Below are 56,653 nucleotides of genomic sequence, written 5' to 3'. Positions count from 1 at the left end.
TCCATCCGCTGGCTTAACTCTTGCGCCAAGCTGTCGCTGCGCCCTTCCAAAAACAACACCGACAGCCTTACATCTTCGGCATATTCTGCTTCGCTGACGAAACCAACACAGGGGGCTTTGCAACGTTTGATCTGGTATTGCAAACAAGGGCGGCTGCGATTGCGGTAAAAGCTGTCGCTACACTGACGCACATGAAAGGCTTTTTGTAACAGGCTCAGACTTTCACGAATAGCACCTGTGCTGGGATAAGGGCCAAAATAGCGTCCCTGCCCTTTACGTATTCCACGCTGGATACTTAGACTGGGAAACTCATCATTGCTCAGCACTACATACGGATAGGATTTATCATCGCGTAGCAAAATATTGTACGGTGGCCGCCACTTTTTAATCAGTGTTTGTTCAAGTAACAACGCCTCAGTTTCATTGGTGGTAATAGTGGTTTCGATCTGGGCAATTTTTGCCACCAATGCTGCCGTTTTTGGCGACAACTGACCGCTTTTAAAATAACTCGACAGACGGTTTTTTAGATTCTTGGCTTTGCCGATATACAGCAGCGTGCCGGCAGCATCCAACATCCGGTACACCCCGGGACGTTGGGTACATTGGCGTAGAAAGCTATTGGCATCGAAGGAGCTAGACATGGCGTCCGTTAAATAAAGGTTACTGCATGCTACATTTTACACGCTTTAGTGCAGCCGCATAATAAAGTATCTATTGTACAGGCGCCAGTTTGCTCAGCCTGTATAGACTGCTTTTTCCTGACGCATATTAACGGATACTGTACACTGCAACGTTCTTGGCGCCGCTATTGAAAACCCTAGCAGGCCCAATACTCTTTATCTCGGACAGCCCCATGACTCACGCCCCCTTTTCCAGTTTGCAGACGTTAAGTGCTGCTGAACTTAGCAATCTTGAACAGCTTGGGTTTCAGTACATGACTGAAATTCAACAGCAAGCCTTGCCACCTGCTTTAGCACAACAAGATATTATCGGCCAAGCCAAAACCGGCAGCGGCAAAACCGCCGCCTTTGGCATTCCTTTATTGCACAAGCTTAATCAACGTTTTTTTGCCGTGCAGGCGCTCATTCTTTGCCCAACACGCGAGCTAGCCAGCCAGGTTGCCGAAGATGTTCGCAAGCTGGCACGCTTTCAAGCCAATATTAAGGTGGTGGTGCTGTCTGGCGGCGTAGGCATCGGGCCGCAAATAGCCTCGCTTGAACATGGTGCCCATGTGATTGTGGGCACTCCAGGACGCATTAAAGACCACTTGCGCAAAGGCACGCTAGATATTAGCCAGGTGCAAACGCTCGTACTGGACGAAGCCGACCGCATGCTGGACATGGGCTTTCGCGATGATATTGAACACATCGTCGGCCATACGCCTGCCGAGCGGCATACCATGCTTTTTTCCGCGACCTACCCTGCCAATATTGAGCAGCTCAGTCGCCAGATGCAACGCAAGCCCGTGCGTATTAGCGTTGAATCTGTACACCAAAGTAGCAGCATTCAGCAGCGCTTGATTATTTGCCCGCGCAACCAAAAGCCTGAGCTATTAATCAAAGCTATCCAACACTTTGTGGTCGAGCATGCTGTTATTTTTTGCAACACCAAGCTCGAAGTTGAAGAAGTGGCGCAGCGTCTGCGCATGGAAGGCTACACCAGCTTGGCACTGCATGGCGATTTAGAGCAGCGCGATCGAGATGAGATTTTTGTGCGCTTTAAAAACAACAGCGCCCACTTTTTAGTTGCTACTGACGTCGCCGCCCGCGGTTTGGATGTGGACGAACTGCCCGTGGTGATTAATTATGATTTGCCGCACGAGCGTGAAGTCTATACCCACCGTATTGGTCGTACCGGTCGCGCTGGCAGTACAGGTTTAGCCATTAGCCTGGCCCATGATAAAGACAGCTTTAAAATAGCGGCTATCAATGCGCTACAAGGCATGGATATGCATGAATACCCGCCCGAAAAGCTGTGCCGTAAACCCAGCAAGGTTACTAAACCGAACATGGTCACCTTATCCTTGGCCGCGGGGCGTAAAGACAAGCTGCGCCCAGGCGATATTCTTGGCGCCTTAACCAATGACGGTGGCATTCCCGGCAGTAGCGTCGGTAAAATTGATGTGCTTGAATTTACCGCTTATGTAGCCGTGGAGCGCAGCTGCGCACGGCAAGCGCTGGAGCATCTGCGCACGGGTAAAATCAAAAACAAGAGCATTAAAGTGCGTAGAGTGTAAAAATTTAGCTAAGCAAGTCACGAGGCAACTATGTTCGTATTAGATGAGCGTTTAAAAAATGATACCTGTTGGCTGGGCGACTTTCCCTTGTGCCGCGTTTTATTGATGAACGACAGCAGGTATCCATGGTTAATTCTGGTTCCCAGGCAAGCTGATATCAGTGAAGTTTTCCAGCTCAGCGCGCCACAGCAGCAAACACTCTGGCAGGAAACCACTCAGGTAGCCCATGCGCTTAACACTCTTTTTGCTGCCGATAAAATGAACATCGCTACTTTAGGCAATGTGGTGAACCAACTGCATATGCACGTAGTCGCTCGCATGCGTAATGACGCAGCATGGCCTGCGCCGGTTTGGGGCAAAGGCACAGCCGAACCCTATAGCGCTGTGCAAATCCAGCTGCTACGTAAGCAAATCGGCAAAATTTTAGGTGAAAACTTTGTAGCTCAAGAGGAAACAGCATGAGTGCACTCGAGTCACGCTTAGCAGATTTGGAAATTCACCAAGCTTTTCAAGATGATACCGTACAAACCCTCAGCGATATCATCGCCGACCAACAACAGCAAATAGATAAGCTCAAGCGACAACTGGAGCTACTGGATCAGCGTCTGCAAGAACAACAGTCTGACCTAACAGAAGTCCCAAGCGATCCGCCGCCGCATTATTGAGCTATCACTGAGCATCAACCCGTGCATGAACACAAATTAACAACTGGAACAGCTTGATGAAAATACTGGTGACTGGAGGTGCAGGCTTTATTGGCTCTGCGGTAGTACGGCATATTATTCAACACACCCAAGACAGCGTAATCAATGTTGACGTGCTGACCTATGCAGGAAATTTAGAGTCCTTAGCCCAGATCAGTAACAACCCACGCTATGCCTTTGCGCAGGTGGATATCTGTAACCGTGCAGAACTAGACCTTGTGTTTGCCCAGCACCAGCCCGATGCAGTCATGCACTTAGCAGCTGAAAGTCATGTGGATCGCTCCATCGACGGCCCCGCTAAATTCATTCACACCAATATAGTAGGCACCTATACGCTGCTCGAAGCTGCCCGCCACTACTGGCAGCAGTTGGACGAGTCGCGCAAAAACTGCTTTCGTTTTCACCATATCTCTACCGATGAAGTCTATGGCGATCTACCGCACCCCAGCGATGACCCGCGTGCAACTAAAACGCTGTTTACCGAAACCACTACTTACGAGCCCAGCAGCCCTTACTCGGCGAGTAAAGCCAGCTCTGATCATCTGGTTCGTGCATGGCTGCGCACTTACGGCTTACCCACGCTAGTGACCAACTGCTCTAACAATTACGGGCCTTACCACTTCCCAGAAAAACTGATTCCGTTGGTCATCCTCAATGCGCTCGAAGGTAAACCTTTACCTATTTACGGCAAAGGCGATCAAATCCGTGACTGGCTCTACGTAGAAGACCACGCCCGCGCACTTTATAAAGTCGTTACCGAGGGCAAAATAGGCGAAACCTACAACATCGGTGGCCACAACGAAAAAACTAATTTAGAAGTCGTGGAAACAATTTGTGCGATACTTGATGAACTCGCCCCAGTCAAACATACGAAATTAACCATCAAAAATTACAAAAGTTTGATAACTTTTGTAAGCGACCGCCCCGGCCACGACCGCCGCTACGCCATTGACGCCAGCAAGATCGAGCGAGAACTCGGCTGGACTCCGCAAGAGTCTTTTGAATCAGGCATCCGCAAAACCGTACAATGGTATTTGGCTAACCAACACTGGTGTCAACGCGTACAGGATGGCAGTTATCAGCGGGAACGCTTAGGTATTGTTTAGAAGCATTTGATTTATCAGATCAGGCTCTAACTAAGTCAGAAGACTATCAAACAGTCTTCTGACTTCTGCTGCTCTACCTGCCCGTCTGTCGCTTCTTACGATGTTCAATTTTTTTCTTATTCGCGATTAGACGTCTCTTTTTATTTACCTGTCGCTCGCTCAGTTTGTTTTTCTTGTGCGCAAAGGGGTTTTCGCCGCCTTTAAATTCGATCCGGATTGGCGTTCCTACCAGTTTGAGTACACGACGGTAGGTGTTTTCCAAATAGCGCAAATATGCCTTGGGTACTGATTCGGTCTGATTACCATGAATTACAATCAGCGGCGGGTTAGCACCACCCAAGTGGGCGTAGCGCAGCTTGATACGTCGACCATTCACCATCGGTGGCTGATGTTCACGTACTGCGTCTTCAAGAATTTGTGTTAGGCGACTGGTCGGCCAACGGGTGACAGCTGAAGTAAAGGCACTCTGCACCGAGCGATACAGGTGTCCCACGCCCGTACCATGCAGCGCAGAAATAAAGTGGATATCGGCAAAATTAACAAAAAACAGGCGACGTTCAAGCTCTACTTTTACATAGTCACGCTCACTAGGCTGCATGCCATCCCACTTGTTAATGGCAATGACGATGGCGCGTCCAGCTTCCAAAGCAAAGCCCAGCAGGTTTAAATCGTGGTCAACAATGCCTTCGCGCGCATCCACCACGAAAATCACCACGTTGGCGTCTTTAATGGCTTGCAGGGTTTTCACCACCGAGAACTTTTCTACTTCCTCATGGATTCTGCCACGCCGACGCACACCTGCTGTGTCAATAAAGGTGTATTTTTCGCCATCACGCTCAAAGGGAATGTAGATACTGTCGCGGGTGGTGCCGGGCTGGTCAAAAACCACCACGCGCTCTTCACCCAACATGCGGTTGACCAGTGTTGATTTACCTACGTTAGGGCGACCAATAATAGCGATTTTAATTCCGTCTTTAGCGCTGGGTCCCGGCACTTTGACGAGATCTTCGCCCTCAACAAACTCAAGCTCTGCCACCTCTGGCTCAGGTTCATACTCTGTTAATGCCCATTCCATCAACCGGTTAATACCACGGCCTTGGCTGGCAGCAATACCAATCACATCACCCAGCCCCAGCGCACTAAACTCAGCAGTAACTACGTGTTCATCGAGACTATCAACTTTGTTGACCGTTACTAGAGTGCGCTTATTGCGTTTACGCAAATGGGTAGCGATATGCTCATCAGCTGGGCACAGACCATCACGCGCATCAACGAGAAAAAGCACAATATCCGCCTCTTCAATCGCCAATAACGACTGTTCGGCCATCTTGGCATCGATGCCTTCTTCATCACCCGAGATGCCGCCTGTATCAATTAAGATATAGTCGCGCCCCTGCCATTTAGCATCACCGTACTGACGATCACGGGTTAATCCCGGAATATCGCCAACAATAGCGTTTCGAGTCTTGGTCAATCGATTAAATAAGGTGGACTTGCCCACATTGGGACGGCCGACCAAAGCAATTACAGGAACCATGGGCTCCTCCATAATATTTTAAAAACAGCTCAAAGAGTGCAGTGTGCTGGGAGTATTTTGGAACACATTCAGCAGGAACGCTAAGAATAGGTTCCTGCTGAGAGGCTGAGGTGAATGTAAAGCTGGGCTATATAATACTTGGGTAAACTTGTGTCATTACTTAATGGTTAGCGCCACCAACTTGCCACCGTTACCATACACATACAGCCAGCCACCAACGACTAGCGGCTGCACGCGCAGACCTTTTTTATCAATACGTGTACGAGAAACAAAGCGGCCATCGACCTGACTGAGCAAGTGCAAATAGCCTTCTACATCACCCACCGCGATATAACTCGAAAAAACGGCTGGACCAGACAGCTTTCTGCGTAACAGCTTTTCATTGCTCCACATAGCAGTGCCCGAGCGCTCATCAATACTTTCAACCACGCCTGCTTCTAGGCTGGTATAGGCGTTACCAAACCCCTGTCCCACACCCACATAGCTTGATGCATCGCGCTGCCACAAGATACGACCAGTTTCTTCATCAAGTCCTGCCACTTTACCTTGGTAGGCTGCAACATAAAGTACTGAGTTCTTCAGTAACAGCTGACCATCAATATCGACCATACGTTCAAGCTCGGTACGCCCCGAAGGCATAGCCACGCGCTGCTCCCAAATTGGCAAACCACGCTCTAACTCAACCGCAATCACCTTACCGCTGGATAAGCCGGCATAAACCACATAGGGCGTAATCAGCGGAGCACTGCTGCCACGCAAGGTTAACAGTGCGGGTGTGTTTTCATAAATCCAGCGTCGCTGACCTGTATCAGCCTCTAGCGCAATCAAGCGATCATCCTGGGTTTGCACAACCACCACATCGCCATTGGTGGCCGGTGCTGATAAAACCTCACTGGCGACATTGACACGCCATAACTCATTACCGGTTGTGCTGTCTAGGGCAATCACATCACCTGACAGCGTACCCAGCACGACCAAACCAGAACCTGCACCAACACCGCCTGAAACCTGCGCTTTGAGTTTTTTCTGCCATTGGCGCTTTCCGCTAAAACGGTCCAAGGCAACTACTTTACCTTTTACGTCTGCAACAAAAATCCGATCGCCATCAACCGCCGGTGTAAGGGTGTTCCATAGCTTACCCTGCCCCTTACCAACGCTGGTACTCCACTCTTTACGCAACTTAACTTCTTGCGTAAGTTTTTCTAATTTCATTGGCTGCGGCTCTTTTTTCTTTTTACTGCTACAGCCGGCTAACGACACCGCAAGAACGACACAAAGAATATAGGCTAGGCGCTTCACGTTAAGCATCCTTCTGGGCTAGATTGTCCAGTTTCAGTGTTAATACGCTGGAAGGCGCGTTTTCAGATAGGGTTTCTTTGGCTTGCACGTAGGCAGCACGGGCTTCTTGCTCACGCCCCAACTGCAACAAAATATCGCCACGCAACTCATTGCGCGCAGATTGGAAAGCGGCTACGCCTTTGCCTTCAAGAAGTTTTAATGCTTGCTCGGCTTGATCTTGAGCGGCTAAAACGCGTGCCAAACGCTGCTGTGCCAACTCAGCCAACGTCGTGTTTGCTGGTTTATCAACCACTTTACGCAACGCTGCAGCGGCATCATCAAGGCGATCTTCATCAACTGCCAAACGCGCCACAATCAAGTGTGCATACTGGGTATAAGCGTGATTGGGTTTTAAATCTTCAAGGGATTTAGTTAATTTCGCCACCTCAGCTAAATTAGCCTCTGCTTGGTTAAAAGCTGTTTCAAGCAGCTGCTGATACAGGGTTGAAAGATGTTGTGCTTGGTTCGTCTGCTGCTTTTGCCAGGTTTGCCAGCCAAAAACGAGTGCCAACGCCAATACCGCGCCGACCAGCAACGGCTTACCATTGCGCTGCCACCAGTCTTTAAACAGCGCAATTTGTTCTTCTTCAGTGTACTGACTCACGCCGACACTCCTATGCAGTTGTGTTAAATAATTGTGCCAGATGATCAATCAGCTCATCTAGCGCTAGCGTTTGTTGCTCGTCTTCGTTGCGCAGTGGTTTGATACTTATTTGCTGAGCCTGCAGCTCATTATCACCCAAAATCAACGCATACAAAGCAGAACTTTTATCGGCTTTTTTAAACTGGCTTTTGAAACTGCCACCACCAGCATTCACCTGCAAGCGAACCTGTGGCAAAGCATCACGGATACGTTCTGCCCACTGCAACGCTGCCAACTCGCTGGCTTCACCAAAGGCGCAAAAGTACAGATCGACTTGCTGCTGCAAATGCTCTGGCGCTTTACCCAGGGTTTCTAGCAGTAAAATCAAACGCTCAATACCCATCGCAAAACCAACACCAGGTGTCGGTCGACCACCCATCTGCTCAACCAGCCCATCGTAACGGCCACCGGCACATACCGTACCCTGAGCGCCCAGTTTGTCGGTCACCCACTCAAAGACGGTTTTACTGTAGTAATCCAAGCCGCGTACCAAACGGTTGTTAAGCTCATATGGCACACCCACAGCATCCAAGCGCGCACGCACGCCAGCAAAGTGCTCACGCGATTCGTTATCCAGATAGTCTTCTAGTTTGGGCGCATCAAGCAGCAAGGCTTGAGTGTCTGGATTTTTAGAGTCCAATACGCGCAGCGGATTCGTGGCAACCCGACGCTGGCTGTCTTCATCCAACTGCTCAAAACGCGCCTGCAAATACTCTACCAACGCTTGGCGATACACGGCTCGTGCTTGTGCAGTTCCCAAGCTGTTTAATTCCAGCGTCACGCTGTCAGCGATGCCTAAGGCTTTCCACAAGCGCCAGCTGAGCACAATCAACTCTGCGTCAACATCTGGACCCGGTAGATTAAAGGCTTCAACCCCAATTTGGTGAAACTGACGATAGCGTCCTTTTTGCGGCCGCTCATGACGAAACATCGGCCCGCTATACCAGAGCTTTTGCACTTGTCCACCGCTGGCCAAGCTGTGCTCCATAACTGCGCGCACACAGCTAGCCGTGCCTTCCGGACGCAGGGTTAACGAATCCCCATTACGGTCAGCGAAGGTGTACATTTCTTTTTCAACAATATCAGTCACCTCACCAATCGATCGACGAAATAACTCGGTGAACTCAACGATAGGCATGCGAATTTGCCGATAACCATAATTATCGAGCACATCAGCCACTGTCTGCTCAAAATAACGCCATAGTGCTGTCTGCTCAGGCAGAATATCGTTCATGCCACGAATGGCTTGTAGGGGCTTACTCACACAGATTCCTTAAAAACTACTACTTAGTACGCGCGATCACCGCAGCGTCTTGAGTCTGCTTGACGGCAGCACGCTGGCGAATCATTTTTTCTAGCTCATCAACCAGCCGCTCGTTGCTGAGTTTTTGCGCCGGTACACCATCGATATAAACAAGATTTGGCGAACCGCCAGTTAAGCCCAGATCCACTTCTTTCGCTTCGCCCGGACCATTTACCACACAACCAATCACTGCCACATCCAAAGGCACCAACAAGTCTTCCAGCCGTTGCTCTAGCTCGTTCATGGTTTTCACCACATCAAAATTTTGCCGTGAGCAACTGGGGCAAGCAATAAAGTTAATTCCGCGCGTGCGCAGACGCAAGGATTTCAAAATATCAAATCCCACTTTAATTTCTTCAACTGGGTCTGCCGCCAACGACACACGTATGGTGTCCCCAATGCCTTCTGCCAGCAGCATGCCTAAACCCACTGCAGACTTAACCGTGCCTGAGCGCAAGCCACCAGCTTCGGTGATACCCAAATGCAGCGGCTGTTCAATTTGGCGCGCCAACTGGCGGTAAGCCTCCACCGCCATAAACACGTCTGAGGCTTTGACACTGACTTTAAAATCAGGAAAATTTAAACGGTCTAGATGCTCAACATGACGCAGGGCTGACTCAACCAGTGCCTCGGGTGTCGGCTCGCCGTATTTTTTCTGCAAATCTTTTTCTAATGAACCGGCATTCACACCAATACGAATAGGAATGCCGCGATCACGGGCCGCATCAACCACGGCTTTAATACGCTGTTCATTGCCGATATTGCCCGGGTTAATGCGCAGACAATCCACGCCCAGCTCAGCCACGCGTAAAGCGATTTTATAGTCAAAATGAATATCAGCAACCAAGGGTACAGTGACTGATTTTTTGATCTGGCCAAAGGCTTCTGCCGATTGCATATCGGGAACGGAGACCCGCACTATATCAGCGCCAGCCTGTTCCAAACGTTGGATTTGCGCAACGGTAGCGGCAACATCCTCGGTATTGGTGTTGGTCATGCTTTGCACACTGATAGGGGCATCGCCACCTACGGGCACTGCACCGACATAAATCTTACGAGAAACGCGGCGCTGAATATAAGACGTATTGTGCACCTGAACTAACCTAGCTTGATACGGGCAATATTGCCGCGAATTTTGGAGTCGAAGTCAACTTGCTGACCATTGAAGGTGATAAATACACCCTTGGCATAACCAAGATGAATCTCAAAAGGACCATCTCCCGACAATTTTAGCACTTCACCGGCACGCTTAAGGCCGCTGGCAAGTTCATTGCCCTGTGCATCAGTCACGCGTATCCAGCTGTCTTGGATAAAGCTTAACTCAAGCTCATCAACACGCTCGGCAGTGCTCGCAGACTCAACAACGGGCGCACTAGCTTCTGCTTCCGTAGCCGGCTCTGGTTCGAGCGCTGTCATTTGAATTTCTTCAATATCCATACTGGCCGTTTGCGCGTTAAGCTCATCCAAACTTTGGATGTGTAACGTGCCGTCCACGCCTTCAACTTCAACCTTATTTAACAGGGTTTGCTTGTCGCTCTGGCTTTGGCGGTTGTCTTTTTGTTCGAACCACCAATAACCGGCTAACCCGGCAATCACTACAAGCAACAACACGAAGCTGATTAAGAAAAAGCGCGCGCGCGATTTGCGCTCGATATTTTGCAAAGGTTTAACACCCTCTCGTGGCTGTTCTTCCTGAACGTACTGCTTTGACAAACTGTTGCCATCAAGGCCGAGCACGTTAGCGTATGAGCGAATATAGCCACGTATAAAAGTGGTGCCGGGTAAAGCATCGTAGCGATCGTCTTCTAGGTTTTGCAGTGTGGCAGCTCTTAAGTTTAACTGTGCCGCTACAACTTCTAAGGTCAACCCTTTATTTTCCCGCGCTCGGCGAAGAGTTGCACCTAACAAAGACACTGCAGCATCCGCTTGTGTTGTTTCATCAACATCTGAGTTGCTCATTATTGCTCCGTTCTATAAGCCTGGTACTCTGCGCTTGCAGGGTACAGTCGTTTTAATTGCAATCCCAAACTTGCTGCTTGGTCTCGATCCTCAAAAATCTTAGCTAAACGCACACCTAACAAGAGGCTCGCTGCGTTGTGCTCGCTGATTGACACAAAAGACTCATAATATCTTCTTGCTGCAATATAGTCTTTACGCTCATAGGATAAAGTCCCCAGCTCCAATAAAGATATTGGTTGCTGTGCATCTAAGCGCAGTGCACGCTGAAAGTAATGGTACGCATCTTCCGCTCGGTCAAGGCGTAGCGCGGTCATCCCAAGGTTTTCAAACACTCTTGAACGACTTAGGTACATCGTGTCCTTAGCCGCTTCGGAAAAAACGTTATATGCCTCGTCATAGCGTTCTTGTTCAAATAAAAAACTACCGTAGTTATTTAGTATTCGCGTGTCACGCTTATTCGAGAGCGCCTTTTTAAAGTTTTTTTCAGCTAATTCTGGCTCCATTTCCTGCTGGAATACTAATGCCAGAATCTCCAGCGCTTCGCTGTCGTTAGGGTTTATCTTTAGTACATTTTGTAACGGAACTTTAGCTTGTCCAGTCATACCTTCGCGCAAGTAACCAACGGCCAAATCAATATAAGCCTGTCTAGCCTGCTCGCGCCCCTCTGCTGTGCGCATTGGTTGTGCCGGGCCTGATGTGACACAGCCTACTAGCAAACTGAGAAAAGTAATTAATATTCCTGTTCGTAGCATGCTATTTTCTCCATTAAAAACACGCACCCCTTTACTAAACTTCAAGCTGGCGTACGGCAATATAACGCTCGCTGCGTTTTGTTTTGTCTTGCACCTGACCAACCAGCTGACCACAGGCGGCATCTATGTCATCGCCACGCGGGGTACGTACAGTAACATTGTAACCAGCATTATGCAGAGCATCTTGAAAACGACGTATCGCATTATTGCTAGGTCGTTCGTAACCTGAATATGGAAACGGATTAAAAGGTATCAGGTTAATTTTACAGGGTATATCTTTTAGCAACTCACTCAGCTGCTGAGCATGCTCAGGCTGGTCATTAACCCCACTTAACAGTGTGTACTCAACCGTTAAATAACGCTTTTCACCCAAACTGCTGATATAACGCTGACAGGAATCTAATATTACAGCTAAAGGATATTTTTTATTGATCGGCACCAATTGATTGCGTAATTCATCATTAGGAGCATGCAAGGACAGGGCTAAAGCCACATCGATTTCTTCAGCCAGTCGGTCCAGCATCGGCGCCACACCCGCAGTGGATAGAGTGACTTTACGCTTGGAAATACCATAACCAAAATCGTCCAGCATAATATGCATGGCTGCCACGACATTATCAAAGTTGAGCAACGGCTCACCCATGCCCATCATCACCACGTTAGTAATGGCTCTATCTATTTTACCCGGCACACTGCCAAAGGACTTATTGGCTATCCACACCTGACCGATAATTTCTGCGGCTGTCAGATCACTATTAAAACCTTGTTTACCGGTCGAACAAAAGCTGCAATCCAGCGCACAGCCCGCTTGGGATGAAACACAGAGCGTGCCGCGATTATTTTGCGGGATGTAAACCGTTTCAACACAACTGCCTGACGCCACACGAATCACCCACTTGCGTGTGCCATCTTCAGAAATATCTTCACTGACAACTTCAGGGCCTTGAATATAGGCACTGCGCTCGAGCTTCTCCCGCAGTGCCTTACCCACATTGGTCATGTCCACAAAGTTGTCCACGCCAAAGTGGTGAATCCATTTCATCACCTGTGCCGCACGAAAACGCTTTTCGCCTAAATCGGCAAAAAACGCTTCCATTTGCGGCAAAGTTAAACCCAACAGGTTAATTTTTTCAGGTACGGCTTGATTCATGGACTCACCTAGTCAATCGCTCAATTAGCGAATGCGATCGCACAGCTCAGTGCTGGCAAAGAAGAACGCGATTTCACGTGCTGCTGCTTCTTCTGAATCAGAACCGTGGACAGCGTTTTCATCAATAGACTGAGCGAAATCAGCACGGATAGTTCCCGCTGCCGCTTCTTTAGGGTTAGTTGCACCCATCAATTCGCGGTTTTTGGCAATAGCGTCTTCGCCCTCAAGAACCTGCACAATCACAGGGCCGGAAGTCATAAAGTTTACCAAGTCATTAAAAAAAGGACGCTCTTTGTGCTCAGCGTAGAAACCACCTGCTTCACGCGCAGACAGTTGAACCATTTTCGAAGCAACTACACGCAAACCTGCTTTTTCGAAACGGGTGGTGATTTCACCGATAACATTTTTTGCCACTGCATCAGGCTTAATGATGGAAAACGTACGTTGTACGGCCATGGAAAACTCCAAAGATAAAAAATTAAAAAAAGAACACCCAAGCAAGTTAATACTCGCTTAAAGTAGTCCCAACCTAAACCCGCAGATTATACGGGTTTTCTTGCTAAAAGCGTAGGTACTCTGCGTATAGAGTTCGCACTGTAAATCTGATTTTAATGAACGCTCTACTCTAGTGCAATTTTGACTGCACCGCAGAGCAGAAGATAGGCGGCGACACCACAGTCTGTGCTGCGGCAGCTGGTTTACCGGCCACGCAAAAACAAAGCATCCAACTCTGTCATGTTCAACTGTGTCCAAGTCGGGCGGCCATGATTGCACTGGCCACTACGCTCGGTGATTTCCATATCACGCAACAATGCATTCATTTCTGCAATGCTCAATTGTCGGTTAGCGCGTACAGCGCCATGGCACGACATAGTCGCGAGCAGCTCGTTAATATGCGCCTGAACCCGGTCACTGCTGCCGTACTCCATCAAATCCGCCAACACCGCTTGCACCAAGTCCGCAGCGTGCGCCTGCTTAAGTAATGCTGGGATTTGGCGAATCGCGATACTTTCTTCACCCAACGTCTGCAATTCAAAACCTAACTGATTAAACCACTGCGCATTTTGCTCAGCGCAATCAATCTCACGCGCACTTAGGCTCAGCGTTTGCGGCACCAGCAACGGCTGTCCGCGCAAACCTTCTTGCGCCATCGCTGTTTTCAAACGCTCGTACATCACGCGCTCGTGGGCAGCGTGCATATCCACCAACACCAGCCCAAGTTGATTTTCCGCCAATATGTAAATTCCTTTCAGTTGCGCGATGGCATAGCCCAAGGGTGGGATTTCAGTTTCGGCTACAGTGTTTTCACCCATCAGTGGCGCAGTAAAAGCCTGATAAGCCTGTGATTGAGGGGCGCTAAAATTCACCGTTGAACGGCTGTCGTAGCCAAACGATCTTGCAGAAATATTGGACTGCTCCGTCGGGCTGTCACGCAAACCTAGCTCATTTTGCCCAGCAAACTCGCCGGCCATCACACCCGTTACCGCAGAAGGTGCAAGCATCTGACTGCTTGCTGGTGCACTGACGGCATCACCCGGACGTACTTCAGCCAAAGTGCGGTTCAGTGCTGAATAAAGAAAATCATGCACAGAGCGCCCATCACGAAAGCGCACCTCATGCTTAGTGGGATGCACGTTAACATCCACTTTATTGGGATCTAATTCTAGATACAGGACAAAGGCTGGAAATCTGCCGCCATACAGCACATCGCGATAGGCTTGGCGCACCGCATGACCGACCAGCTTGTCACGCACGGTTCTGCCGTTGACATAAAAATACTGCATATCCGCCTGGCTGCGGGAAAATGTCGGCAAGCCAACCCAACCCCACAGCCGCAACCCATTGCGCTCTATGTCGATGGGCAGCGCCTGCTCCATAAACTCATCACCTAATAGCTGGGCGATACGCCGTGCTTTGCTCTGCTCATCGGTTGCGCTGTGCAAGGCATAAATTGAGCGGTTGTTATGGCGCAAATGAAAGGCCACATCAAAACGCGCCAGCGCCATGCGCTTGACTACTTCTTGTAAATGGTCAAATTCGGTCCTTTCGGTACGCAAAAACTTACGGCGCGCAGGGGTGTTATAAAACAGATCGCTCACCTGCACCGTAGTTCCCTGCGGATGCGCGGCGGGTTGCACCAACGGCTCCATTTGTCGCCCTTGCGCTTCTACCTGCCAAGCCTGCTCAGCATCGGCTGTACGCGAGGTTAAGCACAGGCGTGAAACCGAGCTTATAGATGCCAAAGCTTCGCCACGAAAACCCAAGGTCGACACCCCCTCAAGATCAGCCAGCTCCACTATCTTGCTAGTTGCATGGCGCTCTAGTGCCAAAGGCAGTTGTTGGTGCGCGATACCACGACCGTTATCACGGATACGCAGTAACTTAACGCCACCTTCTTCCGCTTCAATATCAATGCGATTAGCGCCAGCATCCAGTGCATTTTCAAGCAACTCTTTGGCTACAGAGGCAGGACGCTCTACCACCTCACCCGCTGCAATTTGGTTGGCTAACAGTGGACTTAGTAAGTGGATAACCGCTGTGTTACTCATGGTTGTGCCGCCAAAGTCCGTGCTGGAATAGTCAATTTTTGACCTATATGAATGGTGTCACCTTTTAATTTATTGGCTCGGCGAATCTCTGCGATAGAAACCTGATAGCGCAACGCTAAAATCGAAACACTCTCACCCGATTTAACCACGTGCTGCAGTGGGCCAATCAATGTCTTCCCTGCATCACGTTGTGCAGCGACGTAAGTGCCCGCCGGCGGATTACTATAAAAAAACTGTTTAACCCCAGTATGAATTGAACGGGCTATTGCCATTTGGTGGGAGCGGTTCGCCAGCTTACGCGATTCTGCTGGGTTGGTAATAAAGCCGGTCTCGACCAAAATCGAAGGCATATCCGGTGATTTAAGCACCATAAATCCGGCTTGCTCAACGCGTGCTTTATGCAGCCGCGTGACATTGCCCATCTGGTTTAATATTTTCTGTCCGACATCCAAACTTGAAGCCAAAGAAGCCGTCATCGACAGATCCAACAACACACCCGCCAATACTTGATCCTTATCGCCTAAACTCACATTGCCTGCACCGCCAATAAGATCCGAGCGGTTCTCGCTATCGGCCAGCCAGCGCGCTGTTTCTGAAGTCGCTCCACGATCAGATAAAGCATAGACCGATGCCCCGTATGCCGAAGCGCGCGGTGCAGCATCGGCATGCACGGAGATGAACATGTCAGCATTTTTTTTGCGCGCAATGTCTGTACGTTTGCGCAGCGGAATAAAATAATCACCGGTGCGTACTAATTCTGCTCGAAATCCTTTCTCAGCATTGATTTGGCGTTGTAGCTCTTTAGCTATAGCTAGCACCACATCTTTTTCCTTCAATCCGCGCGGACCAATAGCACCTGGGTCCTCACCACCATGACCCGCATCAATGGCAATAACAATGTCACGCTGCTTATAAGTGGCTGGGGTTTTAGCGGTTGAAATCGGTGTGCTAGGCACCGTTATGGGAACGGTGGGCTCAGCCTTGTTGCCTGTAGTACCTTTCTCATCATAGAGATCCACAACCAAGCGGTGGCCATACTGTTGGTTTGGCGCCAAAGTAAAGCTCTTAGGTGTAACCTTTGCCGCCATATCCAACACGATACGCAGCTCATTAGCTTGCAAACCTACACGCACATCTTTTATGGGTGACTTTTGTTCCAGGATCGCTTTAAGATCTGCGGACAGTCGCGTACTTTTAACATCAATGACGATACGTTCCGGGCTGTCCAGCGCAAACACATTGTGCGTAACCGGACCGCTAAGGTCGAAAACCAGCCGCGTGTTATCCGGCGCACGCCATAAGCGCACCCCTTTAATATCTGTGGCAGCAAAAACCTGCATGGGAAAAAGCATGCACAGCACAAGAGTTGCTAAGAAAAAACGCAGCCGCATACTTACCTCACAGGCGGTTTAATTGTGCCACAGCCGCACACCAGTTTTTTGCGCGCGTACTATAAGGCGTTAATACAACCCGTCGTCCTTGCTGGTGAGTGTATATACTAATATGCAAATCAGGCTCTGGCAAAACGCCTTGGCCCTTCTGCGGCCATTCAATAATGCATAAATCATCGTCGGCCAAGTAATCGCGTATGCCCAAAAACTCCAACTCTTCTGGGTCAGCTAGGCGATACAGATCAAAATGCCACAGCTGCAAGTCACCTACAACATAGGGTTCTACTAGGGTAAAGGTGGGGCTCTTAACCGCTCCTTGGTGACCTAAACCTTGGATAATTCCACGCGATAAGGTCGTTTTCCCCGCTCCTAGATCACCCTGTAAAAACAACAAGCCATGTCCAGCGGTCAAACGTGCCAACTGCGTACCCAACGCCAAGGTTTGTGCCTCGTCAGCTAAAAAAAGTTCAATCTCCGACATATCCCCGCCTTGCAAACCCTGAGTAAATGCGCCCGAACATTCATTACTCAACGCCTTTACCCCTTGTTATACTGCATATCCGCAAATTATACCTACATGTCTGCACGATGACCGAACAAAATTCCGCTTTACAGCCATTAGCTCAATGCATTAAGCAATGGGGTAATGAACTAGGCTTTGCCGACGTGGGCATCAGCGGCACCGACCTAAGCGCGGATGAACCGCATCTGCTTAGCTATCTTGCCGCCAACTATCACGGCGAAATGGATTATTTAGCCAAGCACGGCACCCTGCGTTCTAGACCTACAGAACTAATGCCCGGCACCCTGCGGGTAATTTCTGTGCGTATGAATTATGTGCCTGCCGATACACACATGCTGGAAACCCTAAAGCAGCCAAGTTTAGCCTATATTTCCCGTTATGCTCTGGGGCGCGACTACCATAAACTGATGCGCAAACGTCTGCAGCAGCTTGCCGAACGTATCAAACTTGAAATTGAGCCGCTCAACTATAGGGTTTTTGTTGATAGCGCTCCCGTACTCGAGTCTGCCCTAGCTCGCAATGCTGGCCTGGGCTGGATTGGTAAAAACACCCTGCTGCTGAATCGCACTGCAGGCAGCTTCTTTTTCTTGGGTGAAATTTTTGTCGATATTCCGCTACCTGAGGACGAACGCCAAGCCAGCAACCATTGCGGTTCGTGCACCGCCTGTCTAGATCGCTGCCCTACTCAAGCTTTTGTCGGCCCTTACATCCTAGATGCACGCCGCTGTATATCTTATTTAACCATTGAGCTCAAAGGCGCCATCCCGCTTGAGCTACGCCCACTAATAGGCAATAGGGTGTTTGGTTGTGATGATTGCCAAATTGTCTGCCCTTGGAACCGCTTTAGTAAGACCACCCAAGAAGAAGACTTCTCACCTAGACAGCACTTAGATAACGGCAGTTTGATCGATTTATTTCGTTGGACTGAGGAAGAGTTTCTTGAACGCACCCAAGGCTCACCCATTAGACGTACCGGCTATGAAAACTGGTTGCGCAATCTAGCCGTTGGGTTGGGTAATGCACCCAGTTGTATTAGTGTGATTGAAGCCTTAAAAAGCCGTATTGAATACCCCAGCGCAACTGTAAGAGAGCATGTGCAATGGGCGCTAGAGCAGCATGATTTGAAAGGATATAAATAAACACCAATAGCGCGAACGACCTGCTCAGTCGCCCACGCTACCGATGTTTTAGTTTGCTAACTTAGCGTACACCTGCCTGACGCAAAGCAGCTGGAGTGAACTCACCCGAAGTTGCTTCGATATTAAACTCATACGAACGACGCTCTTCGTTTTTCATACCCAGCGCCAAGTAGCGACCTGATTGTACGTCATACAGAGTTTCCACCGCATACCAAGGCACCTGCTGAGCAAAGTACTGCAACGCATGCGCTTCGGCTACACGCCACAGGTTTCCGCGACCGTCGTAATGATCGATAACAGCGGCCTGCCAAGTGTCCTCATCAATGTAGAAGTCACGTTTGGCATAGATATGACGCTCGCCTTCTTTCAGGGTTGCGGTTACATGCCAGACACGGTGCAGCTCGTAGCGTGGCAAGTCCTGATTGATGTGGCCGGCCTTCAGAATGTCGCTGTACTTAAGCTCGGGCGAGTCCAGACGGTAGTTGTTGTAGGAAATATACATTTCCTTCTTGCCGTGCAGCTCCCAGTTATAGCGATCCGGCGCACCGTTATACATATCCAGGTTATCGGATGTACGCATACCATCAGCCGCTGTACCCGGACCGTCGTAGGAAACCTGCGGGGCACGACGCACGCGGCGCTGACCGGCGTTATACAACCAAGCCATACGCGGCTCTTTAATCTGGTCAACGGTTTCATGCACTAACAGCACATTACCCGCCAAACGTGCCGGTGCAGTAACACTTTGTTTGAAGTAAAACAAAATATTGGTTGGCTTGCTTGGGTCATGGTCTTTAAGCTTGTTTGGGAACACAAACTGCTCATCGAAGTACACCAGCGAGTAGGAGCCGTTCGCCTGTGGCGTTGCCTGCGTCACTTTACGCTTCACACTACCACCACGATAGCGAGTGATATGGTTCCAAATCACCTCAAGACCGTTTTGCGGTATAGGGAAAGCGTTAGCAACTTTGAAGTGCTCTAGACCATTACCGCCCTGCACCAAATTGGTTTGCACCGCGTTATCCTTAGTTGCATCGATAACCTCTTGCGGCATGGTGGCTGAGCGATGGGTTTTATACACCTTCATTTTATAGGTGTCGGGATAACGCTTAAACATGGCTTGCTGGCCGGGCGTAAGCTTGTCCTTGTACTGGTCCATATTCTGCGCAGTAATCACAAACTCCGGTTGCTCACCCGCATACGGGTCATCCATAAAGCCGCGCTCATCAACCTTCGCCGCATTGGTTGGCAAACCGCCAGTCCACGCTGGAATAGTACCAGCAGCATTGCCGGCTTTCTCTGCGCCAAAGGGTGTTAACTCATTACCCAGCTTAGCGGCCTGTTCAGGCGATACCGCAGCCATCACGCTCGCGGCAAATAAAGACAGCGCAAAAGTGACGCTGCCTTGCATTAATGTGGTTTTCATTTTCATTTTAGTCTTCCTGCTTGTGCGTAATTTATTTGAATTTTTGCGCAGTTATTGTCTCAGGCCGTAAGAGCGTATCTTAATGCGCAACCTTTATAGTTCCGAGGGTTACATCATCGCGCATAAGATGCGCTCCTACAGCCATAAATCAGAAGTTCATACCAAAGGTCAAAGAAACAAAGTCGCGATCCTTCATGGTGTTGTAACGACCATCAAAGAAGTTGGTGTACGACAGGCCAGCGGTGTAGGTGTTTTGGTAAACGCCATCCAGACCAAAGCTCGCTGCCTTAGCTCCTTCGTTAAATAGACCATTAGGGCCATAACCATCCACATCGTGGGAGAATGCCACGCTAGGATGCAAGTTCACCCCTGCAAAAGCGTTGTTGTAGTCCAACACACCGCGCAGACGGTAGCCCCAGGAGTTTTTGGTGACGAAGCCATGATCACCATATCGATCCACAGAGCTACCAGTGGGATCAACGGCACTACCAATCACACCGTAAATTGGGTCACGCCCATAACGAATGCTTTGAGCATTACGCTTACTTTCCAACCCACCCACATGCACATAACCAATTTCGCCAACTAATGTCGCGCGCTCTGCACCCAATACTTGATCAAAAAAGTGAGTAAAAGTGGTTTGCAGCTGAGTTATTTCTTTGCGTTTGTAACCTTTCTGAATTGCACTTGGGTTTCGATTTTGCCAGCCAGGTGCATTCGGATTAACAATAGACCCCAGAGCGAGGGTCATTTGCTGAGTATTGATCTGCACTGGTGCGTTTGGCCTATAGCTGACTTCTCCTTGCCACGCTGTACCTGTTGGCAGGGTAGTAGAAAAACTCAAACCATACAGACGAATATCCTCAGGATAGTCCATATAATATCGGGCATTTGCCACCGCTGTTGCCAACCCTAACGTTGGAACTAATGGCCGCAAGGCTACTGGAAAGGTTCCAACCGCTCCAATCAGCTGATTTATCGCCCCTTGCGTTTGAGCATCAGCATTTTGCATGCTCAAAAATGGAGTGCGACTATGATAATTCATAAAATACGCACCATACTCGGTATTGTCACCCATCCAGCGCAGCGCCATACCCCACTGCCCATCGTCTTTGGCTTTATTATCTTTTCCGCGACGAATTTTCATCCCCTCAGGACCATACTCGATTCCGTTTACTGCATTGAGTATTGGAGCTCCAGCCGGTCCCATCGTAGCGAGCAAACCTTTCACTGTAGGTAAGTTATCGCTTAGCAGCTTGGTATATTCCGAGTCTAGAATATAATAATTATCATTACATCCATCCGCCGCCACATCAGCGCTGGAGAAGAAGGTGCCACAGTTATCCACGACAGTTTGCTTCCAGCTCAGCTGATAAAAGGCTTCGGCTGACAGGCGGTCGGTGATGCTCTGGGAAACATAGAACATGTTGACCGGAATCAGGCCTTCTTTCAGCTCGGCACCCGGACGACGGAATGCAGACACGTCAATCGGGTTGATCGAGTTGATGGAGTTCATAATGAAAGTACTTTCACCCCAGCTCACAACTTGCTTACCCAGACGCACAGTACCCGGCTGATCGCCAATCATGTAGTTATGGAAAACAAAGGCATCCAAAACTTCAGCACCACGTGTTTTCGCGCCTTCTTTACGTCCTTTATTGCTGATGCTACGCTTTTGTGGATCAGGATGGCGCAGGTTCTGGTCGTGTAATTTAAAGTCATACCAGTATTTACCACGCACAAACACCCCAGTGTCCTGATAACGCAGCTCTAAGTCGTGCAAACCTTTAAATATTTTAGAAAAAGTATCGCCACGCTTAAAGTTCAGTCGTCCATCATCACCGGTTTGCGTATAGCCGGTTCCGCCATTGGCGTTACCAATAAAACGCTTATCGCGTTTGGCTGTTGACCAGCTCGCCCCTACGGACAAGGAGCTATCGAAGGAGCCTTCTATCTCGCCCATATCGAAGGTAATGGCAGCAGCTGGTGCCGCCAGTGCTGTGGCTAAACTCACTGCGAAAGGTAACTTGGCCAAACGCCAAAGTTGCTTAGTTGTTGTCTTCATCATGCCGCTCCAGTGTTAATTATAATTATTAAAGCTATATTTTAAAAAAGCCAAACAAAACAACATTGCTTTTTTTTGCCGATAAACAAGCAGTTGCCTGCTCGTCTCTGTTGTTATCGGCCTATCCCTGAACTGTCTTTTCTAAAGCTGTACTTAGCCTGCCACAAAAAAAACCGACTACAAAGTCACCAAATCGTTAAACAAAGCCAATACAAAAGTGCCACACGCACGTATTTCTCTTATATTAAGCCCATAGACCAAACCATGAAAGCCTATATATATCAATAGCTTGTATAAGGTTCATGCAAATTAATAACAACTATTACTTTGTCTTGCGCATCGCAATTACGCAATCAGCATACGACCAAAGATGAACCCGTCATCCAGGCTATAAATTTTGGACATAAAAAAACCGAGCTAAAAAGCTCGGTTTTTTATAACGCTATAACTTATTAATCGTCAGCAACGACTTCGCCAGCAATTGGACGGTCGACTAACTCAACATAAGCCATAGGCGCGTTATCACCAGCACGGAAGCCGCACTTTAGAATACGCACATAACCACCTGGACGCTCAGCATAACGCTTGCCAAGGTCATTAAACAATTTACCAACTGCTTCTTTCGAGCGTGTGCGGGCAAAAGCTAAACGACGGTTAGCAACACTATCAACCTTGGCTAAAGTAATTAGCGGCTCTGCAACACGACGCAGTTCTTTAGCTTTAGGCAATGTAGTTTTAATCAGTTCATGCTCGAACAGCGACACAGCCATGTTTTGAAACATGGCCTTGCGGTGGGCGCTTGTACGGCTCAGTTGACGGCCACTTTTACGATGACGCATGATTTAATTCCTTACCAAACACTCTAGTTCGGTGACTATAATGATTAGGCAGTCGCCTTATCATCCTTCTTCAAACTTGCCGGCGGCCAGTTATCTAGGCGCATACCGAGTGATAGACCGCGTTGAGCTAGTACGTCTTTAATTTCAGTTAAAGACTTTTTACCTAGGTTAGGTGTTTTAAGTAACTCAACCTCAGTACGCTGAATCAGGTCACCAATGTAATAGATGCTTTCAGCTTTCAAGCAGTTAGCCGAACGAACCGTTAGCTCAAGATCATCAACTGGTCTGAGTAATACCGGATCGACTTCGTCTTCGGGCTGCTCTTCAACCTGCTCAACCTCAGCCTGTAAGTCAACAAAAGCAGCCAACTGATGCTGCATAATTGTTGCACAGCGGCGAATTGCTTCTTCAGGATCCAAGGTACCATTGGTTTCTAATTCAATAACTAACTTGTCAAGGTCGGTACGCTGCTCAACCCGAGCATTCTCCACTACATAAGCTACGCGGCGAACTGGGCTGAAAGAAGCATCCAACTGCAAGCGACCAATGCTACGAGACTCGTCAACATCCGCAAAGCGGGTATCAGCTGGCTCATAACCACGACCACGAACAATTCGTAGCTTCATATTTAGCGCACCTTTCTCAGCCAGATTGGCAATAACGTGGTCGCCATTAACGATTTCCACATCATGATCCAGCTGAATATCGGCTGCAGTAACTACGCCCGGCCCTTTTTTGCTTAAGCTAAGTGTAACCTCATCACGACCGTGCATTATTACAGCCAAGCCTTTGAGGTTAAGCAGGATTTCAATCACATCTTCCTGCACACCTTCAATGGCGCTGTATTCATGTTCCACACCGTCGATCTCAACTTCAACAACAGCGCAACCAGGCATTGAAGACAAAAGGATACGTCTCAGTGCATTACCTAGAGTATGACCGAAGCCACGCTCTAGCGGCTCTAAGGTAATCTTAGAACGCGTTGGGCTGATCGAGTCAACAACAATTTGACGAGGAGTTAGAAACTCATTTACCGAAATCTGCATGGATTCACCTATTTTCTTGCCCTTACTTAGAGTAGAGCTCGACGATCAGGCTCTCATTAATGTCTGCAGACAGATCAGTGCGCTCAGGAATATTCTTGAACACGCCAGACTTTTTCTCTGCATCAACATCAACCCACTCTACACGGCCACGTTGAGTGCATAACTCAAGCGCCTGGGCGATACGTAATTGATTTTTGGATTTTTCACGAACCGCAATCACATCACCTGGCTGTACCTGATAAGAAGGAATGTTTACCGTCTTACCATTGATACTGATCGCTTTGTGCGATACCAACTGACGAGATTCAGCACGAGTTGCACCAAAACCCATACGGTATACAACGTTATCCAAGCGGCACTCTAAAAGTTGCAGCAGGTTTTCACCCGTTGAACCTTTACGACGTGCAGCTTCAGTGTAGTAGTTAGCAAACTGACGCTCTAAAACACCGTAGATACGACGAACTTTTTGCTTTTCGCGCAACTGAGTACCGTACTCAGATAAACGACTGCGACGCTGACCATGCTGACCAGGTGCAGCTTCAAGATTACATTTAGATTCAATCGCGCGTGAGCCGCTCTTTAAGAAAAGATCTGTGCCTTCACGACGGGACAGTTTGCATTTTGGACCAATATAACGTGCCATTTTTAACCGTCTCCTTTACACGCGACGCTTCTTCGGCGGACGACAACCATTATGAGGGATTGGCGTCACGTCTGTGATGCTGGATATTTTATAGCCACAACCATTAAGAGCACGTACGGCAGACTCACGGCCTGGACCTGGACCCTTAACGTTGACTTCAAGATTTTTCAGACCGTATTCAAGTGCCGCTTGGCCTGCACGCTCTGCTGCAACCTGTGCAGCAAAAGGTGTACTCTTACGAGAACCGCGGAAACCTGAACCACCTGAAGTTGCCCATGATAGAGCATTACCCTGACGGTCTGTGATTGTAACAATTGTATTATTAAAAGAGGCGTGGATATGGGCGATGCCATCAACCACGGTCTTTTTGACCTTCTTACGAGGACGAGCAGCTGCTTTAGCCATAATCAAATTCCTATTCTTAAACCAATGCTATTATCTGCGGATCGGCTTGCGCGGACCTTTACGGGTACGAGCGTTGGTTTTAGTGCGTTGACCACGAACAGGTAAGCTACGACGGTGACGCAGGCCGCGGAAGCAACCTAGGTCCATCAAGCGCTTAATGTTCATGCTGACTTCACGACGTAGGTCACCTTCAGTAGTTAACTTGGCAACTTCTACGCGCAACTGTTCGATCTGATCTTCAGTCAGGTCTTGGATTTTTGCTGCTGGATTTACACCAGTCGCCGCACACAATTTCTGTGCAGAGGGGCGCCCTATACCGTAAATATAGGTCAGCGAGATAACAGCATGCTTGTTATCTGGAATGTTAACGCCTGCAATACGGGCCATTCAATCTAACTCCATTTGACAGCTACTTGTACCCTGGAAGCCAAGAACGAATACAAGTTATATAGCTGTAATTACATTACACTCACTAGCGCACTAGCTAGCAAGCAATAAACACAACACAATTAGCCTTGGCGCTGCTTGTGACGTGGCTCTGCCTTACAAATCACTCGAATAACACCTTCACGACGAATGATTTTGCAATTACGGCAAAGTTTTTTAACCGATGCACGAACTTTCATCACACACTCCTAAGCCTTAAGGGCTAGCGCATCATACCACTGCTGCCATAGCCTTTAAGGTTTGATTTTTTCATTAGGGATTCGTACTGGTTAGAAACGAGGTGCGATTGTACTTGAGCCATAAAGTCCATGACAACCACTACCACGATCAATAACGATGTCCCACCAAGATAAAAAGGAACATTTGCCGCAACCACTAAGAATTGTGGTAACAAGCAAACTGCAGTCATATACAGCGAACCGAACACTGTTAAGCGTGTAAGAACACCATCGATATAACGTGCTGATTGATCACCGGGACGAATTCCGGGAATAAAAGCACCGGACTTCTTCAAATTCTCTGCGACTTCCTTAGGGTTAAACATCAACGCTGTATAGAAGAAACAGAAGAAAATAATACCCGCACTAAACAAAATAATGTTTAACGGCTGCCCGGGAGCTAAAGACTGAGAAATATCCGACAGCCAGCCCATGCTTTCTGACTGACCAAACCATTGCCCTAATGACGCTGGGAACAGCAAGATACTACTAGCAAAAATTGCAGGAATTACGCCCGCCATGTTGACCTTCAAGGGCAAGTGGCTTTGCTGTGCGGCAAAAACTTTACGTCCCTGCTGACGCTTAGCGTAGTTCACCGTAATACGGCGCTGACCACGCTCAATAAAGACCACAAAACCAATAATGGCAACAGCGATTAAAGCCACAACAATCAGAGCGATAATATTAATATCACCTTGACGCGCGGACTCGAATGACTGACCTATAGCACCTGGTAAGCCCGCGACAATACCGGCAAAAATAAGCATTGAAATGCCGTTACCGATACCACGCTCTGTAATTTGCTCACCTAACCACATCAAGAACATTGCTCCAGCTACAAAAGTAGTGATAGCAATGAAATAGAAGTTAAAGGCGGTGTTAAAGGCAACTCCTTGACTCGCTAAGCCCATCGACATGCCAAAAGCCTGCACCAATGACAGCACCAAGGTGCCGTAACGGGTGTACTTGCTGATTTTACGTCGACCGGCTTCGCCTTCTTTTTTCAACTGAGCTAGCTGTGGGCTGACCGCGGTCATGAGCTGCATGATAATAGAAGCCGAAATATACGGCATAATACCTAATGCAAAAATACTCATGCGCTCCAGTGCACCACCAGAAAACATGTTGAACAGGCTGAGTATGGTTCCCTCATTCTGTCTAAACAAATCTGCTAAGCGATCTGGGTTAATACCGGGCACAGGAATATGTGCGCCAATACGATAAACGATGATTGCTAAGATTAAGAAGCGCAAGCGTGCCCAGAGCTCGGACAAACCAGCACCGCCTAATGCAGGGAGAGAACCTTGCTTTGCCATTTATTCCTCGACTTTTCCGCCAGCTGCGATGATAGCTTCGCGAGCGCCTTTGGTAGCTGCAACACCCTTAAGGGTGACAGCACGGCCAACTTCGCCGGATAGCATTACTTTTACGCTTTTGACATTTAAGCCAATAACGTTTGCTTCTTTCAAAGTAAGCAGCGTTACTAAATCACCATCCACTTTAGCCAACTCTGAAGTACGAACTTCAGCGCGACTTAAGGATTTCAATGAAGTAAAACCAAACTTTGGCAAACGACGGTACAAAGGCTGTTGACCACCCTCGAAACCTGGCGCAACTTTACCGCCAGAACGTGAACTCAAACCTTTGTGACCACGACCTGCAGTTTTGCCTGAACCGCTACCAATACCACGACCCAAGCGTGTTTTGCTTGGACGCGAACCTGGTGCTGAACGTAAATCGTTTAATTGCATGATTTAGCCCTCCACACGGAGTAAGTAGTAAGCCTTATTGATCATGCCGCGATTTTCCGGGGTATCCAGAACCTCAACGGTGTGATTAATACGACGCAGGCCTAAGCCGCGCACACAGGCTTTATGGCTTTGTATACGCCCATTAGTGCTCTTGACTTGAGTCACTTTAATTTTAGCTTGCGACATGGTTAAAGAATCTCCTCGACACTTTTGCCACGCTTAGCAGCAATTGCAGCAGGGGATTGCATGTTCTTCAGACCTTTAAAGGTCGCTTGAACAACGTTAACTGGGTTAGTAGAACCATAGCACTTGGCTAATACGTTCTGCACTCCAGCAACTTCCAACACTGCGCGCATAGCGCCGCCAGCAATTACACCCGTACCTTCAGAAGCAGGCTGCATGTATATATTCGATGCACCATGGTTTGCTCTGATTGGGTACTGCAGTGTGGTGCCGTCCAATTCAACTTGAATCATATTGCGGCGCGCTGCTTCCATTGCTTTTTGAATAGCAGCTGGTACTTCGCGGGACTTGCCACGGCCATAACCAACACGTCCATTACCATCACCAACTACAGTCAGTGCGGTAAAGGTGAAGATACGACCACCTTTAACTGTTTTAGCTACACGATTTACTTGGACTAATTTCTCAATGTAGCCTTCATCGCGACTTTCATCACGCTTATCGCGTCTTTGCTCGTGATTTGACATAAATTAGAACTCCAGCCCGCCTTCACGAGCAGCATCAGCCAGTGCTTGCACACGGCCATGGTACTTAAATCCAGAACGGTCAAAAGCAACCTGGCTTATGCCCGCAGCTTTAGCACGCTCAGCAATAAGCTGACCCACTTTTTTGGCTGCTTCGATATTTCCAGTAGCTTGTTCACGCAACTGTTTATCTAAAGTTGACGCGCTTGCTAGCACCTTTTGTCCATCTGCTGAGATGACTTGCGCATAAATATGCTGCGAAGAACGGTGCACGCAAAGGCGAACTACTTCGAGCTCGCGCATTTTTAAACGTGCTTTACGAGCGCGACGTATTCTTGAAACTTTTTTATCGTTCATTTTGCTTGGCCCTATTTCTTCTTAGCTTCTTTACGAAGTACTTCTTCATCAGCGTAGCGTACACCCTTGCCTTTGTAAGGCTCTGGACGACGGAAGTCGCGGATTTCAGCAGCAACCTGACCTAACACCTGCTTATCAATACCACGAATCAAAATATCAGTAGCACTAGGTGTTTCTGCGGTTACACCCTCAGGCAATTGATATTCGATTGGGTGTGAGAAGCCCAAAGACAGGTTGAGTACTTTGCCTGTTACTTGAGCACGAAAACCAACACCAACTAGCTGTAATTTACGCTCGAAGCCTTGGCTAACACCAGTAACCATGTTGTTAATCAGTGCGCGCGTTGTTCCAGCCATAGCACGTGATTGCTGATCGCCATTACGCGGAGCAAAACGTAGCTCACCAGAATCCTGGGTAACTTCCACTGCTGGATGTAAATTCATTTGCAAAGTGCCTTTAGCACCTTTCACCGAAACTTCCTGACCGCTAAGTTTGAACTCAACGCCAGCTGGAAGTTTAACGGGGTTATTAGCAATTCTTGACATGCCTACTCCCCTTAGAAAACGCTACAAAGAACTTCGCCACCGATACCTGCAGCTCGCGCAGCTCTGTCTGTCATCACACCTTTACTGGTAGAGACAATAGCTACACCTAAACCTGCACGCACTTTCGGTAACTGATCAACGGATTTGTACTGACGCAAGCCAGGACGACTTACACGCTTCAGTTCTTCTATAACCGGACGGCCTTCGAAATATTTTAATTCGATGGACAACAGAGGCTTAGCATCTCCGCTGATCTGATAGTCTGTGACGTAACCTTCAGTCTTCAACACTTCAGCTACTGCAACTTTTAGTGATGAAGAAGGCATGCTTACAACAGATTTTTCAGCCATCTGGGCATTACGGATACGAGTCAGCATATCTGCTAACGGGTCCTGCATACTCATGGGCTTTTAACTCCTAGATTAATAAAACCAGCTGATCGCTGGTTACACGCACAAGAAAACACTAGCTCTTGTGAGCCGAGCATTTTAATGATTCTTTACAGACGAAGCAAGCCCCGATTGGGGCTTGTTCGTTTTTTTTCGATTTCGCTTGGATTACCAGCTAGATTTAACTAAACCTGGTACATCTCCACGCATCGCTGCCTCACGCAACTTGTTGCGGCCTAAGCCAAACTTACGGTATACACCGTGAGGACGGCCGGTTACGCGACAACGGTTACGCAAACGCGCGGCGCTTGCGTCACGTGGTTGCTTTTGTAAAGCAACCTGCGCATCCCAGCGTTCTTCTTCAGTCGACTTAGGATTAGCGATAATTGCTTTAAGGGCAGCACGTCTTTCGGCGTACTTGGCAACCGTTTGCTGACGCTTCAGCTCACGATTAATCATACCTTTCTTAGCCATGAGCTAGTCCTCAGTTACGGAATGGGAATTTGAAGCCGGACAATAGTGCACGCCCTTCTTCATCGTTACGCGCTGTAGTGGTTAGAGTGATATCTAAACCACGTAGTGCGTCGATCTTGTCGTAATCAATTTCCGGGAAAATGATTTGCTCTTTAACACCCATGCTGTAGTTACCGCGACCGTCAAACGAACGTGGATTTAAACCACGGAAGTCACGTACACGTGGCAGGGAAATTGAGAGCAAACGATCCAGGAACTCATACATGCGATCGTTACGCAGCGTAACTTTAACCCCAATCGGCCAGCCGTCACGAATTTTAAAACCCGCGATAGACTTACGTGAATAAGTCACAATCGGCTTTTGACCAGTGATTTTTTCAAGGTCTGCAACAGCGTTTTCAATAACCTTTTTGTCAGTTACTGCCTCGCCCAGACCCATGTTAAGTGTAATCTTTGTTACACGCGGAACTTCCATTACGTTGCTAAGCTTAAGCTCTTCTTTAATCTTAGGTGCAATTTCTTTCCGAAAAATTTCTTTCAATCGTGCCATGGTTATTTACCTAGCCGCCTCAAGCCTGGACCGGTTTATTGGTCGACTTGAAAACACGAATTTTCTCGCCATCCTCAACTTTGAAACCTACGCGATCTGCTTTGTTGGTTTCGCTATTGAAAATAGCCACGTTTGAAGCATGGATTGGTGCTTCTTTCTCGACGATACCGCCTTGTTGTCCGGACATCGGATTAGGCTTGGTATGACGCTTGACCATATTAACGCCAGCCACGAGTACGCGACCGTCTGCTAATATTTTCTGCACCTTACCACGTTTGCCTTTATCCTTGCCGGCGATGACGATGATCTCGTCGTTACGACGAATCTTTTGCATGACGGCTACTCCTTACAGCACTTCAGGCGCCAGTGAGACGATTTTCATAAACTTCTCTGTACGAAGTTCACGCGTCACTGGTCCGAAGATGCGGGTACCGATTGGCTCTTGCTTGTTGTTTAACAACACAGCAGCATTGCCATCGAAACGAATGATTGAACCATCTGGGCGACGTACACCATGAGCGGTACGCACAACCACAGCGGTCATTACCTGGCCCTTTTTAACTTTACCACGTGGAATTGCTTCCTTAACGGTGACCTTAATGATGTCCCCGATACGGGCATAGCGACGGTGTGAACCACCTAGAACCTTAATACACATTACACGACGTGCACCGCTGTTATCAGCGACATCGAGCATAGATTGAGTCTGAATCATAAAATCTCTCCGACCCTAGGTCCTAAACAACTTCTGCGCGCTCGACAACTTCAACCAAAGCCCAAGACTTAGTCTTAGATTGTGGACGGGTTTCACTAATAGTGACCTTGTCGCCCACTTGGCATTGATTGGTTTCATCGTGCGCGTGCAGTTTTGTCGAACGCTTAAGATATTTACCGTACACAGGGTGCTTGACGCGACGCTCGATGAGCACGGTGATTGTTTTATCCATTTTGTCACTGACAACACGACCCGTCAGTGTACGAATAACTTTCTGAGCTTCAGCCATGATTAGTTACCTGCCTTCTGGTTGAGCACAGTTTTAACGCGGGCAATATCGCGTCTAACTTGTGTGAGCAGGTGCGACTGCGACAACTGACCAGTGGCTTTTTGCATACGCAAATTAAACTGATCACGCAATAATTGCAGCAATTGCTCTTTGAGTTGCTCTACTGTTTTTTCACGAAGTTCGTTAGCTTTCATCACATCACCGTCCGCTTAACAAAAGATGTTGCGACAGGCAATTTAGCAGCAGCTAAAGCAAAAGCTTCACGCGCCAATTCTTCTGTAACACCTTCAATCTCGTAAAGTACTTTTCCGGGCTGAATCAAAGCTACCCAATACTCTACTGAACCTTTACCTTTACCCATACGTACTTCTAAGGGCTTCTTGGTAATTGGCTTGTCAGGGAAAACGCGAATCCAGATTTTACCGCCACGCTTAACGTGACGTGTAAGGGCACGACGGCCGGCTTCAATCTGACGCGCAGTGAGTCGACCGCGACCAGTAGCTTTAAGAGCATACTCGCCGAAGCTAACCTTGCTTCCGCGTTGAGCTAGACCACGGTTGTGGCCTGTCATCATCTTGCGGAACTTCGTACGCTTTGGTTGTAACATGTTGCGTACTCCTTAACGTGCAGCTTTTTTACGTGGCGCTGGTGATGTTGGTTTAGTTTCTTCTGTACGGCCGCCAATAACTTCGCCCTTAAAGATCCAAACTTTCACACCAATCACACCGTAAGTGGTGTGCGCCTCATAGGTGGCATAATCGATATCAGCGCGCAGCGTGTGCAATGGCACACGGCCTTCGCGATACCATTCTGTACGTGCAATTTCAGCACCACCAAGACGACCGCTCACTTGGATTTTGATGCCTTTGGCACCAATGCGCATTGCATTTTGTACCGCGCGCTTCATCGCACGACGGAACATTACACGGCGCTCCAGCTGCTGAGCTACGCTCTGAGCAACGAGCATACTGTCAAGCTCCGGCTTGCGGATCTCTTCAATATTGATGTGCACGGGCACACCCATTTTCTTGGTCAGGTCCTGACGCAGCTTTTCAACATCCTCACCTTTCTTCCCGATAATGATTCCAGGACGAGCAGTGTGGATGGTAATACGTGCTGTCTGAGCCGGACGAGCAATCTCGACACGGCTAACGGACGCGTTTTTTAGTTTGTCGAATAGATACGCACGAGCTTCTAAATCGGCATTTAAGTAGTCAGCATAATTTTTGCTGTCTGAATACCAAACCGATGCGTGATCCTTGACTATACCCAGGCGTATGCCTATGGGATGTACTTTCTGACCCATCTGTTAAACTCCGTTACTTGTCTGCGACCTTGACAGTGATATGGCAAGACCGCTTGATGATTCGATCTGCACGGCCTTTGGCACGTGGTCTGATACGCTTCATCGAACGCCCTTCGTTAACAAAGACTGTTGAGACGCTTAAATCGTCAACATCAGCACCTTCGTTATGCTCGGCATTGGCTATCGCAGATTCAAGCACTTTTTTAATAATCTCAGCAGCTTTTTTGCTGCTGAAAGTTAGTAGGTTGAGCGCTTCATCTACTTTCTTCCCGCGAATTTGGTCAGCAACCAAACGGGCTTTTTGGGCAGAAATGCGAGCGCCCGATAACTTTGCGGCTACTTCCATCATCTCACCCCTTAACGCTTGCCTTTTTTGTCTGCAACGTGACCACGATAGGTACGTGTTGCAGCAAATTCGCCTAACTTATGACCAACCATATCTTCACCGATCAACACAGGTACATGCTGACGACCGTTGTGAACTGCAATAGTTAGACCAACCATCTGCGGTAGTATCATTGAGCGACGTGACCAAGTTTTCACTGGTTTACGATCGTTCTTTTCAACCGCAGTCTCAACCTTCTTTAACAGGTGAAGGTCAATAAATGGACCTTTCTTAAGAGAACGTGACATTTGTTATCCTCAATTATTTACGGCGATGAACGATCATCTTGTTCGTACGCTTATTAGTACGGGTTTTGCCACCCTTAGTTGGGCGACCCCATGGAGTAACTGGATGGCGACCACCTTTAGTACGGCCTTCACCACCACCATGTGGGTGATCAACTGGGTTCATCGCAGCACCACGTACGCTTGGACGAATACCCGCCCAACGTGAAGCACCTGCCTTGCCTAAAGAGCGCAAGAAGTGTTCATGGTTTGAAACTTCGCCTAAAGTTGCGCGACATTCGGCTAACACTTTACGCATTTCACCTGAACGTAAACGCAGAGTAACGTAAGCTCCATCACGTGCAATCAACTGAGCGGAAGTACCAGCAGAGCGTGCCATTTGCGCACCCTTACCTGGCTTAAGCTCAATACCGTGAATGGTAGAACCTACTGGTATGCTACGCAGCGGTAAAGTGTTACCCGCTTTGATAGGCGCATGTTCGCCTGACAGCAACTGCTCGCCAGCACTAACACCTTTAGGTGCTAAAATATAGCGACGCTCACCGTCTGCATACTTAAGCAATGCAATGTGTGCACTGCGGTTTGGATCGTACTCTAAGCGTTCAACAGTCGCAGGGATGCCGTCTTTGTTACGACGAAAATCGATAATACGATATTGTTGCTTGTGACCACCACCAACGTGACGAGTGGTAATACGACCATTATTATTGCGGCCACCGGTTTTAGTTTTCTTTTCCAGCAGCGGCGCATAAGGAGAGCCTTTGTGCAGCTCCTTATTGACTACGCGAACGACAAAACGGCGTCCAGCAGAAGTCGGCTTGCTTTTAACAATTGCCATGATACACCTCTACTTATTCAGCACTGCTAGTGAAGTCAATGTCTTGACCGGGCTGTAGGGCGATATAGGCTTTTTTCCAGTCCTTACGCTTACCCAGTCCGCGCGCTGTACGCTTAGTCTTACCGTCAACTTTAACGGTGTTAACATCAGCTACTTTCACTTCGAACAGGGCTTCTACAGCATTTTTGATTTCCAGCTTGGTTGCATCAATCGCAACTTTAAATACAAACTGGTTTTTGCCATCGGCTAACATAGTCGCCTTCTCGGAGATATGTGGGCCAAGCAGCACTTTAAATACGCGTTCCTGGTTCATCCCAATAACTCCTCAAACTTCTTAATGGCTGACACAGTCATCAGAACCTTATCATAAGCAATTAGGCTTACTGGGTCTGAGCCTTGCACATCAAGCACATCCACATGAGGAAGGTTACGTGCAGCCAAATAAAGATTTTGCTCAATGTCTTCGGAAACAATTAATACATTCTGCAAATCCAAAGCATTCAGTTTTTCTACCAAATCCTTAGTCTTAGGTGCACTAACTGCAAACTCTTCAACAACGACTAGACGATCTTGGCGAACCAGCTCAGACAAGATAGAACGCATCGCAGCGCGATACATCTTTTTGTTCAACTTCTGTGTGTGATCCTGTGGGCGTGCAGCAAATGTTGCACCACCCCCACGCCAAATCGGGGAACGGATTGTACCGGCGCGTGCGCGACCAGTACCCTTCTGACGCCATGGCTTACGACCACCACCAGACACTTCAGAGCGGGTTTTTTGTTTTTTACTGCCTTGGCGACCACCAGCCATGTAGGCTACTACGGCTTGGTGAACAAGAGTCTCGTTAAATTCGCCGCCAAAAGTACGCTCACAAACATCAATTGCTTGGGCGCCATTTACATTTACTTGCATTTCGGCACTCCCTCTTAACTGCGACCTTTAGTGGTTGGACGAACGATAACATCACCGCCAGTAGCGCCAGGAACAGCACCCTTTACAAGCAATAAATTACGCTCAGCATCAACACGAACGATTTCTAAGGACTGAACAGTCTTACGCTCAGCACCCATGTGGCCAGACATCTTCTTGCCTTTAAATACACGTCCTGGTGTTTGGCACTGACCAATGGAGCCCGGAACACGGTGCGAGACAGAGTTACCGTGAGAGGCATCCTGACCAGCAAAATTCCAGCGCTTAATGGTACCGGCGAAGCCCTTACCTTTTGACTGGCCCGTTACATCAACGATTTGACCAGCAGTAAAGATTTCAGCTGTTAATTGGTCGCCAGCTTGGTATTCACCTTCTTCAAGGCGAAACTCCAAAACTTTGCGGCCAGCTGCAACGCCAGCTTTAGCAAAATGACCTGCCTGTGCTTTAGTAACGCGAGAAGCACGACGCTCACCCACAGTTACCTGAATAGCACGGTAGCCATCAGTTTCTTCTGACTTAACCTGAGTGATACGATTCGGCTCCACTTCAATTACAGTGACCGGAATCGAGACACCCTCTTCGGTGAAAATACGGGTCATACCGCACTTACGACCGACTAAACCTATTGTCATATTAGGACCTCATTTGTGTACGGGGCTCTCACCCGCTATGGCCGCCCATTTCAGAGCGTTACACGACTAAAACGGATGTTTTAGCCGAGGCTGATCTGTACTTCCACACCAGCTGCCAGATCAAGTTTCATCAACGCATCAACAGTTTTATCTGTTGGCTGGACAATATCCAGTACGCGTTTATGTGTGCGAATTTCGTACTGATCACGCGCATCTTTGTTGACGTGCGGTGATACAAGAACGGTAAATCGCTCTTTGCGAGTCGGCAATGGGATTGGACCACGCACCTGAGCCCCAGTTCTTTTCGCGGTTTCCACGATTTCTTGGGTAGATTGATCAATCAGGCGATGATCAAATGCCTTCAACCGAATACGGATTTGTTGATTCTGCATTTTGACCTCAGACTCTTGTTTAGCTACCTATTAAGCAGCGCGCACCTATTAAAAGGAGGCGCAATTCTAATAGCCTCTAAACAACATGTCAACAACAATAGAAAAGCCCCCTAAGCGGGGGCTTTATTAATTAGCAAAAATTAAGCAATAATTTTTGCTACAACACCAGCACCAACGGTACGGCCACCTTCGCGAATTGCGAAGCGTAGGCCTTCTTCCATGGCGATTGGGTTGATCAGGGTAACGTCAAGTTTAACGTTATCACCTGGCATTACCATCTCAACGCCTTCTGGCAACTCACAGCTACCAGTAACGTCTGTAGTACGGAAGTAAAACTGTGGACGGTAGCCTTTAAAGAAAGGCGTGTGACGACCACCCTCTTCTTTGGACAGTACGTACACTTCCGCTTCGAACTGAGTGTGCGGCTTGATAGTGCCCGGCTTGGCCAATACTTGACCACGCTCAACCTCTTCACGCTTAACACCACGCAACAGAACACCAACGTTCTCACCTGCGCGACCTTCGTCAAGCAGCTTACGGAACATCTCAACACCGGTACAGGTAGTTTTGGTGGTGTCTTTAACACCAACAATTTCAACTTCCTCACCCACTTTAATGATACCGCGCTCGATACGACCGGTTACCACAGTACCACGACCAGCAATGGAGAATACGTCTTCAATCGGCATCAAGAACGCCTGATCAATGGCACGCTCTGGCTCTGGGATGTAGGAGTCAAGAGTTTCTACCAGCGTTTTAACTGCAGTAGTACCCATGCCGTTTTCATCTTCGCCGTTAAGCGCCATTAACGCAGAACCGGTGATGATTGGTGTGTCGTCGCCTGGGAAATCGTAAGTGCTGAGCAAGTCACGCACTTCCATTTCTACCAGCTCAAGCAACTCTTCATCGTCAACCATGTCCGCTTTGTTCAGGAATACAACGATGTACGGAACACCCACCTGACGGGACAATAGGATGTGCTCACGCGTCTGAGGCATAGGGCCATCAGCCGCTGAACAAACCAGAATCGCACCATCCATCTGCGCAGCACCAGTGATCATGTTTTTAACATAGTCAGCGTGACCTGGGCAGTCTACGTGTGCGTAGTGACGAGTCGGTGAATCGTACTCTACGTGCGACGCACTGATGGTGATTCCACGCGCTTTTTCTTCTGGCGCATTATCGATTTGGTCATAACCTTTTGATGCACCTGCACCGCCCCATACTTCAGCACAAACGCGCGTCAGAGCAGCAGTCAGAGTAGTTTTACCATGGTCAACATGACCAATGGTGCCTACGTTCAAGTGCGGTTTACTACGTTCGAATTTTTCCTTAGCCACGATATGTAACCTCTTACTAATTGGCGGGATTAACCTTGGTTTTTAATAATTGCTTCAGCAATGTTTGCCGGAGCTTCAGCGTATTTGGAGAACTCCATGGAGTAACTAGCACGGCCTTGAGACATTGAGCGAACGTCGGTCGCATAACCAAACATTTCACCCAATGGAACCTCTGCACGAATAACCTTGCCTGATGGCGTGTCATCCATACCTTGGATCAGACCACGACGACGGTTTAAGTCACCCATTACATCACCCATGTAATCCTCTGGCGTAACCACTTCGACTTTCATTACTGGCTCAAGCAGTACGGCTCCACCTTTGGTGCTTAACTGCTTGGTCGCCATCGAAGCAGCGATTTTAAACGCCATTTCACTTGAGTCGACATCGTGGTAGGAACCGTCAAAAACGGCTGCCTTTAGACCGAGAAGCGGATAACCGGCAACAATACCGTTTTGCATCTGCTCTTCGATACCTTTTTGAACTGCAGGAATGTATTCCTTCGGAATAACACCACCAACAATTTCATTTGTAAATTCAAGACCTTCCTGGCCTTCATCTGCAGGCGAGAAACGAATCCAGCAATGACCAAACTGCCCACGACCACCTGACTGACGAACGAATTTACCCTCGATCTCACAGGTGTTGCGAATCGTTTCACGGTAAGCCACTTGCGGCTTACCAATGTTGGCCTCAACGTTGAATTCACGACGCATACGGTCAACCAGAATATCCAAGTGCAACTCACCCATACCGGAAATAATGGTTTGACCTGTTTCTTCGTCAGTCTTAACCCGGAACGATGGGTCTTCTTGCGCTAAGCGGCCTAAAGCAATACCCATTTTTTCTTGGTCAGCTTTAGTTTTTGGCTCCACAGCAACGGAAATAACTGGCTCCGGGAAGTCCATACGCTCAAGAATAATTGGCTTGTCAATGTTGCACAGAGTATCCCCTGTAGTCACATCTTTCATGCCGATCAGAGCCGCGATGTCACCCGCGCGCACTTCTTTAATTTCCTGACGATCGTTAGCATGCATCTGCACCATACGACCTACACGCTCGCGCTTGCCTTTTACTGAGTTCAATACAGCGTCACCTGAAGCTAGAACGCCGGAGTAAACACGGATAAAGGTCAAAGTACCCACAAAGGGGTCAGCGGCGATTTTAAAGGCCAGCGCTGAGAAAGGCGCATTGTCATCTGCTGGGCGCTCATCAACCTGCTCTTCGTTGTCTGGATGCACACCCTTAATAGGTGGAATCTCAGTTGGCGCAGGCAAGTAGTCAATCACAGCGTCAAGCACCAATGGCACACCTTTGTTCTTGAAAGATGAACCACATACTGCTGGAACGATTTCACCAGCGATAGTACGCGCACGCAAGCCAGCTTTAATCTCATCGATGGTTAACTCACCACCTTCAAGATATTTGTCCATCAATTCTTCACTGGATTCTGCTGCTGCTTCAACGAGCAAAGAGCGATACTCTTCAGCATCCTCTAGCATATCCGCAGGAATGTCTTCTTCACGGTAAACCAGACCCATGTCAGCATCATCCCAATAACGAGCTTTCATCGTGATTAGGTCAACTTGGCCAACAAAGTTCTCTTCCATACCGATCGGCAATTGCAGAGCCACAGGTGTGTGACCTAAACGCTGCTTGATTTGACCCAAAACACGCTTAAAGTCTGCACCTTGACGGTCCAATTTGTTTACGTAAACGATACGCGGAACACCGTATTTGTTGGCTTGACGCCATACAGTCTCGGACTGAGGCTCAACACCAGATGAACCACAGAATACAACGACAGCGCCATCGAGAACACGCAGTGAACGCTCAACCTCAATAGTGAAGTCAACGTGACCAGGTGTATCGATAACGTTTACACGGTAGCGATCATACTGCTTGGTTGAGCCTTCCCAGAAAGCTGTAACCGCTGCAGATGTGATGGTAATTCCACGCTCTTGTTCTTGCGCCATCCAGTCAGTAGTACTTGCACCATCATGGGTCTCACCCATTTTATGGTTAACACCTGTATAAAACAGGATACGTTCAGTTGTCGTGGTTTTACCGGCGTCAACGTGCGCACAAATACCAATGTTACGGTAGCGATTAATAGGGGTAGTACGAGCCACAGTTAGGTCCTCGCTAAATTAAAAACGGTAATGCGAGAAAGCCTTGTTGGCTTCTGCCATACGGTGCACGTCTTCGCGCTTCTTAACAGCTGATCCTTTACCTTCAGCGGCATCCATCAACTCACCCGCTAAGCGCAGGGTCATGGATTTTTCGCCACGCTTACGCGCAGCCTCTACCAGCCAGCGCATTGCTAACGCGTTACGGCGGGAAGGGCGAACTTCAACTGGAACCTGATAGGTAGCACCACCTACACGACGGGATTTCACTTCAACCAAGGGAGCGATGGCTTCTAGTGCTTTTTCAAAGGTTTCCAGTGGTTCTAGGTTTTTACGCTGCTGAACTGTTTCCAGTGCACCATAAACAATACGCTCGGCCACGGCTTTTTTACCGTGCTCCATAACGTGGTTCATAAATTTTGCGAGAATCTGACTTCCATACTTTGGATCATCTAGAATTTCACGCTTTGCGATTACGCGACGTCTTGGCATTGATAAGCCCTCAAACGGTCTTCAGGTTAGCTCAGGACTCACTTACAGGCCTGACCTTACTCTTATCGACTCGAGTTAAAAAAATAGTTACTTAGGACGCTTGGTACCGTACTTAGAACGGCCCTGCTTGCGATCCTTAACACCGGAGGTATCTAAAGAACCGCGCACAGTGTGATAACGCACACCCGGCAAGTCTTTAACACGACCACCACGAATTAATACAACGCTGTGCTCTTGCAAGTTGTGGCCTTCACCACCGATGTAAGAAGACACTTCAAAGCCGTTGGTTAAACGAACACGACACACTTTACGTAGCGCTGAGTTCGGCTTTTTTGGTGTGGTGGTATATACACGAGTACATACTCCACGACGCTGTGGGCAACCCTGTAGCGCAGGCACGTCGTTCTTCTCGACGATACGCTTACGTGGTTTGCGCACTAGCTGGTTTACTGTTGCCATCTATATGCTCCACTTTTGTCTTGCGACAATACATAACAAGGCGGAGCCGAAGCCCCACCAAATTTAAGGGTACAAGATTTTAGTGACAGTCTTGCCCCGCGTCAAGAACTAAGCTACCCGTCTAGGAGCTTAGTTACTCAATAGAATTTAGCGCTTCACTGAATGCTTCAAATTCAGTGGCACTAACATCTTGTTTTGTATCAACATTAGCACGTCTACTCTTACGCTCAGCGTGATAAGTCAAACCTGTTCCTGCTGGAATCAAACGACCAACAACCACGTTTTCTTTCAAGCCACGCAGGAAATCACGCTTACCTGTTACTGCAGCTTCCGTCAGAACACGTGTTGTTTCCTGGAACGAAGCAGCAGAAATGAAAGATTCAGTTGAAAGCGATGCTTTAGTAATACCCAGCAATACACGCTCGTATTTAGCAACGAACCGATCCTTTGCAGCTAATTCTTCGTTTTCCTGCAACACGCTAGTGTACTCAACCTGCTCACCCTTGATGAAGTTAGAGTCACCGGGTTCTAGGATGTCTACTTTACGCAGCATTTGACGCAGAATTGTTTCAATGTGCTTATCGTTAATTTTCACACCCTGCAAACGATAAACTTCTTGAATCTCAGTCACAATGTAACGCGCTAACGCACTGACACCCAGCAAACGCAAGATATCATGCGGGTTGCTTGGACCATCAGAGATTACTTCACCGCGGCTAACTTGCTCACCCTCAAACACGTTTAGGTGACGCCACTTATGAATTAATTCTTCATAAGGTTCGCTACCGTCAGTTGGGGTAATGACTAAGCGACGCTTGCCTTTGGTTTCTTTACCAAAGGAAATAATTCCGCTGATTTCAGCCAGAATAGAGGCTTCTTTTGGACGACGCGCTTCGAATAAGTCAGCAACACGCGGCAAACCACCGGTAATATCACGAGTTTTGGAGGTTTCTTGCGGAATACGCGCAATCACGTCACCAATGCTAATACGATCGCCATCATTCAGACTCACTAGCGCATGCGCTGGTAAGAAGTACTGTGCAATTAAGTCTGTACCTGGAATCAGTAAGTCTTCACCCTTATCGTCAACCAGCTTAATTGCTGGGCGGATATCTTTACCCGCTGCTGGACGCTCCTGTGCATCCATTACTTCGATATTGGTTAAGCCTGTTAGTTCATCGGTTTGGCGTTTGATGGTAATACCACTTTCCATGCCCACGAACTGTACAATGCCCGTTGTCTCACTGATGATTGGGTGGGTGTGCGGATCCCACTTAGCTACGATTGCGCCGGCTTTTACTGTTTCGCCTTCTGCAACTGAAACCACTGCACCGTAGGGCAGCTTATAACGCTCACGCTCACGACCAAACTCATCAGCGATAGCTAACTCACCAGAACGTGACACTGAAACCAGTGATTTATCTTCACGCGTTACATGCTTAAGGTTAATGAGGCGTACTGTACCGCCATTTTTAACCTGTACGCTGTCTGTAGCGGAAGTACGGCTTGCAGCACCACCGATGTGGAACGTACGCATCGTTAACTGTGTACCCGGTTCACCAATGGACTGGGCAGCAATTACGCCCACTGCCTCACCCTGATTCACTAAGTGACCACGCGCAAGGTCGCGACCATAACAGTTAGAGCAAATTCCATGACGTGTTTCACAGGTAAGTGAAGATCGCACCAGTATTTCATCAATACTGTTGTTCTCAATGTAATTAACCCACTTCTCATCAACTAATGTACCAGCAGGAACCAGCACTTCCTTGCTGACAGGGTCAACCACATCGCGCGCCACTACTCGGCCCAATACGCGCTCGCCCAGCGGCTCAACAACATCACCACCTTCAATGTGCGGTGTCATCCACAAACCTTCCTCTGTGCCGCAGTCAAACTCAGTTACGACCAAGTCCTGTGCTACGTCCACGAGGCGACGCGTTAGGTATCCCGAGTTAGCTGTTTTAAGAGCCGTATCCGCAAGACCTTTACGCGCACCGTGGGTAGAAATAAAGTACTGCAGTACGTTTAGGCCTTCACGGAAGTTCGCCGTAATGGGCGTTTCAATAATAGAACCGTCCGGTTTAGCCATCAGCCCACGCATACCGGCTAGCTGACGAATCTGTGCAGCAGAACCTCGAGCACCTGAATCCGCCATCATGTACATGGAGTTAAAGGACTCTTGTGTGGTTTTGTTACCGTCACGATCAATCACTGGTTCACTGGATAGGTTCGCCATCATCGCTTTAGAGATTTCGTCGTTGGCCTTGGACCAAAGGTCAATTACCTTGTTGTACTTCTCACCTTGGGTAACTAGACCGTTGGAGAACTGCTTTTCAATTTCTTTAACTTCGTTAGTAGCGCGATCAATGATTTTGGCTTTTTCTTGCGGAATAACAAAGTCATTCACACCCACAGAGACGCCAGAAATCGTTGAGTAAGCGAAACCTGCGTACATCAGCTGGTCAGCGAAGATAACGGTTTCCTTCAAGCCAACCACGCGGTAGCACTGATTGATCAGGTTAGAAATCGCTTTCTTTTTCATCGGTAGGTTAACCAAATCGTAAGACAAGCCTAGGGGAACAATTTGGAATAACAAGGCGCGACCAACTGTGGTGTCTACAATGCGAGTTTGCTCTATGACACCACCACTGGTATCAATAACTTTTTCAAAAATACGCACTTTAACTTTGGCGTGCAGTGCTGCCTGACCTGAACGGTAGGCACGGTCTACTTCTTGCAAATCTGCAAAAATACGACCTTCACCTTTGACGTTGATCGCCTCACGGGTCATGTAGTAAAGACCCAATACCACGTCCTGCGAAGGAACAATGATCGGCTCGCCATTGGCTGGTGACAAAATATTGTTGGTTGACATCATCAACGCACGCGCTTCTAGCTGAGCCTCAATCGTCAGCGGCACGTGAACGGCCATCTGGTCACCGTCAAAGTCAGCGTTATAAGCTGCACAGACCAGTGGGTGCAGTTGAATGGCTTTACCTTCAATCAGCACCGGCTCAAACGCCTGAATACCCAAACGGTGTAGTGTTGGCGCACGGTTCAGCAGTACTGGATGCTCACGAATCACCTCAGCGAGAACGTCCCAAACCTCGGGCAATTCGCGCTCAACCATTTTCTTGGCAGCTTTAATGGTGGTAGCTAAACCACGCTCTTCAAGCTTACCGAAAATAAAGGGCTTAAATAATTCCAGCGCCATTTTCTTCGGTAGACCACACTGATGTAGACGCAGTGTAGGACCCACTACAATTACGGAACGACCGGAGTAGTCAACACGTTTACCTAGCAAGTTCTGACGGAAACGACCCTGCTTACCCTTAATCATGTCAGCCAAGGATTTCAGAGGACGCTTGTTGCTGCCAGTAATGGCACGCCCGCGACGACCGTTATCTAACAGTGCATCCACGGATTCCTGCAGCATACGCTTTTCGTTACGCACGATAATATCAGGCGCAGACAGCTCTAGCAGACGCTTCAGGCGGTTATTACGGTTAATTACACGGCGGTATAGGTCGTTAAGATCTGAGGTCGCAAAACGGCCACCATCCAAAGGAACCAGTGGACGTAAGTCAGGCGGCAGTACCGGCAACACTGTAAAAATCATCCACTCGGGCTTGTTACCTGAACTGTGGAACGCTTCCATTAGCTTTAAACGCTTGGATAGTTTTTTGATTTTGGTTTCAGAGTTAGTCTGCGGAATCTCTTCACGCAACGCGTTGATCTCATATTCCAAATCAAGGCTGATTAACAGCTCACGAATGGCTTCAGCACCCATGCGCGCATCAAATTCGTCGCCATATTCTTCTAAAGCTTCGTAATATTGCTCGTCATTCAGCAGCTGAAATTTTTCTAGACCCGCTGCCTGACCCGGTTCAACCACCACATAGCTTTCAAAATAAAGCACGCGCTCGATATCGCGCAAGGTCATATCGAGTAGCAAACCGATACGACTTGGCAGTGATTTTAAGAACCAAATATGGGCAACAGGTGAAGCCAGCTCAATGTGCGCCATACGCTCACGACGTACTTTAGACAAAGCCACCTCAACGCCACACTTCTCACAGATTACACCGCGATGTTTTAGACGCTTGTACTTACCACATAAACACTCGTAGTCTTTAACTGGGCCAAAGATTTTGGCACAGAACAGACCATCTCGCTCAGGCTTAAAGGTACGGTAGTTAATGGTTTCTGGCTTTTTAACTTCGCCAAAGGACCAAGAACGAATCAGTTCCGGTGATGCTAAAGAAATCTTAATCGCATCAAACTCTTCCACTTCGTTTTGGTTTTTAATTAAATTCAATAAGTCTTTCAAGGCCTTTCCTCCTGACGGAGCGGGCAGCGCTGCTAGGCAGCACTGCTAATACGCACGCGGGTTATTCGGATTCCAATTCAATATCAATTCCGAGCGAACGGATTTCTTTGATCAATACGTTAAAGGACTCTGGCATGCCAGCTTCCATACGATGATCACCGTCAACGATGTTTTTATACATCTTGGTACGGCCATTCACATCATCCGACTTAACAGTAAGCATTTCTTGCAGGGTGTATGCGGCACCATAGGCTTCCAGCGCCCACACTTCCATCTCACCGAAGCGTTGACCACCAAACTGCGCTTTACCACCAAGCGGCTGCTGAGTAACCAAGCTGTAAGAACCTGTTGAACGCGCATGCATTTTGTCATCAACCAAGTGGTTAAGTTTGAGCATATACATGTAACCAACAGTGACTGGACGGTCAAAAGCATCACCCGTACGGCCATCAAACAGCTTCATTTGCCCGCTTTCTGGCAAATCTGCCAGCTTAAGCATGGCTTTAATTTCTTGCTCAGAAGCACCATCAAACACAGGTGTTGCCATAGGTACGCCGTTACGCAGGTTGTTCGCTAAGTCCATAATTTCTTGGTCGCTGAGCAAATCGAGATCGACTCTGTCTTCGTCAGCACCACCAATTTCGTTATAAATTTTGTTAAGGAACTTACGTAAATCAATGACCTTGCGCTGTTGCTCCAGCATTAGGTTAATTTTTTCGCCTAATCCGTGAGCTGCCAAACCAAGGTGGGTTTCTAAAACCTGACCCACGTTCATTCGCGAAGGTACACCGAGTGGGTTAAGCACGATATCAACAGGCACGCCATTTTCATCGTGCGGCATATCTTCTACCGGCATGATGACAGAAACCACACCCTTGTTACCGTGGCGACCAGCCATCTTGTCACCTGGTTGGATGCGACGCTTAATGGCCAAGTAAACTTTAACAATTTTCAAAACACCAGGTGCTAAATCATCGCTCTGGGTTAGCTTGCGCTTTTTGTCTTCGAACTTCTCATCAATGAGCTTGCGACGATCAGACAGGTAAGCCTGCGATTTCTCCAGCTCGTCATTGAGCTTGTCATCCGCCATGCGCAGCTTGAACCATTGATTCAATTCGATCCCATCAAGAATCTCATTGGTCAGCTCAGTACCCTTCTTAAGACCTGCACCACCATCAACCTTATGACCTACAAGGTGTGAGCGCAAGCGGGAGAAAGTGGCGCCTTCCACAATGCGGAACTCTTCGTTTAAGTCCTTACGAATCTGATCCAGTTGGATCTTCTGAATCGCTAACGCACGACTATCACGCTCAACTCCATCACGGGTAAACACCTGCACATCAATTACAGTACCGGTAGTACCTGTAGGTACACGCAAAGAAGTGTCTTTAACATCAGAGGCTTTTTCACCAAAAATGGCACGCAACAGCTTTTCTTCTGGGGTCAGCTGGGTTTCACCTTTAGGAGTTACCTTACCCACTAGAATATCACCGGCGGTAACTTCAGCACCCACGTAAACAATACCGGCTTCATCCAGCTTGTTCAGTGCCGCTTCACCCACGTTTGGAATATCTGACGTAATCTCTTCCGAACCTAGCTTGGTGTCACGCGAGACACAGGTGAGCTCTTGAATGTGGATAGTAGTAAAGCGATCTTCTTCCACCACACGCTCAGACAGCAAAATGGAGTCTTCAAAGTTGTAACCATTCCACGGCATAAATGCCACGCGCATGTTCTGACCCAAAGCCAGCTCACCCATATCAGTGGATGGGCCGTCAGCCATAATATCGCCGCGCTTTATCAAATCGCCCTGCTTAACAAGTGGACGCTGATTAATACAGGTGTTCTGGTTAGAGCGGGTGTACTTGATGAGGTTGTAGATATCGACGCCCGCCTCACCGGTTTCAACTTCGTCATCGTTTACACGTACAACGATACGGCTGGCATCTACGGACTCAATGACGCCACCACGGCGTGCTACTTCACACACACCAGAGTCGCGCGCTACGTTGCGCTCCATACCTGTACCTACCAACGGCTTATCAGCACGTAAAGTAGGAACAGCTTGACGCTGCATGTTTGAACCCATCAACGCACGGTTAGCATCATCATGCTCTAAGAACGGAATCAACGATGCCGCAACAGACACAACCTGCTTGGGCGATACATCCATCAAAGTCACTTCTGCAGGAACTTTAACGGTAAACTCGTTTTGATGACGTACTGTTACTAACTCTTCAATCAAATCACCCTTGTCATTAACACCGGCCGATGCCTGTGCAATAACGTGTTCTGCTTCTTCAATGGCAGATAGGAAGACGATCTCATCAGTAACGCGACCTTCAGTTACAACGCGATAAGGGGTTTCTAAGAAACCATACTCGTTGGTGCGCGCATAGGTTGATAGTGAGTTAATCAAACCAATGTTTGGACCTTCCGGGGTTTCTACTGGGCATACACGACCGTAGTGAGTCGGGTGTACGTCACGTACTTCAAAACCAGCACGCTCACGTGTTAAACCGCCTGGGCCCAGTGCAGAAACACGACGCTTATGCGTAATTTCAGAAAGTGGGTTGTTTTGGTCCATAAACTGTGACAGCTGGCTAGAACCAAAGAACTCTTTAACAGCTGCAGCTACAGGCTTGGCGTTAATTAAATCTTGCGGCATCAAGCCTTCACTTTCTGCCATCGACAAGCGCTCTTTTACAGCACGCTCAACACGTACCAAACCAATACGGAATTGGTTTTCAGCCATTTCACCCACACAACGCACACGGCGATTACCTAAGTGGTCAATGTCATCAACGATGCCTTTACCGTTGCGGATATCAACCAAGGTTTTAATTACATCAACGATATCTTGGTTGCTCAGGGTGCCTTCGCCAACAATCTCTTCACGACCAATACGACGGTTAAACTTCATTCGCCCTACTGCGGATAGATCGTAGCGCTCTGGGGTAAAAAACAAGTTCTTGAACAGGTTTTCAGCAGCATCCTTGGTCGGTGGCTCGCCAGGGCGCATCATGCGATAAATTTCGACTAAGGCTTCGAGCTGGTTGGTCGAGGCATCAACACGTAACGTGTCGGAGATAAATGGACCGCAGTCAATATCGTTGATATAGAGCGTTTCAATTCTGACGATGTTATTTTTCTGCAATAACTGCAAAATTTCATCGGTAATTTCAACGTTGCAATCAACTAAAATCTCACCGGTTGAAGGGTGAACCACTGGTTTTGCAATGACCGCACCAACCACGTACTCGGCAGGAACAATAAGCTTATTAATGCCCGCTTTTTCCATTTGATTGATGTGACGTGAGGTAATACGGCGACCTTGCTCAACTATGACCTTGCCATCTTTATCTTTAATATCGAAAGTGGCTATCTCACCACGTAGACGCTGAGGCACCAGCTCAAGACTGATTTCCTCATCTGACATGTGGAAAATATTATTCTGATAAAAATCAGACAGAATTTCTTCAGTAGTGAAGCCTAGTGCGCGCAGTAGAACGGTCGCTGGTAATTTACGACGGCGGTCAATACGTACGAACACACAGTCTTTGGCATCGAATTCAAAATCGAGCCATGAACCACGGTATGGAATAACACGCGCAGAAAACAACAGCTTACCCGAGCTGTGCGTTTTGCCGCGGTCATGATCAAAGAACACACCTGGGGAACGGTGTAACTGCGAAACAATTACACGCTCAGTACCGTTAATGACGAACGTACCGTTATCTGTCATTAATGGAATTTCACCCATGTAAACTTCTTGCTCTTTAATATCCTTGATCGTTTTGTTAGAGGCTTCGCGATCAAAAATAATCAAGCGCACTTTTACACGCAAAGGAGCAGCGTAGGTAACGCCGCGCATGGTGCACTCTTTAACATCAAAAGGAGCTTCACCTAAGCGATATCCAACATACTCAAGCGCCGCACTACCTGAATAACTAATAATCGGAAATACAGACTTAAATGCTGCATGTAAACCTATATCGCGAAACTGGTCTTTGCTTACCCCAGTCTGCAGAAATTCACGGTAAGAATCGAGTTGGATTGCCAGCAAGTAAGGCACATCCATTACATCCTGCAGTTTGCTAAAGTCCTTGCGGATACGTTTTTTCTCAGTATATGAGTAAGCCATTCGCGTTCCCCAGCTTGTGTACAGCTTGCGTTGAAAAGAATTAAACGAGCAAGCTAAGTTAGTGTTTCTCGTAGTAGATAACATTAGAAGGACCTGCTTGTAACATTAAGCAACCACTTCTAAATGCTATCTATTAACGACAAAAGGCCGGTGACATTAGCCACCAGCCATCAGCCAATTTTATAAACTAGGCTGTTGTACATTGTCGAAATTTACTTAAGCTCGACCTTCGCACCTGCTTCTTCCAAGGTTTTCTTGGCAGCTTCAGCTTCGTCTTTAGACATATCTTCTTTAATAACAGAAGGTGCACCATCAACAAGAGCTTTGGCTTCTTTCAGACCTAGGCCGGTAATTTCACGTACAGCTTTAATAGCGTTAACTTTCTTTTCACCAGCTTCTAACAGGTGAACAGTGAACTCAGTCTGCTCTTCAGCAGCTTCGCCTGCGCCTGCAGGACCTGCAGCTACAGTTGCAGCAGCAGCGGTAACGCCAAACTTTTCTTCCATCGCTGAAATCAGTTCAACAATTTGCATTACAGACATTTCTGAGATTGCACTTAAGATATCTTCGTTAGTAAGAGCCATGACTCTGGTTTCCTATCATTGTGGATAGCCTGCTGGCTACCTGAAAATTTGATTGCGTGTTTGAAAAAGCGATTAAGCTGCTTCTGCTTCTTTTTGATCGCGAACTGCAGCCAAAGTACGAGCCAGCTTGCTGGTTGCACCTTGAATAACGCTCATCAACTGAGAAACTGCCTCGTCGAAGGTTGGCAGGGTTGCCAAAACATCGATTTGATTGGCTGCAATGAAGTTGCCTTCAAATGCGGCGCCTTTGATTTCGAACTCTTTCTGACCTTTGGCAAACTCTTTGAAAATCCGCGCAGCTGCGCCAGGATGTTCATTTGAGAATGCAATCAAGGTAGGGCCAGTGAAGGTCTCTGCCAAGGTCTCAAATTGAGTACCCTCAACAGCACGACGCAATAGGGTGTTACGTACAACACGTACATAAACACCTGCTTCACGAGCTTCTTTACGGAGTCCAGTCATAGCGCTTACAGTCACACCACGAGCATCAACTACTACGGCAGACTGTGCAGCTTGGGCAGCCTCGTTGACTTCAGCGACTATTGCTTTTTTGTCTTCGAGTCTAATTGCCACGGGATTTTCTCCTGCTTATTTAATGATCCAGTTTCCTGGAGTTTTTGGTGTCTGATTCGAATGAATCGGGAGCACCATCTACGTAGGCTAGATAACTACTTAAGGCAAGCCACCTACGGTCTTGGACGGCCCCCGCTAAGCAGGGACCCCAAATTTTTATTACTTCTCTGAAAACGAGCTAATATCAACGTGCAAACCTGGGCCCATAGTGCTGCTCAGGCTGATGCGCTTGATATATACACCTTTGGAGGTGGAAGGCTTCAAACGACGCAACTCACCCAGAAGTGCTTCAGCGTTCTGCTTTAGCTTCTCAGGTGCAAAATCGATCTGACCGATAGACGCGTGAATAATACCGTTCTTATCAGTACGGAAACGTGCTTGGCCGGACTTAGCATTTTTTACTGCTGTTGCTACGTCTGCAGTTACTGTGCCCACTTTCGGGTTTGGCATTAAGCCACGTGGACCAAGCAATTGACCTAGCTGACCCACAACGCGCATTGCATCAGGTGAGGCAATTACTACGTCATAGTTCAGATCGCCGCCTTTCATGGCCTCTGCTAACTCATCCATACCTACAATGTCAGCACCCGCTTCGGTAGCAGCTTCAGCAGCAGCGCCCTGTGTAAACACGGCAACGCGAACTGTCTTGCCTGTACCGTTTGGCAGTACAACTGCACCACGAACCACTTGGTCAGATTTACGCGGATCAACACCAAGGTTAATCGCTAAATCGACAGACTCTTTAAATTTTGCCTGAGGCAGCGATGCTAAAAGCTGTGCAGCATCCTCAAAAGAATATACTTTGCCGTGCTCAACTTTCTCAGCAATAGCTTGCTGACGCTTGGTTAACTTAGCCATTACAGACCCTCCACGGTGATGCCCATGCTACGCGCGGAGCCAGCAATGGTACGAACAGCAGCTTCTAGTTCAGCAGCAGTTAAGTCAGCCTCTTTAGTCTTGGCAATTTCTTCAATTTGTGCGCGCGTAACAGTACCAACTTTCTGACTGTTAGGACGTGCTGAGCCTGCTGTGATACCAGCAGCTTTTTTCAGCAACACTGCAGCAGGCGTACTTTTGGTTTCAAAAGTAAAGCTACGGTCACTATAAACTGTAATAATTACAGGAGTCGGCAAACCCGGCTCTATGCCCTGGGTTTTCGCATTAAATGCTTTACAGAACTCCATGATATTCACACCGTGCTGACCTAAAGCAGGACCAACTGGTGGTGAAGGGTTGGCTTGACCAGCCTTAACCTGTAGCTTGATGTAAGCTTGTATTTTCTTAGCCATTTTGACTCCGTTGGGTAATCGCCTTTCAGCTCCCCGTTATTAACCGATTCCTTTCGACGAAAAAGCCCTGCAGTCATCCATAGAGTGCAGGGCAACAATAAAACAGTATCAGACCTTTTCGACCTGACTGAACTCAAGCTCTACAGGAGTTGAACGACCGAAAATAGTCACCGCAACATGAATACGGCTTTTCTCGTAGTTAACTTCTTCAACGACACCATTAAAATCTGCAAATGGCCCGTCAACCACGCGAACAGTTTCGCCCGGTTCAAACAGGGTACGCGGTCTTGGCTTCTCATCGCTATCCGCTACTCTGCGTAGCATAGCCTCTGCTTCACGCTCACTGATTGGAGCAGGTTTAGCGGCGGTACCGCCAATGAAACCCAGTACGCGGGGCGTGCCTTTAATCAAGTGCCAAGCGGCTTCAGACATCTCAACCTGAATAAAAACATAACCTGGGAAGAACTTGCGCTCACTCTTACGTTTCTGACCAGCTCTCATTTCAACGACTTCTTCAGTCGGAACTATAATTTCGCCAAATTGGTCTTCCATACCCTCAAGCTTAATGCGCTCTTGCAACGAGCGCATAACCTGCTTTTCATAGCCGGAATATGCATGTACTACGTACCAGCGCTTTGTCATGGAGAACCCTTATCCTACAATTAGTGAAACAATCCAACCTAAAAACGTGTCGAGTCCCCACAGCAACAGCCCCATTATCAGCACGACAACAACAACAATGAGGGTGGTTTGTACAGTTTCTGGTCTAGACGGCCAAACTACTTTTCTTATTTCTGCGCGCGACTCTTTAGCCAGCACCAGTAGTGAACGACCTTTAGCCGTTTGCGCTGCAATGAATAATGCCACTGCACCTAGGACAAGCAGGCCAATTGCTCTATACAGGATAGACTCTGACGCGTAATACTGATTAGCAACGACACCGATAACAATCAGCGCAACTACGATAATCCATTTCAGCGAGTCTAACGGACTTGCATTTGAATCTGCTTTTGCGTTCATTTATTTCAGAATCTCAGAATTAATGCCAACCGGGAAGGTGGCAGGCCAGGAGGGAATCGAACCCCCAACCTACGGTTTTGGAGACCGTCGCTCTGCCAATTGAGCTACTGGCCTAGATATTTTCTAGGTCGGCTATTATGCCGACCTAGATCTAGTTGTCAAGCTTTAAGCAATAATTTTTGCTACAACACCAGCACCAACGGTACGGCCACCTTCGCGAATTGCGAAGCGTAGGCCTTCTTCCATGGCGATTGGGTTGATCAGGGTAACGTCAAGTTTAACGTTATCACCTGGCATTACCATCTCAACGCCTTCTGGCAACTCACAGCTACCAGTAACGTCTGTAGTACGGAAGTAAAACTGTGGACGGTAGCCTTTAAAGAAAGGCGTGTGACGACCACCCTCTTCTTTGGACAGTACGTACACTTCCGCTTCGAACTGAGTGTGCGGCTTGATAGTGCCCGGCTTGGCCAATACTTGACCACGCTCAACATCTTCACGCTTAACACCACGCAACAGAACACCAACGTTCTCACCTGCGCGACCTTCGTCAAGCAGCTTACGGAACATCTCAACACCGGTACAGGTAGTTTTGGTGGTTTCTTTAACACCAACAATTTCAACTTCCTCACCCACCTTAACGATACCGCGCTCGATACGACCAGTTACCACAGTACCACGACCAGCGATGGAGAATACGTCTTCAATCGGCATCAAGAACGCCTGATCAATGGCACGCTCCGGCTCTGGAATGTAAGAGTCAAGCGTTTCTACCAGCGTTTTAACCGCAGTAGTACCCATGCCGTTTTCATCTTCGCCGTTAAGCGCCATTAGCGCAGAACCAGTGATGATTGGTGTGTCGTCGCCTGGGAAATCGTAAGTGCTGAGCAAATCACGCACTTCCATTTCTACCAGCTCAAGCAACTCTTCATCGTCAACCATGTCAGCTTTGTTCAGGAATACAACGATGTACGGAACACCCACCTGACGGGACAGTAGGATGTGCTCACGCGTCTGAGGCATAGGGCCATCAGCTGCTGAACAAACCAGAATCGCACCATCCATCTGCGCAGCACCAGTGATCATGTTTTTAACATAGTCAGCGTGACCTGGGCAGTCTACGTGTGCGTAGTGACGAGTCGGTGAATCGTATTCTACGTGTGACGCACTGATGGTGATTCCACGCGCTTTTTCTTCTGGCGCGTTATCGATTTGGTCATAACCTTTTGATGCACCTGCACCGCCCCATACTTCAGCACAAACGCGCGTCAGAGCAGCAGTCAGAGTAGTTTTACCATGGTCAACGTGACCAATGGTGCCTACGTTCAAGTGCGGTTTACTACGTTCGAATTTTTCCTTAGCCATCAGTATCGCCCTCTTGGTTTGAGCCTAAATTTATTGCAAGCGCATATAGCACAAAGGCAGATATATCATATCTGCCTTTGTCGTTCTGGAGCTCATGAGCGGAGTTGAACCGCTGACCTCACCCTTACCAAGGGTGTGCTCTACCAACTGAGCTACATGAGCGAATCATTAAGCGATACTGGAGCGGGCAGCGGGAATCGAACCCGCATCATCAGCTTGGAAGGCTGAGGTTCTACCACTAAACTATGCCCGCAAATATCGCCTATAAAATATGGTGGAGGGAGAAGGATTCGAACCTTCGAAGCTCACGCGTCAGATTTACAGTCTGATCCCTTTGGCCACTCGGGAACCCCTCCGTTTGCGAGGCGGCATAATCCGCCAATTCAGAGCTTATGTCAAGCCTTTTTCACAAATTAAGCATTATAAAAGCGTAATACTGGTATTTCTACTCCTGCACATGTTCAAGTTCAGCAAAATCATCCTTTAAAGTACGAATGACCTGCGCATCCAATAATCGCTGACCTTCAGCGTTTATGCTCACCCAAAATCTATGTCTTTTTTTAATAATTCTTTTGACTTCTGCTTGGTAACCCAGCGCTTGTGCGTACTCAACTTGCCTACTGGCAGCAGACTCTTGCGAAAAACTGCCCAGGATAATTACATTATCTAGCACGCCGTTCTCAACGAGAGCTGCATCAATTTTGTTAGCCAACAACTCATCTATCATTCTTAATGCAAGCCGCTTGGATTCGCCTGCCGGTATATAAACCATATATTCAGTATTGATCACTGATATTCGCTCTACAATTGCACCACCTATATTTAGGCTCATCAACCGTTGCAGTAATACTTTAGCGTGCTCCTCATCGTCAAAACCACCCAGTAAACTGCGACCCCTCTCATCAACATCACTACTCTGTATCACACTTGTTTTGGGCTCATGCACTTCTTTTAACAGCACAATCGATAAGGTATTTTCGTCCCGAACAGGCTTGAAATTACTTGCAGTCAACTCGCCAGTTTCCTGCTTGGTCGCCATCATCCAGATAAAAAACAATATATTTGCCACTACAACGAGTATAAATATTTTACGCATCACTGCCATGCTCCGAATATGGGCAGGCAAGCGCAAGACCGTTAAACACTAGGTCCTTGTGTAGGACGGCTGGATGCCACTCCTGCTGTACAAGATGCGCATCTCCGCCTGTGAGCACCAGAGTATACCCGTCACTGAATTTTTGTTCGGCGCAACCTAGCTGTTGTTGGATAAACCCGCCAAACATCGAGCTAATACCTGCACTTATGGCGCATTCGGTATTATTCGCTATTTCTGGCACAGCTATTGTAGACACCTGAGGTAGAGTAGTCCTATGGTGCAAAACGTCTTGAAGCAGCTTAATCCCTGGCGCAATAACGCCACCAAGATGCATACCTTCTCGCGAGACATAGTCAGCCGTTACTGCTGTGCCGCAATCTATTACCAAGCAATTGTCTTTGTAAAGGCGATGAGCGGCAACCAACGCCAGCCAACGGTCAACACCTAGCTGTTGCGCAGTTTTATAGCCATTTACCACACCTGCAAGCGTTTGAGATGATTTGGCAAATACCGCGCGCACCTCCAATGTTTGCAGCAACATCTGCGCCAACCGCTGATCAGACTCATCTCCACGCACAGAGCAAATACGACAAAACAAGCACTGCCCCTTATATTGGATTAGCACTGATTGCAAGTCGTTAAGCCCAGCAACCGCACCCGAAGCAGTTACTAATGCGCTATCGGCAGCTACTACGCGCCATTTAATACTGGTATTACCGCAATCGATCTCAACTATCATCCTGCAACCTTAGCGTTAGCTCACCACCAGCAAAGTTTTTTTGCTCATCGCCCACCAGCAGCTCTAATTCACCCTTAGGGCTTACTCCAAGCACTTTGCCAACAATCTCATGCTCAGTAAAAGACAGACTGACCATTTTATTTTGCCACAAGTGCACCTGCTCCCATTCCTTTCGCATCGATGCAAAGCCCTCCGCAGACTGCTGTTTTAATATTTCTTGCAAGTGCCTCACAAGAGATACGATCAGCTCGTTGCGGTCTGTACACTTGCCTGTTTCTAGCGCCAATGAAGTCCAGGGACTATCAACTTTGAGTTGATTGGCTTTTAGATTAATGTTTATTCCAATACCAATTACAGCATAAAAGCTGTCTGCAGGGTCACCCAGCAACTCTATTAAGATTCCTGCAACCTTCTTATGCCCAATCAATACATCATTTGGCCACTTCAAGCCTAAATTAGTTTGTAGATAGGGTTGTAAAGTTCGGTACACTGCAAGCCCGACAGACAGGCTTAACCCCTCCAGTTGCGCCATGCCCTGGGTAACAGGCCACGACACACTCAAATAGATATTTGTCGCATAAGGACTTTCCCACTGCCTACCGCGACGACCACGACCTTCTGTTTGCTCTTCAGCAATGACAAGTACGTCATTTATACCTGTTTTTAACTGTCTTCTAACCTCTAAATTTGTCGAGTCCAGCTGGTCGAAGACAAAGATATTCCTGTAAGCCGGCAGCTCCAGCTTAATTCGTTGCTCATCAATAAAAGTGACTGGTTCACTCAGCTGATAACCTTTACCTGTCACGCTTTGAATCGCGACACCCTGCTCTTGTAGTTTTTTTATTTTTTTCCAAATAGCGGCCCTAGAAACACCTAAGGTTTGACCCAACTCAGAGCCAGAATGAAAGTGCCCATCAGCTAATAAACGGTATAACTCACGCATAGGTAAATTCCTGCCTAACAAGACAGTGATTATTGCACATTAGCCGATACATATTCTAAGCAGTGCCACATAAAACCGCCCTGCACCGTTTCATTGCAGGGGCTTTTTATTAGGCGCGTGGTTGATAGCTGCCTGTGTTAACGCAAATCACTTTAGCAGGTTAGCGCGCCGGATCAGCTTCTGTGGGAGCGCAACTTTTGCGCGATTAAGCCTAGGCCAGCAT

General features: G+C 48.0%; 64 protein-coding genes and 4 tRNA genes (1 of these 68 cut by a window edge). 5 read left to right on the top strand and 63 right to left on the bottom strand.

The window, feature by feature from the left end; translation table 11 throughout:
• Nucleotides 1-641, bottom strand: partial view of an excinuclease ABC subunit UvrC gene (gene uvrC / locus QEZ41_RS09800; protein ID WP_289411308.1) — the 5' end (the start) only. 1,189 nt of this gene lie to the left of the window's left edge; the window shows 641 of its 1,830 coding nt (coding positions 1-641); its start codon is at nt 639-641; its stop codon lies beyond the left edge, outside the window.
• A gap of 212 nt (nt 642-853) precedes the next feature.
• Here uvrC and dbpA point away from each other — a divergent pair, with 212 nt between their 5' ends.
• From dbpA to rfbB, 4 genes are read left to right on the top strand one after another with little or no spacing between them, the layout of a single operon-like run.
• Complete coding sequence (dbpA, locus tag QEZ41_RS09795; protein WP_289411307.1) at nt 854-2,236, top strand: ATP-dependent RNA helicase DbpA; 1,383 nt, start codon at nt 854-856, stop codon at nt 2,234-2,236.
• A gap of 30 nt (nt 2,237-2,266) precedes the next feature.
• Nucleotides 2,267-2,698, top strand: a complete 432-nt coding sequence (locus tag QEZ41_RS09790; RefSeq protein WP_289411305.1) for an HIT domain-containing protein — start codon at nt 2,267-2,269, stop codon at nt 2,696-2,698.
• Nucleotides 2,695-2,901, top strand: coding sequence for a SlyX family protein (locus QEZ41_RS09785; RefSeq protein ID WP_289411304.1), 207 nt, complete (start codon nt 2,695-2,697; stop codon nt 2,899-2,901). The genes QEZ41_RS09790 and QEZ41_RS09785 overlap by 4 nt, the downstream gene beginning before the upstream one ends.
• 56 nt (nt 2,902-2,957) lie before the next feature.
• On the top strand, nt 2,958-4,046 hold the full coding sequence (rfbB, locus tag QEZ41_RS09780) for a dTDP-glucose 4,6-dehydratase (protein ID WP_289411302.1): 1,089 nt from the start codon (nt 2,958-2,960) through the stop codon (nt 4,044-4,046).
• Between the two features lie 73 nt (nt 4,047-4,119).
• Here the strand turns inward: rfbB and der are convergent, their stop codons facing one another.
• The 12 genes from der to tsaE form a co-directional block, all read right to left on the bottom strand.
• Nucleotides 4,120-5,583 (bottom strand): ribosome biogenesis GTPase Der, encoded by a 1,464-nt coding sequence (gene der / locus QEZ41_RS09775; RefSeq protein ID WP_289411300.1) that lies wholly within the window; start codon nt 5,581-5,583, stop codon nt 4,120-4,122.
• A gap of 156 nt (nt 5,584-5,739) precedes the next feature.
• Nucleotides 5,740-6,891, bottom strand: coding sequence for an outer membrane protein assembly factor BamB (gene bamB, locus QEZ41_RS09770; RefSeq protein ID WP_289411299.1), 1,152 nt, complete (start codon nt 6,889-6,891; stop codon nt 5,740-5,742).
• Nucleotides 6,884-7,525 (bottom strand): YfgM family protein, encoded by a 642-nt coding sequence (locus tag QEZ41_RS09765; RefSeq protein WP_289411298.1) that lies wholly within the window; start codon nt 7,523-7,525, stop codon nt 6,884-6,886. Before QEZ41_RS09765 ends, bamB begins: the two co-directional genes overlap by 8 nt.
• Before the next feature lie 10 nt (nt 7,526-7,535).
• Complete coding sequence (hisS, locus tag QEZ41_RS09760) at nt 7,536-8,828, bottom strand: histidine--tRNA ligase (RefSeq protein WP_289411297.1); 1,293 nt, start codon at nt 8,826-8,828, stop codon at nt 7,536-7,538.
• 19 nt (nt 8,829-8,847) lie between these two features.
• Nucleotides 8,848-9,960, bottom strand: a complete 1,113-nt coding sequence (gene ispG, locus QEZ41_RS09755) for a flavodoxin-dependent (E)-4-hydroxy-3-methylbut-2-enyl-diphosphate synthase (protein WP_289411295.1) — start codon at nt 9,958-9,960, stop codon at nt 8,848-8,850.
• A gap of 5 nt (nt 9,961-9,965) precedes the next feature.
• Nucleotides 9,966-10,826, bottom strand: coding sequence for a RodZ domain-containing protein (locus QEZ41_RS09750; RefSeq protein ID WP_289411293.1), 861 nt, complete (start codon nt 10,824-10,826; stop codon nt 9,966-9,968).
• A complete protein-coding gene (gene pilW / locus QEZ41_RS09745) occupies nt 10,826-11,578 on the bottom strand; it encodes a type IV pilus biogenesis/stability protein PilW (protein ID WP_289411332.1) in 753 nt (250 codons plus the stop codon). The genes QEZ41_RS09750 and pilW overlap by 1 nt, the downstream gene beginning before the upstream one ends.
• A 34-nt stretch (nt 11,579-11,612) precedes the next feature.
• Nucleotides 11,613-12,728, bottom strand: a complete 1,116-nt coding sequence (gene rlmN, locus QEZ41_RS09740; RefSeq protein ID WP_289411292.1) for a dual-specificity RNA methyltransferase RlmN — start codon at nt 12,726-12,728, stop codon at nt 11,613-11,615.
• Nucleotides 12,729-12,752: 24 nt separating this feature from the next.
• Nucleotides 12,753-13,184: a nucleoside-diphosphate kinase gene (ndk, locus tag QEZ41_RS09735; protein WP_289411290.1), complete on the bottom strand. Its 432-nt coding sequence runs from the start codon at nt 13,182-13,184 to the stop codon at nt 12,753-12,755.
• A gap of 242 nt (nt 13,185-13,426) precedes the next feature.
• The gene (gene mutL / locus QEZ41_RS09730) at nt 13,427-15,277 is read right to left on the bottom strand and encodes a DNA mismatch repair endonuclease MutL (protein ID WP_289411289.1); all 1,851 of its coding nucleotides are present in this window, start codon (nt 15,275-15,277) and stop codon (nt 13,427-13,429) included.
• Entirely contained in the window at nt 15,274-16,668 is a 1,395-nt protein-coding gene (locus tag QEZ41_RS09725) for an N-acetylmuramoyl-L-alanine amidase (RefSeq protein ID WP_289411287.1), read from the bottom strand. The genes mutL and QEZ41_RS09725 overlap by 4 nt, the downstream gene beginning before the upstream one ends.
• A gap of 7 nt (nt 16,669-16,675) precedes the next feature.
• Nucleotides 16,676-17,149 (bottom strand): tRNA (adenosine(37)-N6)-threonylcarbamoyltransferase complex ATPase subunit type 1 TsaE, encoded by a 474-nt coding sequence (gene tsaE / locus QEZ41_RS09720; RefSeq protein WP_289411331.1) that lies wholly within the window; start codon nt 17,147-17,149, stop codon nt 16,676-16,678.
• Nucleotides 17,150-17,256: 107 nt separating this feature from the next.
• Between tsaE and queG the strand changes: the two genes are divergently transcribed.
• Nucleotides 17,257-18,330, top strand: coding sequence for a tRNA epoxyqueuosine(34) reductase QueG (gene queG / locus QEZ41_RS09715; RefSeq protein WP_289411286.1), 1,074 nt, complete (start codon nt 17,257-17,259; stop codon nt 18,328-18,330).
• Nucleotides 18,331-18,391: 61 nt separating this feature from the next.
• On the opposite strand, the gene QEZ41_RS09710 is transcribed toward queG, so the two are convergent.
• The 50 genes from QEZ41_RS09710 to birA all read right to left on the bottom strand — a co-directional run bounded on the left by QEZ41_RS09710 (nt 18,392) and on the right by birA (nt 56,430).
• Nucleotides 18,392-19,756, bottom strand: coding sequence for a DUF1329 domain-containing protein (locus QEZ41_RS09710; RefSeq protein ID WP_289411329.1), 1,365 nt, complete (start codon nt 19,754-19,756; stop codon nt 18,392-18,394).
• Between the two features lie 148 nt (nt 19,757-19,904).
• Entirely contained in the window at nt 19,905-21,824 is a 1,920-nt protein-coding gene (locus QEZ41_RS09705) for a DUF1302 domain-containing protein (RefSeq protein ID WP_289411284.1), read from the bottom strand.
• Between the two features lie 449 nt (nt 21,825-22,273).
• Nucleotides 22,274-22,660 (bottom strand): 50S ribosomal protein L17, encoded by a 387-nt coding sequence (gene rplQ / locus QEZ41_RS09700; protein ID WP_289411283.1) that lies wholly within the window; start codon nt 22,658-22,660, stop codon nt 22,274-22,276.
• 44 nt (nt 22,661-22,704) lie between these two features.
• On the bottom strand, nt 22,705-23,706 hold the full coding sequence (locus tag QEZ41_RS09695; RefSeq protein ID WP_289411282.1) for a DNA-directed RNA polymerase subunit alpha: 1,002 nt from the start codon (nt 23,704-23,706) through the stop codon (nt 22,705-22,707).
• A 22-nt stretch (nt 23,707-23,728) separates the two neighbouring features.
• Nucleotides 23,729-24,349: a 30S ribosomal protein S4 gene (rpsD, locus tag QEZ41_RS09690; RefSeq protein WP_289411280.1), complete on the bottom strand. Its 621-nt coding sequence runs from the start codon at nt 24,347-24,349 to the stop codon at nt 23,729-23,731.
• 15 nt (nt 24,350-24,364) lie between these two features.
• The gene (gene rpsK, locus QEZ41_RS09685; RefSeq protein ID WP_289411279.1) at nt 24,365-24,754 is read right to left on the bottom strand and encodes a 30S ribosomal protein S11; all 390 of its coding nucleotides are present in this window, start codon (nt 24,752-24,754) and stop codon (nt 24,365-24,367) included.
• A 30-nt stretch (nt 24,755-24,784) separates the two neighbouring features.
• A complete protein-coding gene (rpsM, locus tag QEZ41_RS09680; RefSeq protein ID WP_289411277.1) occupies nt 24,785-25,141 on the bottom strand; it encodes a 30S ribosomal protein S13 in 357 nt (118 codons plus the stop codon).
• 122 nt (nt 25,142-25,263) lie between these two features.
• On the bottom strand, nt 25,264-25,380 hold the full coding sequence (gene rpmJ / locus QEZ41_RS09675; protein WP_289411275.1) for a 50S ribosomal protein L36: 117 nt from the start codon (nt 25,378-25,380) through the stop codon (nt 25,264-25,266).
• A 23-nt stretch (nt 25,381-25,403) separates the two neighbouring features.
• Nucleotides 25,404-26,735, bottom strand: coding sequence for a preprotein translocase subunit SecY (gene secY / locus QEZ41_RS09670; RefSeq protein ID WP_289411274.1), 1,332 nt, complete (start codon nt 26,733-26,735; stop codon nt 25,404-25,406).
• Nucleotides 26,736-27,170, bottom strand: a complete 435-nt coding sequence (gene rplO, locus QEZ41_RS09665) for a 50S ribosomal protein L15 (RefSeq protein WP_289411273.1) — start codon at nt 27,168-27,170, stop codon at nt 26,736-26,738.
• Nucleotides 27,171-27,173: 3 nt separating this feature from the next.
• On the bottom strand, nt 27,174-27,356 hold the full coding sequence (gene rpmD, locus QEZ41_RS09660) for a 50S ribosomal protein L30 (RefSeq protein ID WP_289411271.1): 183 nt from the start codon (nt 27,354-27,356) through the stop codon (nt 27,174-27,176).
• Nucleotides 27,357-27,358: 2 nt separating this feature from the next.
• Nucleotides 27,359-27,880: a 30S ribosomal protein S5 gene (gene rpsE / locus QEZ41_RS09655; RefSeq protein ID WP_289411269.1), complete on the bottom strand. Its 522-nt coding sequence runs from the start codon at nt 27,878-27,880 to the stop codon at nt 27,359-27,361.
• 3 nt (nt 27,881-27,883) lie between these two features.
• The gene (rplR, locus tag QEZ41_RS09650) at nt 27,884-28,234 is read right to left on the bottom strand and encodes a 50S ribosomal protein L18 (RefSeq protein WP_289411267.1); all 351 of its coding nucleotides are present in this window, start codon (nt 28,232-28,234) and stop codon (nt 27,884-27,886) included.
• Between the two features lie 11 nt (nt 28,235-28,245).
• Nucleotides 28,246-28,779, bottom strand: coding sequence for a 50S ribosomal protein L6 (gene rplF / locus QEZ41_RS09645; protein ID WP_289411265.1), 534 nt, complete (start codon nt 28,777-28,779; stop codon nt 28,246-28,248).
• Between the two features lie 11 nt (nt 28,780-28,790).
• Complete coding sequence (gene rpsH, locus QEZ41_RS09640; protein ID WP_289411262.1) at nt 28,791-29,183, bottom strand: 30S ribosomal protein S8; 393 nt, start codon at nt 29,181-29,183, stop codon at nt 28,791-28,793.
• 153 nt (nt 29,184-29,336) lie between these two features.
• On the bottom strand, nt 29,337-29,642 hold the full coding sequence (gene rpsN / locus QEZ41_RS09635; protein ID WP_289411261.1) for a 30S ribosomal protein S14: 306 nt from the start codon (nt 29,640-29,642) through the stop codon (nt 29,337-29,339).
• A 10-nt stretch (nt 29,643-29,652) separates the two neighbouring features.
• On the bottom strand, nt 29,653-30,192 hold the full coding sequence (rplE, locus tag QEZ41_RS09630) for a 50S ribosomal protein L5 (protein WP_289411260.1): 540 nt from the start codon (nt 30,190-30,192) through the stop codon (nt 29,653-29,655).
• A gap of 19 nt (nt 30,193-30,211) precedes the next feature.
• Entirely contained in the window at nt 30,212-30,526 is a 315-nt protein-coding gene (gene rplX, locus QEZ41_RS09625) for a 50S ribosomal protein L24 (protein WP_289411259.1), read from the bottom strand.
• A 12-nt stretch (nt 30,527-30,538) separates the two neighbouring features.
• Nucleotides 30,539-30,907 (bottom strand): 50S ribosomal protein L14, encoded by a 369-nt coding sequence (gene rplN, locus QEZ41_RS09620; protein WP_289411258.1) that lies wholly within the window; start codon nt 30,905-30,907, stop codon nt 30,539-30,541.
• 22 nt (nt 30,908-30,929) lie between these two features.
• On the bottom strand, nt 30,930-31,196 hold the full coding sequence (gene rpsQ, locus QEZ41_RS09615) for a 30S ribosomal protein S17 (RefSeq protein ID WP_289411257.1): 267 nt from the start codon (nt 31,194-31,196) through the stop codon (nt 30,930-30,932).
• Nucleotides 31,197-31,198: 2 nt separating this feature from the next.
• Nucleotides 31,199-31,390, bottom strand: a complete 192-nt coding sequence (gene rpmC, locus QEZ41_RS09610) for a 50S ribosomal protein L29 (protein WP_289411255.1) — start codon at nt 31,388-31,390, stop codon at nt 31,199-31,201.
• Nucleotides 31,390-31,803: a 50S ribosomal protein L16 gene (gene rplP / locus QEZ41_RS09605; protein WP_289411254.1), complete on the bottom strand. Its 414-nt coding sequence runs from the start codon at nt 31,801-31,803 to the stop codon at nt 31,390-31,392. The genes rpmC and rplP overlap by 1 nt, the downstream gene beginning before the upstream one ends.
• Nucleotides 31,804-31,815: 12 nt before the next feature.
• On the bottom strand, nt 31,816-32,502 hold the full coding sequence (rpsC, locus tag QEZ41_RS09600) for a 30S ribosomal protein S3 (protein ID WP_289411253.1): 687 nt from the start codon (nt 32,500-32,502) through the stop codon (nt 31,816-31,818).
• A 13-nt stretch (nt 32,503-32,515) separates the two neighbouring features.
• Nucleotides 32,516-32,848 (bottom strand): 50S ribosomal protein L22, encoded by a 333-nt coding sequence (gene rplV, locus QEZ41_RS09595; protein ID WP_289411252.1) that lies wholly within the window; start codon nt 32,846-32,848, stop codon nt 32,516-32,518.
• An 11-nt stretch (nt 32,849-32,859) separates the two neighbouring features.
• Nucleotides 32,860-33,135 carry a 30S ribosomal protein S19 gene (gene rpsS, locus QEZ41_RS09590; protein ID WP_289411251.1) on the bottom strand — a complete coding sequence of 92 codons (276 nt, stop codon included), beginning with the start codon at nt 33,133-33,135 and terminating at the stop codon, nt 32,860-32,862.
• A 13-nt stretch (nt 33,136-33,148) separates the two neighbouring features.
• Nucleotides 33,149-33,970, bottom strand: coding sequence for a 50S ribosomal protein L2 (rplB, locus tag QEZ41_RS09585; protein WP_289411250.1), 822 nt, complete (start codon nt 33,968-33,970; stop codon nt 33,149-33,151).
• Between the two features lie 13 nt (nt 33,971-33,983).
• A complete protein-coding gene (rplW, locus tag QEZ41_RS09580) occupies nt 33,984-34,283 on the bottom strand; it encodes a 50S ribosomal protein L23 (RefSeq protein ID WP_289411249.1) in 300 nt (99 codons plus the stop codon).
• Nucleotides 34,280-34,882 (bottom strand): 50S ribosomal protein L4, encoded by a 603-nt coding sequence (gene rplD, locus QEZ41_RS09575; protein ID WP_289411248.1) that lies wholly within the window; start codon nt 34,880-34,882, stop codon nt 34,280-34,282. Before rplD ends, rplW begins: the two co-directional genes overlap by 4 nt.
• Before the next feature lie 14 nt (nt 34,883-34,896).
• Nucleotides 34,897-35,532: a 50S ribosomal protein L3 gene (gene rplC, locus QEZ41_RS09570; RefSeq protein WP_289411247.1), complete on the bottom strand. Its 636-nt coding sequence runs from the start codon at nt 35,530-35,532 to the stop codon at nt 34,897-34,899.
• Between the two features lie 80 nt (nt 35,533-35,612).
• Nucleotides 35,613-35,924: a 30S ribosomal protein S10 gene (gene rpsJ, locus QEZ41_RS09565; RefSeq protein ID WP_003186070.1), complete on the bottom strand. Its 312-nt coding sequence runs from the start codon at nt 35,922-35,924 to the stop codon at nt 35,613-35,615.
• 140 nt (nt 35,925-36,064) lie between these two features.
• Complete coding sequence (gene tuf / locus QEZ41_RS09560; RefSeq protein ID WP_289411245.1) at nt 36,065-37,264, bottom strand: elongation factor Tu; 1,200 nt, start codon at nt 37,262-37,264, stop codon at nt 36,065-36,067.
• Nucleotides 37,265-37,293: 29 nt separating this feature from the next.
• The gene (gene fusA, locus QEZ41_RS09555; RefSeq protein ID WP_289411244.1) at nt 37,294-39,396 is read right to left on the bottom strand and encodes an elongation factor G; all 2,103 of its coding nucleotides are present in this window, start codon (nt 39,394-39,396) and stop codon (nt 37,294-37,296) included.
• Nucleotides 39,397-39,414: 18 nt separating this feature from the next.
• Complete coding sequence (rpsG, locus tag QEZ41_RS09550) at nt 39,415-39,885, bottom strand: 30S ribosomal protein S7 (protein ID WP_289411242.1); 471 nt, start codon at nt 39,883-39,885, stop codon at nt 39,415-39,417.
• Between the two features lie 87 nt (nt 39,886-39,972).
• Nucleotides 39,973-40,344, bottom strand: a complete 372-nt coding sequence (rpsL, locus tag QEZ41_RS09545; protein ID WP_289411240.1) for a 30S ribosomal protein S12 — start codon at nt 40,342-40,344, stop codon at nt 39,973-39,975.
• 133 nt (nt 40,345-40,477) lie between these two features.
• The gene (gene rpoC / locus QEZ41_RS09540; RefSeq protein WP_289411239.1) at nt 40,478-44,677 is read right to left on the bottom strand and encodes a DNA-directed RNA polymerase subunit beta'; all 4,200 of its coding nucleotides are present in this window, start codon (nt 44,675-44,677) and stop codon (nt 40,478-40,480) included.
• A 61-nt stretch (nt 44,678-44,738) separates the two neighbouring features.
• Nucleotides 44,739-48,821 carry a DNA-directed RNA polymerase subunit beta gene (rpoB, locus tag QEZ41_RS09535; RefSeq protein ID WP_289411237.1) on the bottom strand — a complete coding sequence of 1,361 codons (4,083 nt, stop codon included), beginning with the start codon at nt 48,819-48,821 and terminating at the stop codon, nt 44,739-44,741.
• 212 nt (nt 48,822-49,033) lie between these two features.
• Complete coding sequence (gene rplL / locus QEZ41_RS09530; RefSeq protein WP_289411236.1) at nt 49,034-49,405, bottom strand: 50S ribosomal protein L7/L12; 372 nt, start codon at nt 49,403-49,405, stop codon at nt 49,034-49,036.
• Nucleotides 49,406-49,477: 72 nt separating this feature from the next.
• Nucleotides 49,478-49,978 carry a 50S ribosomal protein L10 gene (gene rplJ / locus QEZ41_RS09525; RefSeq protein WP_289411235.1) on the bottom strand — a complete coding sequence of 167 codons (501 nt, stop codon included), beginning with the start codon at nt 49,976-49,978 and terminating at the stop codon, nt 49,478-49,480.
• Nucleotides 49,979-50,137: 159 nt separating this feature from the next.
• Nucleotides 50,138-50,836, bottom strand: a complete 699-nt coding sequence (rplA, locus tag QEZ41_RS09520; protein WP_289411234.1) for a 50S ribosomal protein L1 — start codon at nt 50,834-50,836, stop codon at nt 50,138-50,140.
• On the bottom strand, nt 50,836-51,267 hold the full coding sequence (gene rplK / locus QEZ41_RS09515; protein ID WP_289411233.1) for a 50S ribosomal protein L11: 432 nt from the start codon (nt 51,265-51,267) through the stop codon (nt 50,836-50,838). Before rplK ends, rplA begins: the two co-directional genes overlap by 1 nt.
• 108 nt (nt 51,268-51,375) lie before the next feature.
• Nucleotides 51,376-51,909, bottom strand: coding sequence for a transcription termination/antitermination protein NusG (gene nusG / locus QEZ41_RS09510; protein ID WP_289411232.1), 534 nt, complete (start codon nt 51,907-51,909; stop codon nt 51,376-51,378).
• A gap of 9 nt (nt 51,910-51,918) precedes the next feature.
• Nucleotides 51,919-52,287, bottom strand: a complete 369-nt coding sequence (secE, locus tag QEZ41_RS09505; RefSeq protein WP_289411231.1) for a preprotein translocase subunit SecE — start codon at nt 52,285-52,287, stop codon at nt 51,919-51,921.
• A 38-nt stretch (nt 52,288-52,325) separates the two neighbouring features.
• Nucleotides 52,326-52,401 (bottom strand) — tRNA-Trp (locus QEZ41_RS09500).
• A 51-nt stretch (nt 52,402-52,452) separates the two neighbouring features.
• Nucleotides 52,453-53,652, bottom strand: coding sequence for an elongation factor Tu (gene tuf, locus QEZ41_RS09495; RefSeq protein WP_289411229.1), 1,200 nt, complete (start codon nt 53,650-53,652; stop codon nt 52,453-52,455).
• 86 nt (nt 53,653-53,738) lie between these two features.
• A tRNA-Thr gene (locus QEZ41_RS09490) sits at nt 53,739-53,814 on the bottom strand.
• Nucleotides 53,815-53,831: 17 nt separating this feature from the next.
• Nucleotides 53,832-53,905 (bottom strand) — tRNA-Gly (locus QEZ41_RS09485).
• Between the two features lie 19 nt (nt 53,906-53,924).
• Nucleotides 53,925-54,008, bottom strand: a tRNA-Tyr gene (locus tag QEZ41_RS09480).
• Between the two features lie 89 nt (nt 54,009-54,097).
• The gene (locus QEZ41_RS09475) at nt 54,098-54,751 is read right to left on the bottom strand and encodes a hypothetical protein (protein WP_289411227.1); all 654 of its coding nucleotides are present in this window, start codon (nt 54,749-54,751) and stop codon (nt 54,098-54,100) included.
• Nucleotides 54,741-55,487: a type III pantothenate kinase gene (locus tag QEZ41_RS09470; RefSeq protein ID WP_289411226.1), complete on the bottom strand. Its 747-nt coding sequence runs from the start codon at nt 55,485-55,487 to the stop codon at nt 54,741-54,743. The genes QEZ41_RS09475 and QEZ41_RS09470 overlap by 11 nt, the downstream gene beginning before the upstream one ends.
• Nucleotides 55,477-56,430, bottom strand: a complete 954-nt coding sequence (gene birA, locus QEZ41_RS09465) for a bifunctional biotin--[acetyl-CoA-carboxylase] ligase/biotin operon repressor BirA (RefSeq protein ID WP_289411224.1) — start codon at nt 56,428-56,430, stop codon at nt 55,477-55,479. The genes QEZ41_RS09470 and birA overlap by 11 nt, the downstream gene beginning before the upstream one ends.
• Nucleotides 56,431-56,653 lie beyond the last annotated feature (223 nt).

This window comes from Thiopseudomonas acetoxidans (genome assembly GCF_030362935.1).
GTDB lineage: Bacteria > Pseudomonadota > Gammaproteobacteria > Pseudomonadales > Pseudomonadaceae > Thiopseudomonas > Thiopseudomonas acetoxidans.
Note: the sequence above shows the minus strand (reverse complement) of the source record. Positions and strands in the feature narration are given on the sequence as shown.

What these genes read in the sequence shown, in the direction of transcription:
- dbpA (WP_289411307.1), top strand. Translation starts at nt 854, where the DNA reads ATGACTCACGCCCCCTTTTCCAGTTTGCAGACGTTAAGTGCTGCTGAA.
- QEZ41_RS09790 (WP_289411305.1), top strand. Translation starts at nt 2,267, where the DNA reads ATGTTCGTATTAGATGAGCGTTTAAAAAATGATACCTGTTGGCTGGGC.
- QEZ41_RS09785 (WP_289411304.1), top strand. Translation starts at nt 2,695, where the DNA reads ATGAGTGCACTCGAGTCACGCTTAGCAGATTTGGAAATTCACCAAGCT.
- rfbB (WP_289411302.1), top strand. Translation starts at nt 2,958, where the DNA reads ATGAAAATACTGGTGACTGGAGGTGCAGGCTTTATTGGCTCTGCGGTA.
- der (WP_289411300.1), bottom strand. Translation starts at nt 5,583, where the DNA reads ATGGTTCCTGTAATTGCTTTGGTCGGCCGTCCCAATGTGGGCAAGTCC.
- bamB (WP_289411299.1), bottom strand. Translation starts at nt 6,891, where the DNA reads ATGCTTAACGTGAAGCGCCTAGCCTATATTCTTTGTGTCGTTCTTGCG.
- QEZ41_RS09750 (WP_289411293.1), bottom strand. Translation starts at nt 10,826, where the DNA reads ATGAGCAACTCAGATGTTGATGAAACAACACAAGCGGATGCTGCAGTG.
- pilW (WP_289411332.1), bottom strand. Translation starts at nt 11,578, where the DNA reads ATGCTACGAACAGGAATATTAATTACTTTTCTCAGTTTGCTAGTAGGC.
- rlmN (WP_289411292.1), bottom strand. Translation starts at nt 12,728, where the DNA reads ATGAATCAAGCCGTACCTGAAAAAATTAACCTGTTGGGTTTAACTTTG.
- ndk (WP_289411290.1), bottom strand. Translation starts at nt 13,184, where the DNA reads ATGGCCGTACAACGTACGTTTTCCATCATTAAGCCTGATGCAGTGGCA.
- mutL (WP_289411289.1), bottom strand. Translation starts at nt 15,277, where the DNA reads ATGAGTAACACAGCGGTTATCCACTTACTAAGTCCACTGTTAGCCAAC.
- QEZ41_RS09725 (WP_289411287.1), bottom strand. Translation starts at nt 16,668, where the DNA reads ATGCGGCTGCGTTTTTTCTTAGCAACTCTTGTGCTGTGCATGCTTTTT.
- tsaE (WP_289411331.1), bottom strand. Translation starts at nt 17,149, where the DNA reads ATGTCGGAGATTGAACTTTTTTTAGCTGACGAGGCACAAACCTTGGCG.
- queG (WP_289411286.1), top strand. Translation starts at nt 17,257, where the DNA reads ATGACCGAACAAAATTCCGCTTTACAGCCATTAGCTCAATGCATTAAG.
- QEZ41_RS09710 (WP_289411329.1), bottom strand. Translation starts at nt 19,756, where the DNA reads ATGAAAACCACATTAATGCAAGGCAGCGTCACTTTTGCGCTGTCTTTA.
- QEZ41_RS09705 (WP_289411284.1), bottom strand. Translation starts at nt 21,824, where the DNA reads ATGATGAAGACAACAACTAAGCAACTTTGGCGTTTGGCCAAGTTACCT.
- rplQ (WP_289411283.1), bottom strand. Translation starts at nt 22,660, where the DNA reads ATGCGTCATCGTAAAAGTGGCCGTCAACTGAGCCGTACAAGCGCCCAC.
- QEZ41_RS09695 (WP_289411282.1), bottom strand. Translation starts at nt 23,706, where the DNA reads ATGCAGATTTCGGTAAATGAGTTTCTAACTCCTCGTCAAATTGTTGTT.
- rpsD (WP_289411280.1), bottom strand. Translation starts at nt 24,349, where the DNA reads ATGGCACGTTATATTGGTCCAAAATGCAAACTGTCCCGTCGTGAAGGC.
- rpsK (WP_289411279.1), bottom strand. Translation starts at nt 24,754, where the DNA reads ATGGCTAAAGCAGCTGCTCGTCCTCGTAAGAAGGTCAAAAAGACCGTG.
- rpsM (WP_289411277.1), bottom strand. Translation starts at nt 25,141, where the DNA reads ATGGCCCGTATTGCAGGCGTTAACATTCCAGATAACAAGCATGCTGTT.
- rpmJ (WP_289411275.1), bottom strand. Translation starts at nt 25,380, where the DNA reads ATGAAAGTTCGTGCATCGGTTAAAAAACTTTGCCGTAATTGCAAAATC.
- secY (WP_289411274.1), bottom strand. Translation starts at nt 26,735, where the DNA reads ATGGCAAAGCAAGGTTCTCTCCCTGCATTAGGCGGTGCTGGTTTGTCC.
- rplO (WP_289411273.1), bottom strand. Translation starts at nt 27,170, where the DNA reads ATGCAATTAAACGATTTACGTTCAGCACCAGGTTCGCGTCCAAGCAAA.
- rpmD (WP_289411271.1), bottom strand. Translation starts at nt 27,356, where the DNA reads ATGTCGCAAGCTAAAATTAAAGTGACTCAAGTCAAGAGCACTAATGGG.
- rpsE (WP_289411269.1), bottom strand. Translation starts at nt 27,880, where the DNA reads ATGTCAAATCACGAGCAAAGACGCGATAAGCGTGATGAAAGTCGCGAT.
- rplR (WP_289411267.1), bottom strand. Translation starts at nt 28,234, where the DNA reads ATGAACGATAAAAAAGTTTCAAGAATACGTCGCGCTCGTAAAGCACGT.
- rplF (WP_289411265.1), bottom strand. Translation starts at nt 28,779, where the DNA reads ATGTCAAGAATTGCTAATAACCCCGTTAAACTTCCAGCTGGCGTTGAG.
- rpsH (WP_289411262.1), bottom strand. Translation starts at nt 29,183, where the DNA reads ATGAGTATGCAGGACCCGTTAGCAGATATGCTGACTCGTATCCGTAAT.
- rpsN (WP_289411261.1), bottom strand. Translation starts at nt 29,642, where the DNA reads ATGGCTAAGAAAGGTATGATTAATCGTGAGCTGAAGCGTCAGCAAACG.
- rplE (WP_289411260.1), bottom strand. Translation starts at nt 30,192, where the DNA reads ATGGCACGATTGAAAGAAATTTTTCGGAAAGAAATTGCACCTAAGATT.
- rplX (WP_289411259.1), bottom strand. Translation starts at nt 30,526, where the DNA reads ATGCAAAAGATTCGTCGTAACGACGAGATCATCGTCATCGCCGGCAAG.
- rplN (WP_289411258.1), bottom strand. Translation starts at nt 30,907, where the DNA reads ATGATTCAGACTCAATCTATGCTCGATGTCGCTGATAACAGCGGTGCA.
- rpsQ (WP_289411257.1), bottom strand. Translation starts at nt 31,196, where the DNA reads ATGGCTGAAGCTCAGAAAGTTATTCGTACACTGACGGGTCGTGTTGTC.
- rpmC (WP_289411255.1), bottom strand. Translation starts at nt 31,390, where the DNA reads ATGAAAGCTAACGAACTTCGTGAAAAAACAGTAGAGCAACTCAAAGAG.
- rplP (WP_289411254.1), bottom strand. Translation starts at nt 31,803, where the DNA reads ATGTTACAACCAAAGCGTACGAAGTTCCGCAAGATGATGACAGGCCAC.
- rpsC (WP_289411253.1), bottom strand. Translation starts at nt 32,502, where the DNA reads ATGGGTCAGAAAGTACATCCCATAGGCATACGCCTGGGTATAGTCAAG.
- rplV (WP_289411252.1), bottom strand. Translation starts at nt 32,848, where the DNA reads ATGGAAGTAGCCGCAAAGTTATCGGGCGCTCGCATTTCTGCCCAAAAA.
- rpsS (WP_289411251.1), bottom strand. Translation starts at nt 33,135, where the DNA reads ATGTCACGTTCTCTTAAGAAAGGTCCATTTATTGACCTTCACCTGTTA.
- rplB (WP_289411250.1), bottom strand. Translation starts at nt 33,970, where the DNA reads ATGGCAATTGTTAAAAGCAAGCCGACTTCTGCTGGACGCCGTTTTGTC.
- rplW (WP_289411249.1), bottom strand. Translation starts at nt 34,283, where the DNA reads ATGAACCAGGAACGCGTATTTAAAGTGCTGCTTGGCCCACATATCTCC.
- rplD (WP_289411248.1), bottom strand. Translation starts at nt 34,882, where the DNA reads ATGCAAGTAAATGTAAATGGCGCCCAAGCAATTGATGTTTGTGAGCGT.
- rplC (WP_289411247.1), bottom strand. Translation starts at nt 35,532, where the DNA reads ATGACAATAGGTTTAGTCGGTCGTAAGTGCGGTATGACCCGTATTTTC.
- rpsJ (WP_003186070.1), bottom strand. Translation starts at nt 35,924, where the DNA reads ATGCAGAATCAACAAATCCGTATTCGGTTGAAGGCATTTGATCATCGC.
- rpsG (WP_289411242.1), bottom strand. Translation starts at nt 39,885, where the DNA reads ATGCCAAGACGTCGCGTAATCGCAAAGCGTGAAATTCTAGATGATCCA.
- rpsL (WP_289411240.1), bottom strand. Translation starts at nt 40,344, where the DNA reads ATGGCAACAGTAAACCAGCTAGTGCGCAAACCACGTAAGCGTATCGTC.
- rpoB (WP_289411237.1), bottom strand. Translation starts at nt 48,821, where the DNA reads ATGGCTTACTCATATACTGAGAAAAAACGTATCCGCAAGGACTTTAGC.
- rplL (WP_289411236.1), bottom strand. Translation starts at nt 49,405, where the DNA reads ATGGCTCTTACTAACGAAGATATCTTAAGTGCAATCTCAGAAATGTCT.
- rplA (WP_289411234.1), bottom strand. Translation starts at nt 50,836, where the DNA reads ATGGCTAAGTTAACCAAGCGTCAGCAAGCTATTGCTGAGAAAGTTGAG.
- rplK (WP_289411233.1), bottom strand. Translation starts at nt 51,267, where the DNA reads ATGGCTAAGAAAATACAAGCTTACATCAAGCTACAGGTTAAGGCTGGT.
- nusG (WP_289411232.1), bottom strand. Translation starts at nt 51,909, where the DNA reads ATGACAAAGCGCTGGTACGTAGTACATGCATATTCCGGCTATGAAAAG.
- secE (WP_289411231.1), bottom strand. Translation starts at nt 52,287, where the DNA reads ATGAACGCAAAAGCAGATTCAAATGCAAGTCCGTTAGACTCGCTGAAA.
- tuf (WP_289411229.1), bottom strand. Translation starts at nt 53,652, where the DNA reads ATGGCTAAGGAAAAATTCGAACGTAGTAAACCGCACTTGAACGTAGGC.
- QEZ41_RS09470 (WP_289411226.1), bottom strand. Translation starts at nt 55,487, where the DNA reads ATGATAGTTGAGATCGATTGCGGTAATACCAGTATTAAATGGCGCGTA.
- birA (WP_289411224.1), bottom strand. Translation starts at nt 56,430, where the DNA reads ATGCGTGAGTTATACCGTTTATTAGCTGATGGGCACTTTCATTCTGGC.